The organism is Streptomyces sp. NPDC053432, assembly GCF_055585365.1.
Genome location: NZ_JBVJKF010000035.1, coordinates 1 through 56,775, shown reverse-complemented (window position 1 = coordinate 56,775; position 56,775 = coordinate 1). Strand labels below are relative to the sequence as shown.

53 protein-coding genes, 2 pseudogenes and 1 CRISPR repeat array are annotated in these 56,775 nt (G+C 69.9%); of the genes and pseudogenes, 22 read left to right on the top strand and 33 right to left on the bottom strand.

Annotation, left to right across the window (positions count from 1 at the left end):
• Positions 1–245: 245 nt before the first annotated feature.
• The 12 genes and pseudogenes from ACZ6Y1_RS35710 to ACZ6Y1_RS35655 form a co-directional block, all read left to right on the top strand.
• Positions 246–452, top strand: a pseudogene (locus ACZ6Y1_RS35710) (helix-turn-helix domain-containing protein); the annotation flags it as partial.
• A 687-nt stretch (positions 453–1,139) separates the two neighbouring features.
• A complete protein-coding gene (locus tag ACZ6Y1_RS35705) occupies positions 1,140–1,742 on the top strand; it encodes a hypothetical protein (RefSeq protein ID WP_469639992.1) in 603 nt (200 codons plus the stop codon).
• 314 nt (positions 1,743–2,056) lie between these two features.
• On the top strand, positions 2,057–3,631 hold the full coding sequence (locus ACZ6Y1_RS35700) for a DUF2637 domain-containing protein (RefSeq protein WP_469639982.1): 1,575 nt from the start codon (positions 2,057–2,059) through the stop codon (positions 3,629–3,631).
• 274 nt (positions 3,632–3,905) lie between these two features.
• Positions 3,906–5,087: a helix-turn-helix domain-containing protein gene (locus ACZ6Y1_RS35695; protein WP_469639980.1), complete on the top strand. Its 1,182-nt coding sequence runs from the start codon at positions 3,906–3,908 to the stop codon at positions 5,085–5,087.
• A 169-nt stretch (positions 5,088–5,256) separates the two neighbouring features.
• On the top strand, positions 5,257–5,466 hold the full coding sequence (locus ACZ6Y1_RS35690) for a hypothetical protein (protein WP_469639977.1): 210 nt from the start codon (positions 5,257–5,259) through the stop codon (positions 5,464–5,466).
• Positions 5,463–5,669 carry a hypothetical protein gene (locus ACZ6Y1_RS35685; RefSeq protein ID WP_469639975.1) on the top strand — a complete coding sequence of 69 codons (207 nt, stop codon included), beginning with the start codon at positions 5,463–5,465 and terminating at the stop codon, positions 5,667–5,669. Before ACZ6Y1_RS35690 ends, ACZ6Y1_RS35685 begins: the two co-directional genes overlap by 4 nt.
• A 97-nt stretch (positions 5,670–5,766) precedes the next feature.
• A complete protein-coding gene (tgmA, locus tag ACZ6Y1_RS35680; RefSeq protein WP_469639973.1) occupies positions 5,767–6,018 on the top strand; it encodes a putative ATP-grasp-modified RiPP in 252 nt (83 codons plus the stop codon).
• 3 nt (positions 6,019–6,021) lie between these two features.
• A complete protein-coding gene (gene tgmB, locus ACZ6Y1_RS35675; protein ID WP_469639971.1) occupies positions 6,022–7,002 on the top strand; it encodes an ATP-grasp ribosomal peptide maturase in 981 nt (326 codons plus the stop codon).
• Positions 6,999–8,093: a methyltransferase domain-containing protein gene (locus ACZ6Y1_RS35670; RefSeq protein ID WP_469639969.1), complete on the top strand. Its 1,095-nt coding sequence runs from the start codon at positions 6,999–7,001 to the stop codon at positions 8,091–8,093. Before tgmB ends, ACZ6Y1_RS35670 begins: the two co-directional genes overlap by 4 nt.
• A 50-nt stretch (positions 8,094–8,143) precedes the next feature.
• Positions 8,144–8,380 carry a DUF6087 family protein gene (locus tag ACZ6Y1_RS35665; protein ID WP_469639967.1) on the top strand — a complete coding sequence of 79 codons (237 nt, stop codon included), beginning with the start codon at positions 8,144–8,146 and terminating at the stop codon, positions 8,378–8,380.
• 713 nt (positions 8,381–9,093) lie between these two features.
• Positions 9,094–9,384 carry a DUF6087 family protein gene (locus ACZ6Y1_RS35660; protein ID WP_469639965.1) on the top strand — a complete coding sequence of 97 codons (291 nt, stop codon included), beginning with the start codon at positions 9,094–9,096 and terminating at the stop codon, positions 9,382–9,384.
• 1,251 nt (positions 9,385–10,635) lie between these two features.
• Entirely contained in the window at positions 10,636–11,046 is a 411-nt protein-coding gene (locus ACZ6Y1_RS35655) for a hypothetical protein (RefSeq protein ID WP_469639964.1), read from the top strand.
• Positions 11,047–11,216: 170 nt separating this feature from the next.
• Here ACZ6Y1_RS35655 and ACZ6Y1_RS35650 read toward each other — a convergent pair whose 3' ends face one another.
• From ACZ6Y1_RS35650 to ACZ6Y1_RS35625, 6 genes are all read right to left on the bottom strand, one after another.
• Entirely contained in the window at positions 11,217–11,444 is a 228-nt protein-coding gene (locus ACZ6Y1_RS35650) for a hypothetical protein (RefSeq protein ID WP_469639962.1), read from the bottom strand.
• 166 nt (positions 11,445–11,610) lie between these two features.
• On the bottom strand, positions 11,611–12,303 hold the full coding sequence (locus ACZ6Y1_RS35645; RefSeq protein WP_469639960.1) for a hypothetical protein: 693 nt from the start codon (positions 12,301–12,303) through the stop codon (positions 11,611–11,613).
• Positions 12,296–12,859 (bottom strand): RNA polymerase sigma factor, encoded by a 564-nt coding sequence (locus ACZ6Y1_RS35640; RefSeq protein WP_469639958.1) that lies wholly within the window; start codon positions 12,857–12,859, stop codon positions 12,296–12,298. The genes ACZ6Y1_RS35645 and ACZ6Y1_RS35640 overlap by 8 nt, the downstream gene beginning before the upstream one ends.
• Positions 12,860–13,254: 395 nt before the next feature.
• Complete coding sequence (locus tag ACZ6Y1_RS35635; RefSeq protein ID WP_469639956.1) at positions 13,255–13,581, bottom strand: hypothetical protein; 327 nt, start codon at positions 13,579–13,581, stop codon at positions 13,255–13,257.
• A gap of 343 nt (positions 13,582–13,924) precedes the next feature.
• The gene (locus tag ACZ6Y1_RS35630) at positions 13,925–17,281 is read right to left on the bottom strand and encodes a hypothetical protein (RefSeq protein ID WP_469639954.1); all 3,357 of its coding nucleotides are present in this window, start codon (positions 17,279–17,281) and stop codon (positions 13,925–13,927) included.
• A 34-nt stretch (positions 17,282–17,315) separates the two neighbouring features.
• Positions 17,316–17,810: a pilus assembly protein TadG-related protein gene (locus tag ACZ6Y1_RS35625; protein ID WP_469639952.1), complete on the bottom strand. Its 495-nt coding sequence runs from the start codon at positions 17,808–17,810 to the stop codon at positions 17,316–17,318.
• Between the two features lie 134 nt (positions 17,811–17,944).
• Here ACZ6Y1_RS35625 and ACZ6Y1_RS35620 point away from each other — a divergent pair, with 134 nt between their 5' ends.
• Together ACZ6Y1_RS35620 and ACZ6Y1_RS35615 are read left to right on the top strand one after the other, a co-directional pair.
• Positions 17,945–18,478, top strand: coding sequence for a DUF4262 domain-containing protein (locus tag ACZ6Y1_RS35620; RefSeq protein ID WP_469639950.1), 534 nt, complete (start codon positions 17,945–17,947; stop codon positions 18,476–18,478).
• Positions 18,479–18,514: 36 nt separating this feature from the next.
• Positions 18,515–18,850 (top strand): hypothetical protein, encoded by a 336-nt coding sequence (locus ACZ6Y1_RS35615; protein WP_469639948.1) that lies wholly within the window; start codon positions 18,515–18,517, stop codon positions 18,848–18,850.
• A gap of 20 nt (positions 18,851–18,870) precedes the next feature.
• On the opposite strand, the gene ACZ6Y1_RS35610 is transcribed toward ACZ6Y1_RS35615, so the two are convergent.
• The 21 genes from ACZ6Y1_RS35610 to ACZ6Y1_RS35510 form a co-directional block, all read right to left on the bottom strand.
• Positions 18,871–19,386 carry a TadE/TadG family type IV pilus assembly protein gene (locus ACZ6Y1_RS35610; protein WP_469639946.1) on the bottom strand — a complete coding sequence of 172 codons (516 nt, stop codon included), beginning with the start codon at positions 19,384–19,386 and terminating at the stop codon, positions 18,871–18,873.
• Complete coding sequence (locus tag ACZ6Y1_RS35605; RefSeq protein ID WP_469639944.1) at positions 19,383–19,832, bottom strand: TadE/TadG family type IV pilus assembly protein; 450 nt, start codon at positions 19,830–19,832, stop codon at positions 19,383–19,385. Before ACZ6Y1_RS35605 ends, ACZ6Y1_RS35610 begins: the two co-directional genes overlap by 4 nt.
• A 38-nt stretch (positions 19,833–19,870) precedes the next feature.
• Positions 19,871–20,062: a hypothetical protein gene (locus ACZ6Y1_RS35600; RefSeq protein WP_384584815.1), complete on the bottom strand. Its 192-nt coding sequence runs from the start codon at positions 20,060–20,062 to the stop codon at positions 19,871–19,873.
• A gap of 25 nt (positions 20,063–20,087) precedes the next feature.
• Complete coding sequence (locus ACZ6Y1_RS35595; RefSeq protein ID WP_469639941.1) at positions 20,088–20,969, bottom strand: type II secretion system F family protein; 882 nt, start codon at positions 20,967–20,969, stop codon at positions 20,088–20,090.
• On the bottom strand, positions 20,966–21,895 hold the full coding sequence (locus ACZ6Y1_RS35590) for a type II secretion system F family protein (protein ID WP_469639939.1): 930 nt from the start codon (positions 21,893–21,895) through the stop codon (positions 20,966–20,968). The genes ACZ6Y1_RS35595 and ACZ6Y1_RS35590 overlap by 4 nt, the downstream gene beginning before the upstream one ends.
• On the bottom strand, positions 21,892–23,268 hold the full coding sequence (locus tag ACZ6Y1_RS35585; protein WP_469639937.1) for a CpaF family protein: 1,377 nt from the start codon (positions 23,266–23,268) through the stop codon (positions 21,892–21,894). The genes ACZ6Y1_RS35590 and ACZ6Y1_RS35585 overlap by 4 nt, the downstream gene beginning before the upstream one ends.
• A 180-nt stretch (positions 23,269–23,448) precedes the next feature.
• Positions 23,449–24,258: a hypothetical protein gene (locus tag ACZ6Y1_RS35580; protein WP_469639935.1), complete on the bottom strand. Its 810-nt coding sequence runs from the start codon at positions 24,256–24,258 to the stop codon at positions 23,449–23,451.
• Positions 24,258–24,980, bottom strand: coding sequence for an SAF domain-containing protein (locus ACZ6Y1_RS35575; protein ID WP_469639933.1), 723 nt, complete (start codon positions 24,978–24,980; stop codon positions 24,258–24,260). The genes ACZ6Y1_RS35580 and ACZ6Y1_RS35575 overlap by 1 nt, the downstream gene beginning before the upstream one ends.
• A gap of 50 nt (positions 24,981–25,030) precedes the next feature.
• Positions 25,031–25,600, bottom strand: coding sequence for an ATP/GTP-binding protein (locus tag ACZ6Y1_RS35570; protein ID WP_469639931.1), 570 nt, complete (start codon positions 25,598–25,600; stop codon positions 25,031–25,033).
• Positions 25,601–25,896: 296 nt separating this feature from the next.
• The gene (locus ACZ6Y1_RS35565; RefSeq protein WP_469639929.1) at positions 25,897–26,313 is read right to left on the bottom strand and encodes a hypothetical protein; all 417 of its coding nucleotides are present in this window, start codon (positions 26,311–26,313) and stop codon (positions 25,897–25,899) included.
• 538 nt (positions 26,314–26,851) lie between these two features.
• Positions 26,852–27,115, bottom strand: a complete 264-nt coding sequence (locus ACZ6Y1_RS35560; RefSeq protein WP_469639927.1) for a hypothetical protein — start codon at positions 27,113–27,115, stop codon at positions 26,852–26,854.
• Positions 27,112–28,020, bottom strand: coding sequence for a replication-relaxation family protein (locus ACZ6Y1_RS35555; protein ID WP_469639925.1), 909 nt, complete (start codon positions 28,018–28,020; stop codon positions 27,112–27,114). The genes ACZ6Y1_RS35560 and ACZ6Y1_RS35555 overlap by 4 nt, the downstream gene beginning before the upstream one ends.
• On the bottom strand, positions 28,017–30,611 hold the full coding sequence (locus ACZ6Y1_RS35550) for an ATP/GTP-binding protein (protein ID WP_469639923.1): 2,595 nt from the start codon (positions 30,609–30,611) through the stop codon (positions 28,017–28,019). The genes ACZ6Y1_RS35555 and ACZ6Y1_RS35550 overlap by 4 nt, the downstream gene beginning before the upstream one ends.
• Positions 30,596–30,934: a hypothetical protein gene (locus ACZ6Y1_RS35545; protein WP_469639921.1), complete on the bottom strand. Its 339-nt coding sequence runs from the start codon at positions 30,932–30,934 to the stop codon at positions 30,596–30,598. The genes ACZ6Y1_RS35550 and ACZ6Y1_RS35545 overlap by 16 nt, the downstream gene beginning before the upstream one ends.
• Positions 30,935–31,254: 320 nt before the next feature.
• Positions 31,255–32,376, bottom strand: a complete 1,122-nt coding sequence (locus ACZ6Y1_RS35540) for a C40 family peptidase (protein WP_469639919.1) — start codon at positions 32,374–32,376, stop codon at positions 31,255–31,257.
• Positions 32,373–35,204, bottom strand: a complete 2,832-nt coding sequence (locus tag ACZ6Y1_RS35535; RefSeq protein WP_469639917.1) for a hypothetical protein — start codon at positions 35,202–35,204, stop codon at positions 32,373–32,375. The genes ACZ6Y1_RS35540 and ACZ6Y1_RS35535 overlap by 4 nt, the downstream gene beginning before the upstream one ends.
• Positions 35,198–35,500 (bottom strand): hypothetical protein, encoded by a 303-nt coding sequence (locus ACZ6Y1_RS35530; protein ID WP_469639915.1) that lies wholly within the window; start codon positions 35,498–35,500, stop codon positions 35,198–35,200. The genes ACZ6Y1_RS35535 and ACZ6Y1_RS35530 overlap by 7 nt, the downstream gene beginning before the upstream one ends.
• Positions 35,497–38,082 carry an ATP-binding protein gene (locus tag ACZ6Y1_RS35525; RefSeq protein ID WP_469639989.1) on the bottom strand — a complete coding sequence of 862 codons (2,586 nt, stop codon included), beginning with the start codon at positions 38,080–38,082 and terminating at the stop codon, positions 35,497–35,499. Before ACZ6Y1_RS35525 ends, ACZ6Y1_RS35530 begins: the two co-directional genes overlap by 4 nt.
• A complete protein-coding gene (locus ACZ6Y1_RS35520) occupies positions 38,082–38,603 on the bottom strand; it encodes a hypothetical protein (protein ID WP_469639913.1) in 522 nt (173 codons plus the stop codon). The genes ACZ6Y1_RS35525 and ACZ6Y1_RS35520 overlap by 1 nt, the downstream gene beginning before the upstream one ends.
• The gene (locus ACZ6Y1_RS35515) at positions 38,600–38,935 is read right to left on the bottom strand and encodes a hypothetical protein (RefSeq protein ID WP_469639911.1); all 336 of its coding nucleotides are present in this window, start codon (positions 38,933–38,935) and stop codon (positions 38,600–38,602) included. Before ACZ6Y1_RS35515 ends, ACZ6Y1_RS35520 begins: the two co-directional genes overlap by 4 nt.
• Entirely contained in the window at positions 38,932–39,822 is an 891-nt protein-coding gene (locus ACZ6Y1_RS35510) for a conjugal transfer protein (RefSeq protein WP_469639909.1), read from the bottom strand. Before ACZ6Y1_RS35510 ends, ACZ6Y1_RS35515 begins: the two co-directional genes overlap by 4 nt.
• A gap of 506 nt (positions 39,823–40,328) precedes the next feature.
• Between ACZ6Y1_RS35510 and ACZ6Y1_RS35505 the strand changes: the two genes are divergently transcribed.
• A complete protein-coding gene (locus tag ACZ6Y1_RS35505; RefSeq protein WP_469639907.1) occupies positions 40,329–40,694 on the top strand; it encodes an iron chaperone in 366 nt (121 codons plus the stop codon).
• A 391-nt stretch (positions 40,695–41,085) separates the two neighbouring features.
• Here ACZ6Y1_RS35505 and ACZ6Y1_RS35500 read toward each other — a convergent pair whose 3' ends face one another.
• The 3 genes from ACZ6Y1_RS35500 to ACZ6Y1_RS35490 all read right to left on the bottom strand — a co-directional run bounded on the left by ACZ6Y1_RS35500 (position 41,086) and on the right by ACZ6Y1_RS35490 (position 42,782).
• Positions 41,086–41,214, bottom strand: coding sequence for a hypothetical protein (locus ACZ6Y1_RS35500; protein ID WP_469639905.1), 129 nt, complete (start codon positions 41,212–41,214; stop codon positions 41,086–41,088).
• A 444-nt stretch (positions 41,215–41,658) separates the two neighbouring features.
• Positions 41,659–41,880, bottom strand: coding sequence for a DUF397 domain-containing protein (locus tag ACZ6Y1_RS35495; RefSeq protein WP_469639903.1), 222 nt, complete (start codon positions 41,878–41,880; stop codon positions 41,659–41,661).
• On the bottom strand, positions 41,877–42,782 hold the full coding sequence (locus ACZ6Y1_RS35490) for a helix-turn-helix domain-containing protein (RefSeq protein ID WP_469639901.1): 906 nt from the start codon (positions 42,780–42,782) through the stop codon (positions 41,877–41,879). Before ACZ6Y1_RS35490 ends, ACZ6Y1_RS35495 begins: the two co-directional genes overlap by 4 nt.
• A gap of 191 nt (positions 42,783–42,973) precedes the next feature.
• On the opposite strand from ACZ6Y1_RS35490, the gene ACZ6Y1_RS35485 reads away from it, so the two are divergent.
• Positions 42,974–43,405, top strand: coding sequence for an ATP-binding protein (locus tag ACZ6Y1_RS35485; protein WP_469639899.1), 432 nt, complete (start codon positions 42,974–42,976; stop codon positions 43,403–43,405).
• A gap of 171 nt (positions 43,406–43,576) precedes the next feature.
• A complete protein-coding gene (locus ACZ6Y1_RS35480) occupies positions 43,577–44,473 on the top strand; it encodes a TauD/TfdA family dioxygenase (protein ID WP_469639897.1) in 897 nt (298 codons plus the stop codon).
• Between the two features lie 94 nt (positions 44,474–44,567).
• Here ACZ6Y1_RS35480 and ACZ6Y1_RS35475 read toward each other — a convergent pair whose 3' ends face one another.
• A complete protein-coding gene (locus ACZ6Y1_RS35475) occupies positions 44,568–45,341 on the bottom strand; it encodes a glycosyltransferase family 2 protein (RefSeq protein ID WP_469639895.1) in 774 nt (257 codons plus the stop codon).
• A gap of 66 nt (positions 45,342–45,407) precedes the next feature.
• Here ACZ6Y1_RS35475 and ACZ6Y1_RS35470 point away from each other — a divergent pair, with 66 nt between their 5' ends.
• The 3 genes from ACZ6Y1_RS35470 to ACZ6Y1_RS35460 are packed head-to-tail and all read left to right on the top strand — an operon-like array spanning position 45,408 to position 49,138.
• Positions 45,408–46,664 carry a nucleotide sugar dehydrogenase gene (locus ACZ6Y1_RS35470; RefSeq protein WP_469639892.1) on the top strand — a complete coding sequence of 419 codons (1,257 nt, stop codon included), beginning with the start codon at positions 45,408–45,410 and terminating at the stop codon, positions 46,662–46,664.
• Between the two features lie 45 nt (positions 46,665–46,709).
• Positions 46,710–48,029: a hypothetical protein gene (locus tag ACZ6Y1_RS35465; RefSeq protein ID WP_469639890.1), complete on the top strand. Its 1,320-nt coding sequence runs from the start codon at positions 46,710–46,712 to the stop codon at positions 48,027–48,029.
• Complete coding sequence (locus ACZ6Y1_RS35460) at positions 48,011–49,138, top strand: glycosyltransferase family 4 protein (protein WP_469639887.1); 1,128 nt, start codon at positions 48,011–48,013, stop codon at positions 49,136–49,138. Before ACZ6Y1_RS35465 ends, ACZ6Y1_RS35460 begins: the two co-directional genes overlap by 19 nt.
• A gap of 349 nt (positions 49,139–49,487) precedes the next feature.
• Here ACZ6Y1_RS35460 and ACZ6Y1_RS35455 read toward each other — a convergent pair.
• Positions 49,488–50,716 (bottom strand): annotated as a pseudogene (locus ACZ6Y1_RS35455) (IS701 family transposase).
• A gap of 165 nt (positions 50,717–50,881) precedes the next feature.
• Positions 50,882–51,904 (bottom strand): phosphotransferase, encoded by a 1,023-nt coding sequence (locus tag ACZ6Y1_RS35450; RefSeq protein ID WP_469639885.1) that lies wholly within the window; start codon positions 51,902–51,904, stop codon positions 50,882–50,884.
• Between the two features lie 385 nt (positions 51,905–52,289).
• Here ACZ6Y1_RS35450 and ACZ6Y1_RS35445 point away from each other — a divergent pair, with 385 nt between their 5' ends.
• Together ACZ6Y1_RS35445 and ACZ6Y1_RS35440 are read left to right on the top strand one after the other, a co-directional pair.
• Complete coding sequence (locus tag ACZ6Y1_RS35445; protein ID WP_469639883.1) at positions 52,290–52,529, top strand: antitoxin MazE7; 240 nt, start codon at positions 52,290–52,292, stop codon at positions 52,527–52,529.
• A 3-nt stretch (positions 52,530–52,532) separates the two neighbouring features.
• Positions 52,533–52,913, top strand: a complete 381-nt coding sequence (locus tag ACZ6Y1_RS35440) for a toxin Doc (protein WP_469639880.1) — start codon at positions 52,533–52,535, stop codon at positions 52,911–52,913.
• Between the two features lie 188 nt (positions 52,914–53,101).
• A CRISPR array of direct repeats spans positions 53,102–56,676; the repeat unit is 29 nt; unit sequence GTCGACCCCGCGCCCGCGGGGATGCTCCG.
• Positions 56,677–56,775: the final 99 nt, after the last annotated feature.

The window sequence follows — 56,775 nt, the reverse complement described above, 5'->3', positions numbered from 1 at the left end:
TACACCGGTGATCACAGCGGTGAGGTGACCGCTGTTTCGTAGGACGGGACCCGTCCTCGCCAAATTGAACGAGCCCCGCCGTGATGGCGGGGCTCGCACGTCCTCGCCCTGGGCCTGGTCCGCCCGGTGGAGGAAGAGCACCTAGCTGTGTGAACTGGAGGTGCGCTTTGTCATGAGCGTACGCGTAATCACCATCGGCGCGCCACACGGCGCTTGCCGCCACACCACCACCCGGTCAGTCGCCTGTGACGCGGGGGTGGGCTGTGGCGCTTGAACCCATCCTGTGGGCCCTGCACGACAGTCCGGTGACCACGACGACGGACCGGATGCTGCTGGCCGGGCTGGCGGAGAAGGCCGATGCCGACGGCTGCAATGCTTTTCCCTCCCGCCGTACGCTGGCGCGGATCGCGCTGTGTGATGTGAAGACGGTGCAGCGACGGCTGGCCCGGCTGGTGGAGCAGGGCGTCATCGCCCTGGGGGACCAGGAAGCCGCCCGCTACATTCCGGCGCATGCCCGCCCCAAGGTCTACGACCTGCAGATCCCCGCCGCCTGGTACGGCCCTGAGCGCATGGCACGAGTGAACGGCGACCGCGCGCAGCGGGGCCTGCCGCCGTTGACAGCTGGCAACCGGGGACCCCTCGCACCGGCCCCCTCCCGGGTGCAGCGCAGCGACAAGGGCACCCCTCGGGCAAGGGGAGGGGACTGCCAGTCCCCTCCCCCAAATCCGGACGAATCCCCCGTGAGGGGGGACTGTGAGTCCCGGGGGAGGGGGGACTGTGAGTCCCCGGAGGGGGGACTGTCAGTCCCCCAACCCTCTCCTTTAACTCTCCCCGGAACACAAACCCCCACAGCGCCTGCGGCGCGTAGCGCCGATGACGCCCGCAGGGCCCCTACAGGTACCACCGCACGCAAGACCAGCACCTGCGCGGCTTCCCCGGGCGCGGACGCAGCCGCCCGGACAGCCAGTCCAGCACAAGGGGCTCGCAGGGGTGCGTCTGACCGGCACACCCATGCGCTGCAGACGGTCGATGCGGGCTGGCCCGCCGACCTCGCGGCCCTGTTGCCCGCCCACCGGCCCCGCGCCCTGCGCGACGCAATCCTCCAAGGCCTCGACGCAGGACGCACCGCCGACCAGCTCGTGGAGCGGATCCAGCGCCGCTGGTGGACCCACCGCTACGCCCGGGCACTCGCGGACGGGGAGCTCTCCTCCCCGGTCGGCGTCGCAGTGGCGCTGGTGCGTCCCTCGGTGGATTGCCCGGACCCAATGTGCGAGGACGGGGTGACCCTGGACACCGGCGATGGGTGCCGCACCTGCGAGCAGCGGTCCGCAGACCGCCGGCACGACCGGAAGCCGCAAGCCCACGGCAAAGTCCCGGCCGCGCAGTGGTGGGAATGCGCGGGTCCCGGCTGCACCGCAGCGGGCAAGGGAGCCAGGCCCGATGACGGGCTGTGCTGGCAGTGCCAGTCCCGTGCCGAGGCCGCTGAGGCGAGGCAGGCGACCGCGGCCCTGGCCGCGGAAGCCGAATCCGCGGCAGAAGCGCAACGCCTGCGTCAGGCGATCCGCTGGACCCGCATGCTGCAGGACGCATACACCGAGCACGCGCAGCGAGCCCAGACAGTCCAGGAGCGCATGGAGGCTGAGCGGAGGGCTGCTGCTGACGCCGCCCAGGTACGTCTCCTGCGTCAGCAACTCCTGCACGACCATCCCGAGCTGGCGGCTTACGTCCAGGACGAGACATGACCAGCCACCGGCACGGGCGTTGCCAGGCTGACCCGAGCTCAGCGCGGGCGCAGCGCAGGGGGAAACCGTCACGTCAATCGCGCCCGGACTGTCCCTGGCCCGTTGAGGCGTTGGCGTGGGCTGTCCTTCGGGTCGCACTCGCCGCACCCCTCCGGCGGCCTGTGGACTTGCCTGCTCGGTCCGCCTGCCTCGGCGCGCTGCGCCCGTACATCGCTCGAATTTCTGATCTTCAGTGCATTTCCGGATCTTCGGTCGCATCCGGATGAGAGTGTGACCGGCAGCAAGAGCCCTGATTGGCAGGTGAACGTCCTCTCATGCAGCTGACTCGTACCCACCGGATTCTCATCGGTGTCGTGGTCGCCGGCGCCGTGGTCATCGCGGGGATCGGTTTCGCGGGTTCGTACTCCGCGGTGCGCGCCCTGGCGTTGAAGAAGGGCTTCGGCGACTTCTCTGTGGTGTTCCCGATCGGCATCGACGCGGGCATCTGTGTGCTGCTGGCGCTCGACCTGTTGCTGACGTGGATCCGGATCCCCTTCCCGCTGCTGCGGCAGACGGCGTGGCTACTGACGGCGGCGACGATCGCGTTCAACGGTGCCGCGGCGTGGCCGGACCCGCTGGGTGTGGGCATGCACGCGGTGATCCCGATCCTGTTCGTGGTGACGGTGGAGGCGGCCCGGCACGCGGTGGGCCGGATCGCCGACATCACGGCGGACCGGCACATGGAGGGCGTGCGGATCACGCGGTGGCTGCTGTCGCCGGTGCCGACGTTCAAGCTGTGGCGGCGGATGAAGCTGTGGGAGCTGCGTTCGTACGAGCAGGCGGTCGGGATGGAGCAGGACCGGCTGATCTACCAGGCGCGTCTGCAGGCGCGGTACGGGCGTGCCTGGCGGCGCAAGGCGCCGGTGGAGGCGCTGATGCCGCTGCGGCTGGCGCGGATCGGTGTGCCGTTGTCACAGACGGCGCCCGAGGGGCTGGCGGCAGTCGGGATCGAGCCGGCACTGCTGCCCCCGGGGCGGGAAATGGTGGGCGCCGTACAGCCGGCTGGTGAACTCCCGCTGGCTGCTTTGCCTGTCGATGATGTTCCCGACCTTTCGAACACGGGGTTTGCGTTGTCCGAGGCCACTCCGCCCGCGGTGACCAGGGCGCTGGCAAAAACGACGTTCCCCTCGCCGACAGACGGCGTGGATCTGGTCGCGGCCGGATGGCTGTTCTTCACCTGGTACGGACAACTGCCCACGCTGGAGGAATTCGGCGCGTTCCTGGCACAGGACTACGGGCTGACCGACCCCGAAACCGGAGGCATCATCGCCGACGCCGTGCTGGAGCCGGTCCTCGCAGAACTCCGTGCCGACGCGCGGACGGACGCCGACGCTGGCGTGGCCGCGGAGCAGCCGCTGGGCACCCTACCCCAGGCCCCGGTCGGCGAGACCGACCGTGTCGCGGCGGTCGCCGACCCTGAGCCCCACCCCTTCTTCAGCCCGCAGCGCTCATCTGCCTCAACGCTGAGTGCGTCCGCATCCGACCCGACCCCGGCCCCTCCTGCGGAGCTCGCGCCCTCTGGACATCAGGCTCTCCCGAACCCGGCATCGGGAGAGCCGCAGGAGTGGCTGGCTAAGGTGGCCGCGACCGGCGAGGCGACCGCTCGGATGCCCCGGCAGCAGACCGACGACGTACCGCCCGCCGATCCGATCCAGCGCGAGGTCGCACAGGTGGCAGCCTGGCTCACCGAAGCCGCAGAGACCGGCACGCGCCTGTCCGGCGCCGAGGTCGCCCGCCGCCTGAAGGTGTCACCGAAGACCGGCCAGCGCCGCGTGATCGACGCGACCCGCTACCTCGAAGAGCAGCGTAAGAAGCAAAGCCGCGCACACCTGCGCTCGGTCAGCAACTGACCGATGCCTACCGGGACGGTCGCCAGCTCAGCTGTCGCATGGCGGTCGACGCCTCCCTGCCCGCCGACCGCGAACGCGCCGCCCGCCAGCTGGAGATCCTCGCCGCCTGCTGGGTGCCCTCGACACTGAAGAAGACGGCACAGCCGACGAGATCCCCACCTGACCTCGCACGCATGTACACCAGCCCTCGCAGCCGGCGGGGGCATTCGTGTTTCCAGGGCAGGTATCGGCCCGCCCTTCCTCCAGTACCGTCGCCATAGACGAAGGGGACGCCATGAAGTGGATCGAGCACACGACGGGCCAGCGGATCAAACTGCTGCGTGGAGCCGTCACTCAGGAAGAACTCGCCGAGAAGGCCGGCCTGTCCATCGCCACCGTCCGAAAAGCCGAGCAGGACCGGGGACAGGTCTCACTGCCCACTCTGCTGCGGCTCGCCCATGCTCTGGGTACGGACATCGCCGTCATCGTGGGCCAGCAGGCTCCCCGCAGGGCGATGCTCGCGGACGACCGGCTCATCCTGCGCGAGTTGTCGCGCACCGTCCACGACACCGCCGCAGGGATCGGAACCGATCAGGAACCCGTCGACTTCGCGGCCGACCTTCGGGCCGGGTGGGATGCCTACCGAGCTGGGAGGATTGGGGTGGCCGGACAGTTCGCCACCTCCGCCGTCAGGGACGCCGCCATCGCCCTCGCCGACGCTTCCGCAGACCGGCGTATGACCGCCCGCGGAGTCCTCGCGGACGCCTACCGGCTCTCTTCCTACGTTGCCAACCAGCTCGGTGCCCGTGATCTCGCGTACGCCGCGATCGGCCACGCCGCCGACCAGGCCCGGCAGGGCGGGGATCCGGTGCGGGAGGCTTCGGTGGCCTCGGGCCGCTCGTGGATTTACCTGCGTGACGCCCGCCTCGACGACGCCGAGCGCACCGCCCAGGTCTCCTTCACCAGCATCGAGCCGTCCTACGGCGACCGTGACCCCGTCGTCCTCGCCACTTACGGGTGGCACGTCGTGTTCGCGGCCGTCGTCGCGGCCCGGCAGGGAGATGATGCTGCGGCCGGGGATCTGCTGTCCCAGGGCTCTGCCGTCGCGGCCCGGCTGGGGAGGGACGTCATGGTCAACGGAACCGCCTTCGGGCCCGCCGCCGTCACCGCGCAGGCCATCGGCATCGCCGTGTCCACGGGGAAGCCGGGCAAGGCCCTCCAGCTCGCCGGAGAGCTGCACGACACATCCTCTCTGCACCAAGCCGCACGCAACCGGCTCCAGCTCGACATCGCCCTCGCCCAGTGCGACACCAAGCAGTACGACACATGTCTGGACACGCTCCTGACGGTGTGCCAGGAGCACCCGGAATGGGTGCGCCACCAGACTCTCCCCGGCGTCATCGCCCAGCGGGCCGGCTACGCCACCACGTCCCGCTCCCGCAAAATCGCCAAGATCATCGGCGCCACCCTCGCGTAACTGCTACGCCCCGTAGCACTGAGACCCTCCGCGGATTCGGGTAGTGCTACACCCCTGGTCTTCACTCTCCGCATCGACGCGATCACTCTGTAGGGGCCACGCAGGCAGCCGGTTCCGCGTCGTCCCCCTTCCGGGACCGGCTGCCCTCCCCTGACCGAGGAGCGCAGCCATGCCCGGCCCCGAACTCCCCCGCCGCCTCCTGGCGCGACAGATCCAAGACCAGCCCGCACCGCGCATCCCCTGGGACGCGTTCGCCGTCAACGGCGACGTCTCCGCCCCCTACGGACAGCCCTCCCCGGCCCTGATCGAGCGGGCCCGGCGCGGCTGGAAGCGGCTCGGCACTATCCACGAGCGCCTCGCCGGGGAGTCGGAGACGTGACGTACCCCGTCGACCGCACCGGCCACGAGCAGCACCCGCTTCTGCGCCAGCAGGTACGGGACATCGCGTCGAAGTGCGTCGGCACCCTGGACGCGGTCACCCACGAAGTCCACGACGACGGTCGGGTGGTGCGCGTCGCTCACGTCCGACCCGCCTCCGGGATCACGTGGACCACGCACGCGGACAACATCGAACCCGCGTGACACAGACTTCCCGCCCCGCACCTCCTATGGCTCGATCGCCGGGTCGGGACGCACCTGCCCCCTGCACCACTCGCAACCATTCGAGAGGAGCACCACCATGACCACCGCCATCGAGGAGCACACGCGTGTGCCGTTCGGCGCCCGCGGAATGCAGCCCGCCTACACGGTGCGCATCGACCCGTCCGAGTTCGCCTACGACCCGCAGCAGCAGGTCAACGTGATGGCCGACGGCTCCCTGTGGGCCGAGATGCCCATGGCCGCCTCCAGCACCGCCACGAACAACGACTCCACCGGGCCGGCCGACGAGACGACCGACCCCTACGCCTTCCCCGGCGACGAGGTGGCGTAACCGATGAAGACCGCACCGAGCGGGCATGTGCTCGTCATCGCTGAGGACCTGGACCCGTCTGCCGATCTGGTGGTGCACGCTCTCACGGAGCGCGATGTGCCGGTGATGCGGTTCGACCTGGCCTGCTTCCCCCAGCACCTCGACCTCGCCGCCGAACACGACGGCAACAGGCCGGGCTGGTCCGGGGACCTGGCCGACAGCGCCCGCTCGGTGCGGTTGGAGGAGGTCCGGGCCGTCTACTACAGGCGGCCCGGCCTGCCCGACCCCAGCACAGCCGTCGCCACCGAATACCGCGAGTGGGCCGTGGGACAGGCCCTCGTCGGCATGGTGCAGGTGCTCGGAGCCCTTCCCGTGATCTGGATGCACCACCCCGACGTCTACCGGGCCTCCGCGCACAAGCCGGGGCAGCTCGTGTCCGCCGCAGCGGCCGGACTCCGTGTCCCGCGCACACTTGTGACGAACAGCCTTCCCCACGCGCGACGATGGGCCGCGACGATCCGCGGACCGCTCATCGTCAAGCCGGTCACCGCAGGGGCCATCACGCTCGCCGGGCAGCCGGCCATGATGCTGCCAACCCGCCGGTTCGAGGCGAACGAACTGGACGAGTCCGTGGAGCTGACTGCCCACATGCTCCAGGAATGGGTTCCGAAGGCCTACGAGGTGCGCCTGACTGTGGTCGGGGACGACATGTTCCCCGTAGCCATTCACGCGGGCAGCCTTGCAGCCGAGACCGACTGGCGCAGCGACTACGACGCGCTGGAGTACGAGCCGGTACCCATCCCCGACGCCGTGGCGGCCGGAGTACGCCGGTTCATGCAGCACTACCGCCTCAACTACGGGGCCTTCGACTTCGCCGTGACCCCGGACGGCAACTGGGTGTTCTTCGAGTGCAACCCCGCCGGACAATGGCAGTTCATCGCCGCCGCCACGAAACTCCCCATCGCCCAGGCCCACGCCTCGCTGCTGCAAGGAGCCCTCACGTGACCCTCGCCGCCGACACCGACGAAGCCCGCAAACACCGGGCCGCTCTCGCCGACACCCTCGCCGCGGCCGGACACGGACCCTCCTGGGTCGAAGCGGTGCGCGCCGTCCCGAGGCACTTGTTCGTCCCCACCTTCTTCGACCAGGACGCCGCCGGGAGCTGGACCACCGTCCACGCCAGGGACCCCGGCTACCTCCAATCCATCTACAGCGACCGGGCCCTGACCACCCAGCTCACGGACAACACTCCGACATCGTCCTCCAGCGAACCGGGCCTCATGCTCGCCATGCTCGACGCCCTCGACGTGCTGGACGGACACCGCGTGTACGAGTGTGGAACGGGAACCGGCTGGAACGCCGGACTCCTCGCCCACCGCCTCGGCGACACCCACGTGACGACCGCGGACGTCGACCCCGCACTGACCACCACCGCCCTCCAGCGGCTCCAGCAGGCCGGGTACCACCCCACGGTCCGCACCGGAGACGGCGCGGCGGGCGCCGCCGACCGGGCGCCCTTCGACCGGTTCATCGCCACCTGCGGGATGCCCGCGATTCCACGGCCATGGATGGCCCAGGCCACCGACGGCGCCGTGATGGTCGTCCCGGTCGGCTGGGGACTGGCCAAGCTCACCGTCCACGACGGTGAGGCACACGGGCGGTTCCTGGAGCAGGGGGCGTACTTCATGGGCCGACGCACCGACGGTGCGGGACCCCGGTTCAGCGAACTGAACGACGCCGCACCCGAACGCACCAGCATCCCCGTGGCCGACCTGCTCGAACGGCTCCAATTCCCGCTCTCCCTCGCCCTCCCCGGCTACAACTGGTTCACCTCGTCCGACGAACGGGGCGCCGTATCCTCCGTCGGCATCTGGACGCAGGACGGATCGACCGCCACCGCACACGCCGACGGCAACGTGCGGCAGACCGGCCCGCGCCGTCTGTGGGACACCGTGGAACACCTGCACGACCTGTTCGGCGACATCCCCAACCGCAGCGGCTTCGGCATCACCGTGACCCCCGAGCATCAGCGCGCATGGTGGGGCACACCCGACGGTCCCGGGTGGGATCTTCCCGAGCTGACCACCGTGGCGTGATGGCCTCCTCGCGGTAGCCTCGCGTCGTACCGCGTGCAAGGAGGGATCCCGTGGAAGAGCCGTTTGACGCCTGGTTCGCCCGGCGCCAGGAGCGCCAGCGCAAGCCAGGCACCCTACGCATGGTTCCCCTCGCCCCAGGAACGAAAGCCGCACACCTACAGCCCGACGCCCCGCGCCTTGTTCTTGAGTGGGACGGATTCTCCTGGGTGCCGGCCGCCGTCGCCGACAACTACCAGGAGGCCGGGAAACTTCTCCGGCCTCCGAGCGGTAAGCGGCGCCGCGCCTGACCCCGTACACCACGATGCCCCCGCGGCTCCCGACCAGGAGCACGGGGGCACCGCCATGTCCCCCTACTCGTCGTGTCCCGGAGCAGCGAAGAACTCCCCCTCGGGCCGCTCCTCGCCTCCGGAGAAGGCCAGAACCGGCATGCCTTTTGCCACCTCAGGCTCTCCCTCACCCACTGCGGGTCGTCCAGGGCGCCGTAGAATCGCCTCGGCGACGACCTCATCATCTCCGTGGAAGTGGACGAATAAGTCTCTGCACGCGAGGGGCTGCACTGGGCGCATGCGGCTACGCCCCGCACCGGATCGTCGGCGACGGCCTCGCCGGCCAACTGGGCCACCCGTTTCGTCGCCCAGCTCGCCGCCCCACACACCCAGCGGATCACCCTCGACCGCGACGGCCGCACCGAACACGTGCTGATCGACGTGCAGGCCGGATCATGGGCCGCCCTCACCGACCGGCGGGTCCTGGACTGTCCGTCAGGGAGGCCCTGACCGCCTCTGGGACGCCATCGAAGAACACATCACCCGATGGCGTGCGGACGGCTCCCCGACCCTCGACAGGTTCGAGATCACCGTCACCCCAGACCGGCAGACGATCACCTGGCCCCACTCCTGAGCCTCCCCGACCTACCGCGAGGCCCCTCCTCCAGCACCGGAGACAGGGGCCTTCGCCGTACGGGGACCGTTAGGGTGCTGACCCTGCAGGAGGAGGAAGTATGGACGAACCCCTGGACCGATGGGCAGCCCGGCGGGAGAAGCGGCTACGGCCGATCGGAGAGAAGAAGGCGATCACCCTCGGCGCCGGACCCCAGCGCGCGGCCCACATCAACCCCAACGCCCCGCGGCTGATCCTGGAGTGGGACGGCTACGCCTGGGAGCCCGTGACCACGGTCGAGAACTATGCCGCAGCCCTGCGGCTGCTCAATCCTCCCCCTCCAGCTCCTCCCACGACTCCACCGCAGCTGGTCCCGCTCCGTCCCGGCAAGGGCCGCCACCGCAAGCCCTGACGATCAGCCCCCGCGACGAAGAAGATCTTCTTGCACGGCAGGCAGAGAACACCGCCAAGGTGCTGCACCAGCCAGGAGGGGCATGGCTGCCCCCCGCCCTCTCCGCGGAGCTCGCGCCCTCCGGACGTCGGGCTCTCGCGATCCCGGGAGAGGGGGAGCCGCAAGAGTGGGTGGCTGAGGTGGTCACGACCGGTGAGGCGACGGCCCGGAAGCCCCGGCAGCAGACCGACGACGCACCTGCAAGTGATCCCATTCACTCGAAGTTGCCCGGCTCGGCACGACCGACCTTCTTTGGCCGGTGTCTCGCCGAGATCGGTCACCGGATCAGTCGTCGGTTCGGGTGCCGGCAAGTGGAGCCTGCGCCCTTCCAGGGGCCGGTCACTGGTGAGTGTGTGACCGATCGGCTCGTCGACCGACTCACAGCGCGGTGTTGATCGATCATGACCGATACGCATTGCCCAGGCACACCGCTCGACGTGCTGGTTGTCCGCCGGTCCATGTTCTGCGCGCACCGCACACGGGCCGGTGAGTACGGTGACGACGCCGGTGAGTAGCGGGCGGCCCGGACACCGGTGAGTTGATGACCGATCCCCACCGGTGACTGATGACCGGTGACTGACCGGGACCTGGCCGACTCGGTCGCCGACGACTGGCCATCCCGTTGTGGTCACGACGCGGCCCCTACGAGGAGCAGCCGTTGACCGGTGACCGAACCCGTAACCGTTCACCTCTGGCTCTCAGCGTGGCTCGTGACTGATCGGGGCTGCCGGTCACCGGACATGACCGCTGTGTGTGCGGTGGGTGCGCGCTGGCAGCAATCGGTTCCAAGGTCCGCATACGAGAATCCGGCATGGGGCGTTCGGCGACGCCGGGTGACTGGTGACCAATCCCGTCGGGCCGATGGTGGCCCATGACCATCGGGGGGTGACCGGTGAGTTCGGCGGCGACGCCCGGTGAGTGGTGACCGGTGCGGGATGTGACCGACTGGTGGCCGGTGATCGATCCCGACTTGCACCGCCTGGCCGGTGACCGATCGGAGGCCTGTCGGTCACCGGTCACGACCGGTGCGGGCTGCCGGTCATCGGTCAACGTGCAGGTCAGCGCCTGGTTCCAGGGTGAATGCTGAAGCCAGTGAGTTCGGCAGCGGCGCCCGGTGAGCGGCGGCTAGTCTGACGAGTTCTTCACTGACTGGGGAGGCTGTGCGATGAGTTCGGTTCTGCGTGTTGATGCCGACGGTGCTGTGACGGTGCTGTGACGGTGCTGCCGTGGCCCGATGACGTGGTGCAGCAGGGTCTGCTGATCCGTGCCGGTGTCGGGGGACCGGCGGACACCGGGGTCTACCACCGGCGTGTTGTGCTGCATGTCCACGGCAACGGGCGGGGGGAGGGGCTGCCGATGAACCTGGTGGCGTGGGTGCTGGCCTGTGTCTGGCGGGAGGTCGAGCTGCCCTACGGGTTGTACGGCGCCGCGATGGTGACTGGTCCGCAGTCTCAGGGCCTCGACGACCACCTGGCCACCGAGGTTCATGCCGTCTGCGAGGCGGTGGCCGATGTGCGGACGGAATGGCAGCACCGTCCGCCCGTCGGGGAGGCGCCGGCCCGTGCCGAACTCCTTGCGGCGGCCAGGCACGCCCGGCGGGCTCTGCGCACGTCGGCAATCTGACAGCTGCGCGACCGCAGTGCGTGAGCAAGACCGATGACCGATGACCGGTGGTCAGGATGGACGCCCCTGCCGCCGTGACCGGGGGCGTTGATCGGTCACCGGTCAGGTCATCCGGTCCTCTGCTGGGGCCCCGGCTGTTGCAGGGCCCCAGAGGTTCGACGGGCTGGGTGTCAGGTCGTGGCGGCTTTGACGGTGGTGGGGGAGTGGCGGTCGGACAGGACGAGGTTGATGGTGTCTTCGGTGTGGTGGTCGAGGGTGATGCCGTAGGTCCGTGCCATGTGCTGGAGGCGGGAGACGGTTTTGCGGATGGCGGTCTGGTTGTCGGCTGCCCATTCGATGTGGAGGAGGTCGCGGTAGAGGACCTCGGAGGTCTCTTCGATGTCCAGGGCGTGGAGCACGGTGTGGCGTGCGGCGTCGAGGTCGGGTGTGTCGCTGTCGGTGTGCCAGCGGGCGAGGGTGTGGGCGGTGTCGGTAGATGCCTGGAGTCCTCCGGCCCTCGAACCCAGGAATCAGTTCTGCCCCGTGATCACGCGTTGTGATCACGGGGCAAAGCCGGCCGCTCTGTCAGCTGAGCTGCAGGACGTTCTCGTCCGCATCCTGGAAGAGCCTGACGATCAGCTGCCGAAGACGCATCGCGGCGTCAGCCCTGTCAATGAAGCCGTTAAGCATGTCGGCGTCTTCCTCCGAAGAAACGTGCTTGGTGAGCTTCTCGGTCCAGCCGGCGACCTGCTCCTCCAGGGTCGCCTCGACCACGTCGAATTCGGACCCGGCGGACTCCTTCGTAATCCTTTGGCGGGTCAGCAGACCCGTGATCCGGTTGAGTTCGTCGCATACGAGGCTCAGGGCAGCACGCGGGTTCGCGCTGGCTCCGGGGGGTGTCACATCCCGATTGGGGTGGTCTTCCAGCTCGTCGATGAAGGCTTCCACCTGGAGTACTTCTTTCTCGACGGCGTCCACCGCGGACGCCAAGGCAGCGCTGTCTGTGCTCATCCAGACCTCGACGTTTCCTCCCGTGCGCACGATCCGGACCATATGTGTTTTCAGGAATGTGATTCCCGTGGTGTCGTCGGGTTCGGGCTGGCGGGCCCACACGCCACGGTCCGGCTTTTGGCCAAGTTGTGCGAGGCCTGCCCGGATGTCGAGCGCGGATTCGAGGACGGAATGGAGATCGTCCTGGTGTCCGGCGAGGAGGGCGTCGAGGGCTGCCTCGGCTGCAGCATCGGCGAGTGTGTCGACGTCCTGGTAGTGGTCACTCATTGGTCTCCGCCTCCTGCTTCAGAGCGAGAGCGCTGATCAGCCGCGAACGTGCCCGCGAGTAGGCCTGCCGCACTGCGGCGGGGTTTTTGCCCAGGATCTCGGCGGTCTCCTCGTGATTGAATCCGTCCAGGTTCCAGGCCATGGCCTCCCTTTCCGCCGGCGGTAACGTCGAGAGGATGTCAAGCATCCGCTGCCGCTCGTCGGTCAGGATGACCAGTTCGACCGGACAGGTCCCGCCCGGCCGGTCCGGGACCGGGTCCGTCGGCAGTACCCGACTGTTCGCCTGCCGAAGGTAGTTCCGATACGCGACCGTGCGGAGGTACGCCTTGGGGTACTCCAGTGACCGCCATTTGTCGGGGAGCAGCCTTTCGAAGGCCTCGTGCGTGGCGTCGGCTGCCTCATAGGGGCTGGCGCCCAGGTTCATGAGGAACGCGGACACCTTGGTCATCTCTGCGGTGTAGAAGGCCTCGAACTCGTTGTCCTGTTGGGTCGGCACCAAGGACGAAACCGCTGCGGGCACAACCACAATGTGGGCAGGCGCGGGGAGCTCTGTCACAGTCACTGCTCCCCGCCACGGCCGGCGGGGGCGCCGATCAGGATCTCGACCTCACGGTCCGCGGACCGTTCTGAGAGGCGACTGCCAGGTGGCAGAGACCGGACTCGCTCAGAGAGGCCCTGCTGAGCCACCTCCGCCCGGCGGACCTCCGCCCGCGCCTTGACCACCCTGTACGTCAGTCGTGCCAGGGTGCCGATCACTGCGGTCACTACCGCCACCACCGCCATCATCGTCGGATCCACGATCTGCCTCTCGACCTCAGCGGTGCAGATGCGCCCCGCGTCTGAGTTCTAAAGCAACGGCGGGGCCAGAGTGTGACATCGGACCAAAACAACTTTTGGGCGAGGCTCTGAATCAGGTGCTCTTGATGCTGCCGGTGCTGGTGTCCTTGGGCTTCACGAGCTGCGACACGGCGAGTAGGCAAAGCCGATCACGCGCTCCGCCCAGGCGCGTTGAACGAGTCTGTAGGCCCCGACGAACAGCCCGATCACGACGAGCACGATGTGCAGGGGCGGGCCGTCCTTCTTCGGCTTCTCGGCCGGCGCCTTCAGCGTCTCGATCTCCGCAACGATGTCCTCGATGCGATTGGCCACGTAGCTGTGGCCCTGACCGTCCAGTACGCCCTGGAGGTTGGCGAGTATTGCCGAGCACCGGTGCAGCTCGGCCTCCAGCTCCGCGATGCGCTTTGCGGCCAGCGAGTATTCGCGTCCGTCCTCGGGCACGTGGTCTTCCTTCTGTGCCGCGTCGCGTCGACCCTGGCCGGGACACTGGACCGGCAGACGTACGTGGCGACGGCGGCCGCGCTTGCGCTGCCCAGAGTGGCCCGGCGATCGCCGTGCTACCGCTAGAGATTTGGAACAGGTAGGAAGTGGTTCCTCCGTTGCTTGGTGACCGGTCTCAGTAACGGCATCACCATGACCTGTGGTTTGACCGATAACCGATGACCGATGGTCAGGACGGACGCCCTTGCCGCCGTGACCTGAGCGTCGATCAGTTACCGGTCATGACCGGTCCTCTGCTGGGGCCCGGCTGTTGCAGGGCCCCAGAGGGTGGACGGGATGGGTGTCAGGTCGTGGCGGTCTTGAGGGTGGTGGGGGAGTGGCGGCCGGACAGGACTAGGCTGATGGCGTCTTCGGTGTGGTGGTCGAGGGTGATGTCGTAGGTCCGTGCCATGTGCTGGAGGCGGGCAACGGTTTTGCGGATGGCGGTCTGGTTGTCGGCGGCCCATTCGATGTGGAGGAGGTCGCGGTAGAGGACTTCGGAAGTCTCTTCGATGTCGAGGGCTTGCTGGATGGTGTGGCGGGCGGCGTCGAGGTCGGGGGTGTCGCCGTCGGTGTGCCAGCGGGCGAGGGTGTGGGCGATGTCGGTGATCCTGGAGAGCATGTCCTGGATGACGGGGTCGGCCCAGGGCAGGGTCCGGCCGTCGAACGGCCTTCCCCTCACGAGCCCCATCGCCGTTTCCAGGTGTGCGATGCCCTGCTCGGGGCCGGCTGCGAGCCCGTGGGAGGCGAGTTGCTGGAAGAGCTCCCAGTCGGAGGTGACGGCGGGGTGGAAGGTGTATCCGGCGCCGTCTTTGGGCCGGGGCAGCAGGGGGTATCCGTCGTCGGTCAGACCGATGGTGTTGCGGAGTTCGGACAGCCGTGAGTGCAGGGTCCGTACGGACCATGGGTTGATGGGGTCCATGGCCTTGCACAGGTAATCGGCGCTGCGCCCGGGGCGGAGGTGGAGGAGGGCGGCCAGGGCTGCGGTGCGGGGGCTGTGCGGGGTGCCCAGGCCGCCGCTGATGCGCAGCGCGCCGAGCATGTCGATCCGCACGGCATCGTCCTCACCACTGACGTCGGCGTCGGCGGTGCGCGCCGGGGGGATGGGCGCGGTGGTGACGGGTTCGCCGGGCGCGGGCTGGGTGCGCGGTGTACCGATGGGGACGTGGGGGTTGCTGTCGGAGGCCGCAGAGGTAGCGGGGGGCAGTCCGGCGAGGAGCGCAGGGAAGGGATTGCCGGGATCGGATGCCTCCGTGCTGGTGACCCGTACAGCTAGGGGCTGACCGGCTGCGGCCGGCTGCTCGTGGCTCTCGGCGAATTCCCACGCCCCGGTGGCCGGCTCGGGCTCCTGGGAGGAGACGGTGAGCGCGTGGACGTACTGCAGGTACTGCTCGTCGCTGACCCGCTGGAGCTCCACCGCCGTGGCGAGCACGTCAACGACTGCGTTGTCGCCCTGGCTGATGGTGAGGACTTCGGCGTGAGGGAAGCACCGGCGGGTGGCGGGGCTGGCGGGCATCACGATGGCGGCGGCCAGGTCACGAGCGGCACAGAGCGCGTCGGCAAGCTGGATGACGTCGTTCTCCGCGTGGTCCCCGGCTGCGATCAGCAGCCACGGCAGGAGTTGCTTCCCGCTCTGGTGGGCCTCGAGCATCAACTCGCCGAGGTCGGCGGCCACAGCCGGCACGTGGGGCATGGTGCGGATGCGGCCCTGAGGGAGCAGGCCCGCGAGACGGGCGCCGAGGCCGGTGGTCAGGATCTCGCTGTAGTCGGTCCACGCGCAGCTGCCCAGCTCCAGCGCGAGCGCCCGGGCCACCGCCAGGACCTCCTCGTCGCTGCCGTCCAGGAGCAGGACACGGCAGGTCATCAGATCGACCAGGACCAGACCTTCGTCATCGGTTCCGAGGGTGACCAGCCCCGGGTAGGGGGCCAGGACGGAAGCAAGATCCTCGTTGCCGAGCAGGCCGGCCCCAGGGTCGAGGACCCAGGTACGTGCGTCGGGGCCTTCGGCGAACGGGGCGATCGGGTCACCGGGTTCGTCCAGCAGAAGCGTCACCCCGTCGGCGCCGAGGCGGGCGCCGCGCAGCGTGGGCAGCAGTCGGCTGCCGGTGTCGGGGTCGGTGGCGTGGTGGGCGAGGGTGCGCAGCACCTGGTCGAGGAGCTCGATACCGGCCGGCTGCGCGGTGGTGGTGAGGAGCTGCTCGAGGTCGGTGGGCGTCTCGTCCTGAGCGATGGTCTCGCCGGCCCGCCGCTGGCGTTGCTGCAGGATGCGGCGCACACCCAGGGCAGCCGCGAGGGACGCGGCCAGAAGCGTGCCGATCCCGGCGACCAGGGCCCAGTTGATGCTGCTCTGTGAGGCGGTGCCGGCTGACGCCGGATTCCCGGCCGTGGCTGCGGGTGCCGGTGCCGTGGTGGCTGGAGTGGAGGACTGCGCCGGCGGTGGACTGGCCGGGCTGGTGGATGGCGCTTGCGGTGTCGCGGTTCCGCTCGCGGTGGGAGGGGGCGGGGTTGAAGGCTTCGGGGACTCGGGAGTCGTCGGAGTGGAGCTTGGTGCGGTGTCCTTGGCCGGCGTGGGAGTTGCGGTCACCGGCGCCGGAGCCGGAGCCGGAGCCGGGGCCGGGGCCGGGGCCGGGGATGCGGGTGTCGGTGTCGTTTCGGCAGGCTGGGGCGTGGCGGTGCCGGGTTGGGGGAGGGCGAGGCGCTGGCCGGGATGGATCAGGTCGGGGTCGGTGAACGTGCCCCCGTTGGGGAGCGGGCTGCCTTCGTTGAGGTGGAAGATCTCCATGTACCGGTCGGCGTCGCCAAGGCGCTCGGCGGCGATGCCGGTGAGGCTGTCGCCCTCGCGGACCGTGTACACGGCCGCGGCCGGGCTGCCGGTCTGCTGCGCTCCCACCCCGTCGGCCTGCGCGGGTGAGGTGTGGTGCTGCGAAGGTCGGGCGTCGGCGGGGAGGCGGAGAGCCCACCCGGGTTGGATGGGCCGCTCGGCGTGGAAGGTCAGCCCGTCGGCCATGGTGTGGCCTTCGTTGAGGGCGGCGATCTCTTCCCACCGCTGTCCGTCGCCCAGCGTCGTCTCGGCGATCGACCACAGGCTCTCAGCCGGGCGGGTGTCCCGCACGGTGTATGTCACCGGGGCCCTGCCGCTCTCCGACGAGGCTGCCGTCCCGACGGGCGTGCTCGCGGCCGCGGCCGCACTGCCGGGGACGGCGGCCGCGCTGATGCCCGGGACGGTCACGGTTGTGGGGGCCGCGGAGGCGGGTGCGGCCAGGGCGGTGCCGGTGGGCAGGGCGAGCAGGACGGCGCCGACGAGGGCGGCGGCCGCGCGCTGTCCGACCAGGCCGCGGATCTGCGGTACGGCCCGGCCGCGCAGCTGCGCGGGGATCTCCAGCACGACCGCGACGGCGAACAGGCCCCAGCCGGTCCAGCCGGCCACCGCGAGGGCGAGGAGGAAGACCTGTCCGGAGTCGTCGGTGGACAGCAGGGAGCCGAGCGCGGCCACGCCGGCAGGCCCGACCGTTGCTGTCGCCCACCACAGCAGAACGGGCAGGCCGCCGAGGAGCGCGAGGAGGACGGCCAGGCTCAGCAGGCCGCGCAGCACGGCTGCCGCGGTCTCCCCGCCACGGCTGCCGTCGGAGCGCGGGGTGCGGGCCCTTGGGGTGTTCGGCATGTGCTGGTCCTTCTCCCTACCGGGGCTGGGTTGTCTATTCGGGGGCGGTGACGCCGTGGAGGAGGCGCGCCGATCCGTGGCCGCTGACGCTCATCGAGCCGATCCCCACAACCGACAGGAATTTGGTGGGGTAGGCGCCGTTGACGGTGACGGTCAGCTGGGTGCGGTCCGCGGACAGGGTGACGCTGCCCTGGTGCCCGGCCCGTGCGAGGTAGGCGTAGGCGGCGGCCTGAGCTGCGTCGGGATCCGCGCGCACCCCATCGCCGGTGACCGCCGCTGCCGGGTCGATGGCCTGCCCTGCTGCGCGGGCGGCCTCCATGGCGACGGCGTCCGCACGCTCGGTGGCGCGGAGTTTTCCGCCGCCGTCGATGGCCAGGCCGATGATGCCGAGCAGGGCGATGGTGCAGATCGCGGTGTACACGGCGATCCCGCCGTCATCTCCGCGCAGGCGCTCCCGCCGCCGCGCCGACGGTTGGCGAAGCTGTTCGTCGGGTCGCTCGTCGGGCTGTGGGGCGAGTGGTTGGGGCATGGTCAGCCCTCCCGTGTCGGAACATGTTCGGCCTGTCCGTCAACGTCAGCCTCCGCTACACCTGACTCGTCGAACACCCCGTCTGACCGATCCCGCCGAGCTTGAGGTCGAACCGTTCCCGTAGCCTCACCGCTATGCCCACCGGTCACGCCCCCTGCCACTGCGTCGTCTGCCAGGACGTCAGCGAACGGGGCGCCCGTATCCAGTCGGCGGTCGACGTCATCGAGCAGCACGGCTGGCAGGTCACGATGATTCCCGCCGATGATCACGGACCCGGCTGGGCATACACCATCGGCCTGTGGCACAGCCACCGGATGCCCGGGGTTGCAATGTTCGGCCTGGACGTCCGCCTGATGCAGACGATCCTCAACGACCTCGCCCAGCAAGCCGTTGAAGGACAGCCTTTGGAAGCCGACCAGGAACGACACGACGTCGCAAGCGTCCCCGTCGCGCTCAGAGCCATTGACTACTCCTGGTACAGGGCGTTCTTCGGAACCGCGATCAGCTACTACCGCAAGCCGCCGTTCCCAGTCCTCCAGGTCGTCTGGCCCAACCGGAACGGAGCTTTCCCCTGGCAACCCGGCGGGGAAGACCTCCTGAGCCGCCAGCCCCGACTGCACCTGCATCCCGACGAACACCCCGCCGGTGTATGGACGCAGGACCTTTGAGCGTGCGACGACGGCGTCGTCGCGGACAATGACGGCATGAGGCACTGGTTCCGCAGCTACTGGACCGAGGAAGACACCTGGTTCTATTTCGAGGTCGACGCCGACGGCTGGGTAACCCGCCAGGTCGAACTCCAAGGGCCCCACGCAAAGCCGATCGCGGCAGCCTCTCTGGCCGAATGGAACGCTGCTCAGCAGGCCGGAACGCTCGCGGATTACGAGTCGACGTTCGGCGGCACGGCCGAGGTGCCCCTTCAGGAGTGGGACGGACACGAGCCGCACGACCTCGCCCTCGACGAGTTCGAGGCCATCTGGCTCGCAGCACGAGCAGCCTGCCGAGCAGAATCCCGGAACCGCGGGACGCGAGGAGCGTGAACCCAAGCACTCTCGCGCGCTCACTGCACGGCCTCCTTACGTCGGTTCGTACTCCATTGCCCTTCAGAATTCGCGAACCCAAGAGCTCTGGATCGGTAGGCGTCCACCACCGAGGTGAAGGAGCTGGTCATGGTCTTGCTTCCGGGGACGCCGGGCAGCAGCAGGTCGGAGAGCGGCACGGTGCAGGAGATGGTGACGGTGACAGTGCCGACCTGGCCAAGTGGGACGGCCAGTCCGGAGGAGTCGATGCTCGTCGACGTCGACGCGCACCGGATGCCCTGGTCTGCCAGGGAGCGAGCGGCCGCGGCCGCGGCCTCGGCTTGGGCGCTGGTGTAGGTGCGGGAGATGGATGCGGCGCGGGCGGCGTCTTCGGCGGCGGCGTCGACTTTCGCGCCGGAGGTGACGATCCGGCCTCCGGCGATGGCCATGCACAGCAGCATCAGCAGCAGAGGGACGACGATCGCGGTGGCGATGGCCTCGCTGCCCCGGTCGTCCCGAAACCGCTCCGCCCAACCTGTGTGCCGGGTCGGGGTCATGGCGTGGTCCACCTCTCCCGTGGAGCCGAGGCGGACTGTGACACCGACAGTCCCGACAGGCCCGGCAGCATCGAGGGGGCGCTGCCGGTCACGGTGACCCGTACGTCGGTGGGGGTACTGCCCGAGGTCGAGACGGTGGGCCCGCGCAGGCTGTCTCCGGCGATCCGGCCGAGGGTCTCGCGGGCCCGGGCGGCGCCCGCGCTGTCGGGGGACTGGTAGGTACGGGCGGCGGCGACGCCTTCGCGGGCTGCGGTCAGGGCGATGTTGCGGGCGTGGACCCACATCGCGGCCTGGACCACGGCGATCGTGACCAGGATGACGAACGGGAACACGATCGCCATCTGGATCGACGCCTCCCCCCGCTCACCCATCCACCGGCGCGGTCCGGGTGCCCGCCCGTCGCTGCGCGGCTCGTTCCCTGCCGCGGTCTCATCCTTGTCGGCCACCCGTACCTGCCTTCCCCGTGCCGCTCTCGTTTTGCTGGTCAGATGCCGGAGAGGGTGGTGTTGTAGCGGGTGATGACCAAGCCGATGGTCCCGGCGATCGCGATCGCGCCGGCGACGGCTGCGACCCAGATGATGATGGTGGTGATCGAGATGTCGCCCCGGTCGTCGTGGCCGCCTTCCTCGATGCGGGACTTCAGCCACTGGGACATGCGGATCGCGTACTTCGTCATGACGGTCTCCCTTGGGTCTTTTGGATCAGCTGTTGAGCATGCGGATGATGGCGGGGAAGGCGATGAGGAGCATCACCAGGACGGCGAGGAGCGCGCCGGGGGCGGTCATCTTCTCGCTGTCCGCGTTCGCCTCCGCCGCCTGCGCGGCGAGGAGTTCGGTGCGGAGGTTCTTCGCGCGGGCGCGCAGGGTGGTGTAGACGGAGGCGCCGTCGTCGGCGGACTGCCGCATGATCGCGGCGAGGTCGTCCAGAACCGGGAGGTCCAGCTCGGCGGTCAGCCGCGCGAGGGATTCCCAGTGCGGGACCTTGTCGACCCGGGAGCGGGCCAGCGCCCCTTGGATACGGACGAACGCCCACCCTTGGCCGGTCTGTGCGGCCTGTTCCATCGCCTGCTCCGCGGACACGTTCCCGGCCCGGCGCAGCGCGACCAGGTCGAGGTAGGCGGCCATGGCGTGCGCGAACTCCGCCCGCGCCCGCTTGGCCTTGTCCCGCAGCGCGAGATCGGGCGTGAACCAGAGCAGGACTGCGGCCAGCAGACCCACGACTGCTGGGAGGTAGAGGGGCACCCCGAGCAGCAGGAGCGGGATCGTCGACAGGGGCGGGAGAAGGAGCCCGCCGCCGGCCAGCGCCACTTTCGTCAGCAGGAACTTGGCCGGGGTGGTGCCGGTGAGGGCGAGGTCCTTGTGCGGGATCCGCACGCCGGGCACGTCGGCGAGGTGCTCGACCAGCCACCGGCCCCACTGCTCATCCCGGTCTAAGGCTTCTTCTTCCGTGCGCAGCGGGGCGGGTTCGTTCAGGCGGCGCAGGGCCGGGCCGAGGGCGGGCGCGGGGCGCAGGACCTCACGGATGAGCAGGGCCGTGCCGGCGCCGATCGACGCACCGGCCAGGACGGCGGCGACGGGAATCACGCGGGCACCTCCACACTCTCGCCCTCAGCGCCGACGGGAACCGTGGGCGTGACGGCGCTGCGGGGGTCGGAAACCAGGAAGCGGGGCACGGGCTTGGTGTCGGCGATCTGCCGCATCAGGGCGAGGACGCCGATGAACCCGGCGGCCAGGACGGCAAGGACCAACTGCCCGATCAACGTCCCGTAAGGGGCGGTGTAGGAGGGGATGAGGAAGCCCGCGCCGACGACACCGAGGGTGATGATGGTCATCCACCGCATCGTTGTGCGGGGCTTGGCCCGGTCCGCCTCGATCGCCCGCCTGCGGGACACCTCCTCATGCACCGACTCCGCGAGGTCCTCGAGGGCCTGGGCGAGGCCGGGCCCACGGTCGGCGGCCGACAGGACGAGGGCTGCGACCACCTTGTCCGCGGTGACGTCGTCCAGCGCGTCACCGAACTCGCGCAGTGCGTCGGTCGGCCGCCAGCCGACGTGCAGGCGGTCGGCGAGGTCCCCGACTTCGGCGGCGATCTCGTCGGGGCAGCCCTTGCGGGAGACCTGGAGGGCTTCGTCCAGGCCGCGGCCGAGGCGCAGGATGTTGGCCAGGCGCTGGGTCCAGGCGCCGAGCGCCTCAAGCTTGCCGATCCGGGCTGTCGCCGATTTCGTCGGCGACAGCAGCCACGGCACACCCACCACCGCCAGGAACACCAGCGCTCCGGCGACGAACACCCCGGTCACCAGCCACAGCAGCACCCCGGCCAGGGCGCCTGCGGCCAGGCGGGTACGGCGGGCCATCCGCTGATCCCGACCGGCCAGCTGCCGTCCGGCACGCAGCCGGGCCGCGAGCGTCGGCCCCTTCGGCGCCGTCGTCCCCGCAACCCCGACCACAAGGCCGACCAGACCTCCCGCCAGCGCGAGGCCCGCCAGTACCCACAACAGCAGAGTGGTCACAGCCCCGCCCCCTCGTCGATCAGCAGCGGCAGGGGAGCGGTCCATGCGCCAGTCGGGTCGTTGAGCAGGGCGGCGTCGAACCCCGCGCGGCGCAGGTCGGGCATGCAGCGTGGGTGCATGAGCGGCACAGCCCGGTGCTCGCCCCACTCCGGCCTGGGCCCGAAGATCGTGTTCGTCTCGGGGCGGCCGCCTTCACCGATGCCGGTGACCTCCAGGACGTGCGAGACGAACCGGTGCCGGTGCCCGCCGATCTTCGTCTCGTCGACCGAGGAGACGAACACGATGAAGTGCAACCCGTTCGCCGCCTGCCGGTACGCCAGGGCCTCGGACATGTTGGCCTGGGCCAGGAGATACAGCTCGGCGATCCGGTCGAACACCACCGACGGGCTGATGGCGTGGAGCGTGCACAGGTTGCCGCCGGCACCGTTGGTCATGGCCTGGAGCATGGCCACGATCTCAGGACCTCGGACCTCACCCACCACGATCCGCGTCAGCGTCATCCGCAGCGCCCGGTACATGAGGTCCATGAGCGTGATCTCGCCCGCTGCCTGGCCGGCGACCATCTCGCCGTTGGACTCGCGTGCCTCCATCGGCACGACCTGCCGGTGATACGAGTTCTCGTGGGCGAACAGCTCGTACTCGGTCTCCAGCGTGGCGAACCGCTCGTCGGGGTCGATCTCCCGCAGCAGGGCGCGCAGCAGCGTCGTCTTCCCCGCGGCCTGCCCGCCGACGACCATGACGTTCTTCTCCGCGCGCACGCACGCCCGCAAGAACTGCTCGAGGGTGGTGTCGAGCATGCCGCGGCCGACGAGCTCGGGAAGGTCCGCGTGACGCATGCTGTGCCGGCGGATCGTCACATAGGTGCCGGGGGTGACGTCGATGACGGCCTGGAGGCGGGAGCCGTCGGCCAAGCGCAGCGCGAGGAATGGATCGGCCGTGGACAAGCTTCTCTCACTCTGCCCGGTTGTACGCCGCGCGAGGTCGCGCAGCAGCTCACGCAGCTCATCGTCCGAATCGGCGACCGGTGCCACCCGAATGCGGCGGCCGTCGGTGACGTCCAGCCACACATCCTCAAAGCCGTTGATGAAGATGTTCTCCACCAGCGCGTTGTCCAAGTGCTGCTGAAGCCGGCCCGCCCGGAACTGCAGGTCGAACACGGCCTGGGCGATGGCCGCGTCCTCGGCGGCGGTGGTGGCCGCACCGCGCTTGACGGCTTCGGCATCGGACCAGACCGCCACCTGCTCGTTGATCAGGTGACGGCCCTGCTGCTCCTGCGCAGCCACGCTCATCCCCGGACGGGCTCGCAGGAGATCGGTCAGCCGCTCACCGACCTCCTTCTTGATCAGCCGTACCGCCGAATAGTCCACCGGCATCGCGGCCGCCGAAGTCGCCGCGGCCGGGACTGGGTGGGCGGCAGCAGCGCGAGTGCTCCCACCGACGCCGACGGGCTGGTGCGGCGCCGGCACCTGCGGCGGGGCCGCTAGGCGGGACTGCAGTGTGCCGGTCACCGGGGCCACGCGAGGATCGTGGTGCAAGGGATTGGCGCGCACCGGTCACCCCCGTCCCACGGCGGCCGGTGCGGGAGGAGGCGGGGCGAGACGGGAGCGACGGATCGCCACCAGCTCCTGCACCCGCACCGCTGCCGACCGCGCCGAACGCATCAGCTCACTCGACTCGAACCTGCGCGGCTGCTCCGCCCCGTCCGACAGCACCCGCGCCTCCTTCGCCCGCCACGGCAGCACCGCCACCACCGGCACACCCAACGTCTTGCGGACCTCCTCCTTCGAGAACGGGCCCTCGTCGACGAGCAGCAGACCCAGCTCCACCGTCTGCCCCAGGAGTTCACGCAGAGCGGTCACCCGCACCTGCGCGCTCTGCAGACTGCGCAGCGTCGTACGCGCCACCACCAGCACCACATCCGCCCGCTGCGCGAGCACCGCAGACGCACCAAACGCCCCACGCCGGCCGAGGTCTACCAGGACGTCGTGTTGGTGTGCCTCGATGCCCGCGAACATCTTGGCCAGCGGCTTCCACACTGGCTCCATCGCCGAGGCGTGCGCCGGATCGTAGAGACCGGGCAGAACCAGCCGGTCCCGCGTCCCCGCGTCGGTGACATCGACCAGCTGGCGCCAGAACGCCTCACCCAGCTGCCCCTGCCGCCCCGCCACCGCGAGATTCCGCATCCCACGCGAATTGTCCAACGTGCCCTGCAGCGCGCCGGGCAGGATGGCGCCGCCGTCCGGATCGGCCTCGGCCAGCACCACCCGCTGGCCTTCCGCCAGCGGCCATGTCATCAGCAGCGCCATTGCCGACGTCGTCACCCCGGGCGCGCCGAGGCCTCCGGCCAGCGCGATGACGGCCATCAGCTGCCTGCCTGCGGCGCGAGGACCAACGCGACCGCACCCGTCGCCACCCGCGCAGCCAGACCCGGCCCATCGGCAGCGGGCACCGCCACGTCAACGACCACGACCCCCGTCGCCGGAGCCGGCTGGCCGACGGCAACCACCGTCGCCGACTGCGTCTTCGGAGCCCCCGCCGCTCCCGCATCCGCTGGCTTCCCACCCCCGCCTGCCTGGGCGGGATCCGGCGTCGCCACGATCAGCACCTTCTGCCCCGGAGCGAGACGGCTCGCTGGCAGCTGCGACGGCTTCAACGCCACACCCACCAGCTGCTCACCCGCCTTGATGAGCGACTCGGCCGTCACCTGACCCGGAGACAACAGCGATCCCACCTTCAACGCAACCGCGGCCCGCTGCCCGACCAGCTCCGGCTTCTTCGCCACCGCCACCGCCTTGACCGCCGGGTCCAGAGCCAGCGACGCAGGTGCCAGATCCGCTTCCGTGATCGCCGCACCCACCGGCACATCCCGCGCCACCACCAGCACAGCGGTCCGTTGCCCGGACGCGGTGAACAGCAGCGCCCCGGACAGGCCTCCGGCCGCGATCAGGGCAACGGACAGGGCGATTAGGCCCGGGCGCCGGCGCCGCTGCCGAAGAACGCGCGGCGCAGCTGCGGGCCTGGAGGCCGGACCGGCGGGCGGTGGAACCGACGCCTGACCCGGCACGGGCGTGGTGGTCGTGCTCACGTGCAGTGCCTCCAAAGAGGTATGGAGAGGGGGAGAACGGGGCGCTGGCGCTATTGGCCGACGACCTGGAGTTCACCCACGGCGATGTCGACCGCGCTGGTGCGGGTCTCGGTCAGCTGGCCGCTTTGACCGCCGCCAGTCCAGCTGATTGACCAGGTTGACGTGGCGGTAACGTGGTACTTCCCGGAGCTGGTCTTACTCGAAGAAGTCCGGTACTGGTGGCCGCAGTCTGGTGATGGAGATGATCCGAACTCGGCGCGATAGGGCGTTCCCGGCGTGGTGCACGTGACGCTCGTACCGTCGCCCATTTCCCACACGATCTTCGACACCTTGGCGGTGGCCGTGACGGTGATGCCACCCGCCGAAGCTGACGCACTGTTCGGGCCGTACGTTTCTGCCCCGACCTCGGTCCACATATAGACGGGCATGCCGACCAGTCCAGTGCCTCCCGGCTTGGGTGTGATGCCAATCGCGGGTGGTCGAAGCAGCATGGAGTCGACGGCGCGCTGCGCGAGCACGGCCGGGTCGATGGTCGGGGCCTGTGACCAGAAGGCCAGGCCGACGATGTCTCCGTTGGCGTTCCCGCCGGATCCTTGGCCCAGGCACGGGTTGACGTACACGGCGCCGTCACCGGGCTCGTGTCCCTCCCACAGAGCGCTGCCGGCGGGCGGTTGGGGTTCGAGGAGCCGGACAGTGCAGTTGGCTGGGATGGTGGTCCTGCCACCCCCGCCCCCACCGTCTCCCGGTTTGCCGGGGTTCCCTCCCCTGCCCGGCCCTCCCGGAAGGTCTACGTGAACGCAGAAACGCAGGTCGTCACACTTGCCTGCGCCAGGTCCTTCCTCTGCCTTTACCGCCGACGCACCGACGCCGACAAGTACGAAGCTGCCCAGCAGTAAGAAGCTGCGTACCGTCGCCCTCAGCATGCTTGGTCCAGCTGCTGCTCCTCGATCACCGTCCACCCAGTGGGCCACTGCTCAACCGTGAGCGTTGTGACGTAGCGAACGAGCCGCTCCGAGGGAAGTGCGACCTCCTTGCCTGTTGCCTTGTCGACAGGCTTCCACCGCGAGATATCCAGGCAGTCCCTGATCAGGGCGGTCTTCAGCTTCGTGCCTTCCTTGAAGGTGATCTCCGTGCCGGAATGCTGTGCCTGGCCAGTGACGATACGACCCGATGCGCGGAGGTTGGCGAGCCCGCTTTCGGTCCGCGCGTACGCGGAACCGCTGGACAGGCTCTTCAGCTCGGTTCCTGAAGAGTCGGCCTGCGCGTAGGCCGCTGAGAGGGCGCTCCAGTACCGGTCGTAGGCCGTCTGCACTGCTGCCTTGTCGGTGTCCACCGGGCTGGTGGTTGGGCTGGGTGAGGAGGAAGGAGCGGGTGCCGACTGCGGAGGCGGTGACGCCTTGCCGTCCTGTGTGTCCTTCGAGCAGCCGGCTGTGACAACTACGACGGCCGTGGTGATAGCGGCTGCGAGGAGTCGGCGGTGCCGGGTGGTGCGGGTGTGGTGCTGGTGTGCGGTTGTCACGTGGGTACCCCCGGTTGTCACCTCGTCGGACAGACGGCGCTCGGCGTCGCTCATACGATCCCGTCGTCGCTGATGCAACGGTGTTCGTGTCGTAGCGCTGAGTGGTACAGCGCACCTTACGACGTCAACGCCTGAGGATCTATGGGGTTCTTGGGGCACAGGTGATCCATCGTCACTCTTTGCCCATAATTGCCGGTCAGCCATGTGCCAATACTCTTTCTGTGAGGCTGGAGTCATCCCGAATCGTGGATGGCTCAAGCCGCCGTCCGTCCTGTGCACGCACATGGGCGAAATTTAGACACGTGGCGTGTTCTTTGCTATCGGCAAGTCTTGGCAGGGTCGGCAAACCGAGTCAGAACGGTGGACGGTCGACGGACGTGTCCCCGCGCCCGGGCGACTGGTCCACCGGCTGTGATCCGTCCTGCCGCGGTGCTGTCCGGAAGGGGCGGTCCCATGTGAAGGCGTACTCCTCGTAGGAGTCGATCAGGCCGTTCTCGATGAGGGCTTCGCGGTCGGCGAGCTGGCCCATGAGGTCGTCGTGCTCGTCCTGGCATTCCCGCCAGTCGGCGGCTTCCTCTGCCGTCAGGCCTTGCTGCGGGGAGTGGTGGCTGTTCACAGGTCCATCCATCCGCGGGGTTCGGCGTCGCCAGCGAGGGGTGTCCAGACGGGGGCGCTGGGGCTGTGTTGTTCGAGGTCTTCGAGGACGGCGGCGCCGAGGGGGACGTGGGCGGCGAAGCGGGTGACGAGTTCGTGGTCGGCGGTCATGCGGCGCAGGTCGGTGATGCGGTTGGTGAGGGTGGTGCGGGAGGCGCCGGTGAGGATGAACAGGACACGGGGGAAGCGCGGGTAGAAACGCTGCCAGGCGTAGGTGGAGGCCTGGTCGGCGACAGTCTGGCGGCGTCCGGCCTGCTGGGGGGTGTAGTCGTGGAGGCGGGCGTAGGTGATGAGCTTGCGGGACAGTCGCTCGCTGCTCATCGTTGTCCGGTCGATTTCCACGAAGGCCCGGTAGTGGCGCCGGCGGGACGTGGTGGCGGTGTAGTGCAGGACGGCGTCGGCGACGAGGCGGTCTTCGCCGCCGGTGTCGGGGAGGCGGTGGGTGACCTCGGGTGTCCAGTCCAGCGGCTGGTACTCGTCTCCCCGGCGACGGGCGTCGGCGAGGAATGCGAGGTGGGCGCGGACACCGGTGAGGGTGTGCGCGGCACGCAGCGCGGCCGCGGTGGGTGAGGTGATCGGGTCGAGGTGGCGGCCGCGGAGTTCGGGCCAGTCGCCCACGGCCTGGAGACCGGCGGGGGTCAGGAAGTGGGCTTGGAGGCCGCTGCGGGCGCCGAGGACGGTGTGGGTGATCAACCCATCCGTACGCAGGGGAACGAGGATCTTGTGGATCTTCTTGGGTGGGGTGTGGGGCATGAGCATCTGGTGGAGCTGGGTGGTGGCCAGCAGGCGGTGCTGGGCGATCAGGGCCAGGGCCTGGTGGGCGTAGGTGTCGCTGGAGTCGGGCTGGAGGACGGCGGTGATGGTCATGCGAAGTGCTCCTGGGTTGCGGTAGCGCGGTGGCCGGCAGTGGCGCGCGGTGTCAGGCAGGAGAGGAAGCCGCTGACGTTCTCTTCCTGGGAGAGGGCCAGGCTGGTGAGCTCCGCCAGCGGCCGGGCGCCGGCGTTGGCGAGTGCGGCCTGTTGCAGAGCGCCGGTGAGGCGCGGGCGGGCGAGCGGGCCGAAGACTTCATCGAGTTCGGGCCCGCGCACGCGGAGGGGGCCGATGCGGGTGCCGTCGACGGTGAAGGAGGCGTAGTGCTGCCAGCGGTCCAGGGCGGCGACATCTTCCGCGGCGACAGCGGTGCCGGGCCACTGACTGGTGATCTGGGAGATTGCCTCGGCCGAGCCTGCGGTGGTGGACAGGCAGGAGGCGTTCTGCAGCAGGGCAGCCCGGGTGGCGGGGTTCAGACGATGGAGGAGCTGGGTCATTCCGTGCAGGCGGCATCCGAACTTCCGCAGTTGTTCGGTGATCTCTGCGATCACGGTGGATGCCCCGGCGTCGAGGGAGATCAGCTCGTCCAGGTAGAACCGGAACGGGGCGCGCTTGTGTTCGGGGAGGTCACGCCGTGACAGTCCGGCCCGCAGGAAGTCCCGCACGATCAGCGTGACCAGCATCCGGTCCGTCGGCCCGGTCCCCGGCGGGCAGATCCACACCACGTGGGAGTCGTCCATGGCCCGCCGCATGTCGTACCCGCTCACCGGGCACCCCAAAAACGCGCGGGTGACGGGGTTCGCGGCGAGCCGCTCGAGCGGGTTGAGGACGGTCAGCAGACCGTCCTTGGGCAGGTCCGCGAAGCTCGTCGTCCACCACCGGCGCGCCTCGTCATCCAACGCCCGCAGCACCAGATGTCGGAACGAGAGGACGGTCAGCAGCGGCCGGATCTGGAAGATGGTGGCCTGCGCCTCCGGCTCACCCGCGGCCACGGCTGCGCAGTTGACGGCGACCAGGGCCTCGACGGCCTTGGTCAGGATCGTCAGCGCACGGGGAGCTGCGATGTCGTCCCACCCGAGGGCGGTCGCGAAGGAGTCGACGACTGCGGCCGCGACCTCATAGGGGCGCTGCCCGCCGCCCATGTCCAGGAGATTCCAACAGCCCAGCAGCTCGTCTGGCCCGGACACGGTCAAGTCGAACAGGGTGATCCTGTTCATGATGTCGTCGTGGGCGAGGTAGCGGGCGACGTCGGTGAAGGAGTCGCCGTGAGGGTCCACAAAGGCGAGCCCCCGCCCGTTGTGGGCGCTCGCGACGGCATGGACCTGGGCGCGCATGGTCTTGCCCCAGCCGGCTTTCCCGGACTGGACTTCGAAGAGGGTGTCGTCCTCGTGGGTGGCCAGCAGCCGCTCCCTCCCATCCGGCGCCTGGTACCAGCCCTGCGGCAGCAGATCCGCATCCGGCACATAGGTCGGCATCTCGCTCTCCAACACCGGAACCCGGGCGGTCGCTGTCGGCGGCTTCAGCAAACCGGCGAGTTCCTCGATCCGTGCCCACCCGCTGCGCGCGGGCCGCATCAGCGCGTGCGTCCACTGCTGGTCGAAGCGGCGCTGCCACGGCCATGCGTCCGGCCCGACCCGTACCGGCCCGAGCGACCAGCCCTGCCAGGCGAGCCGGGAAGCACCCGCATACACATCCATCGACGCGTTGACCAAGGCGAGGAGCTGTTCAGCGCGGCCCTCGCGGTTGGAGGCGCAGCGGACCAGGACCTGCACGCGCATCAGGCCCGCGCCCTCGGCCAGATTGCCCACAGCTTGCTCCGGGCTGACGTGCTGCGGACGCGGCGGCATCACCATCCGCCCGCGGCCCTGCCACTGCGCGGGGTCGAGCAGCCCGCGCAGGGACAGAGAGATGTTGTTGGCGATCTCGGCATCCAGCGCCCGTGCTTCACGTGCGGCCTCGCGCCGGGCTTTGGCCCGCTGCTGCCGCAGGATCTGCTGGCGGCGCAGCGCCACATGCCAGCGGGGGGCGGGGGAGAGGTCGACGCACACCTCGGCGAGGTCACCGAGCTCGGCGCGGATCCCCGCGACGGCATCGACGAGGGGCTGGAGCGGGTCGGGCTCCAACGGCACCTGACGCAGCGCCGCCCCCGGCTTCCCGTTCAGCGTGAGGACGGCGCGCACGACGTGGGTGCGCTGCTTGTCGGCGACCGGCGCGGCCGCGGCGACGGTCACCTGCGGTCCGAACGGCGATCTGGCGAGCAGGGCGCCGGCTGCGGCGGGTGCTTCGATTCGGTAGGCGAGGGGGCGGCTGCCGTCGGCCCGCAGGCGAACCCGCAGGGTGCGGGCCCGCCGCGGAGTCCACCACGGTCCCGCACCGGCGGCACGGATCAGGCCCATTCCCTGCCGCCAGATCTCCTCCTCTCCGGGCGCGAACCTCGAGGACGGCACCAACTCCACGAAGGTGCGCTCGGCCAGCGCCTTCGTGGCCAGCCGTTGCTGCAGGATCTCCCAGCCGCCCAGAAGCAACCCGGCGGCCAGGGCCAGCCACCCCACGTGGGCGAGCACCCACGTCCCCGCGGCCCACAGGCCGGTCACGACGCCGGTCGCGGTGTCGGCGGCACCTGCGGCGAGGGTCAGGTTCGGGTCCATGTTCCGTCTCCGTTTCGGGTGAAGTGGACGGCGGCCGGGCGGCCGTCCAGGTAGGTTCCGGCCGGGTCGGCGCCGGCCCGCACCAGCCGCACCACCGCCCCACGCCCGCCTTCGCCTTCACGGCGGGCGGTTGCGGCCTGGATGCGTACCTGCGTGTACCGGCCGGTCTCCGCCAGCCACGCCGTACGCCCTGCGCGCAGCAACAGCGCCTCGTCGGCGGCCGGTAGATCGGCTGGGGAGGCGGCGTCCATGACCTGCTGGATGATCGGGTCCGCGGCCTCGCCGGATCCCGGCGGCGGCAACTCCCCACGCCCAGAAGGCATCGCGGCCCCAGGTGCCAGCCTTGCCGTTGGCGGCGATGACGGTGCCGGAGACAAGAGCGCGGAGGGCGCCCCGGCCGCAGACGTCGCGGATGCCGTCGCTGGGCCGCGGAGCGGCTCGGCGCTGCTGGCAGAAGCATCCCCAGCGGCTTCGGAGGCCATGGGTGCCGACGGCGCGGCAGCGGACCGCACTGCGGCCTGGGTCTGACCTCGCGGCGTCGGGGCCTCGGCGCGCGGGCCCAGGCCGGCATGGATGAGGGCGGCTCCGGCACAGGCCAGTAGCACTGCTGCGACCAATAGCCGTCGCCCGTTGTGGCTGCTGCTCATAGGAGGCGTGTCCCTCCCGCGTAGTCGGGCAGTGCGGTGACGGGATCGATGCGCACGGACTTGCCCGGCCGGGGGGCGTTGATCATCTTTCCGTCGCCGAGGTAGATCCCGACGTGGTGGATGCTGGAGTCCGAGGTGGGGTTGTAGCCGAAGAACACCAGGTCGCCGGGGACCAGCGCGCCCACCCCAGCAGAGGCCGGGATACGCCGCCCGGCCCCCGCCTGCTCGGCAGCCGTACGCGGGAGGTGGATGCCGGCTTTGGCGTAGGCGTAGAGGGTGAGCCCGGAGCAGTCGAAGCCGGTCACGGTTCGGCCGTCCTGCCCGCTGGGGGAGCAGCATTTCCCGGTGGAGGGGCCGCCTGCGTCGCCGCCGCCCCACGAATAGGGAAGTCCTTGTTGGGCGAGGGCGGCCTGGATGACGGTGCCCGCATTGCCGGAGGGGACGTTCGGGGTGGTGGCGAGGGCGTCGTAGCGGTCGATGCCCGACAGGACGTCGTCGACGTATGCCCAGGACTGGTTGTAGGTGTGGATCGCGGCGCGCAGTTGTTCGCGGTCGGTGAGGTCGCGGCCGTTGCCGCAGAGGTAGACGGCGGCGGAGGCGGCGGCGTCGACCGCGTTGTGCGGGGACACATCGCCGTCCCTGTTGCCGTCCTTCCCGTACGTGCGGAACGTCTCGGGCAGGAACTGGAACGGCCCGACCGCATGCTCGTACTCGCTGTCACCGTCCCACCGGCCGCCGTCGGTGTCGCGGATGGCGGTGGTGTTGCCGCCCGCTCCGGAACCGTCCAGCCGGGGGCCGGTGATCGGCGGGGTGATGTCCCCGCCCGCGGAGACCTGACGGCCCGCGGCGTGGTCGGACTCCACCCGTGCGATCCCGGCGAGGACCTGCCACCGCATCCCCCTGCACCTGGGCGCGTGTGCGCTGATCTGGGCGGCGCCGGTGAGGTAGGCGGTGAGCATCCGCGCGGGGATCCCGGCCGCCGCCGCATCGACACCACCGCCCACGGATCCGCCGGCGCGGCTGCGGGCCGCAGCCGACACCAGCACGGGACCGGTGCAGGCCACCGCAGCCACGAAGAGCAGCACCCCGAGGCAGCCCAGCTTCTTCCACGGCTTCACTGCTCACCGCCGGGGTTCTGGCGGGCGGCGGCACGGCGGGCGTTGATGACGGACAGCAGCCGGTCGCGGTTCGCCCGCGCCTCGGCCTGCTCCTGCCGTGCCGGCGGCCAGATCGGACCCTGGGCAGGAGACGGTGCCGAGGACGGGGTCTGTGGCGGGGTCTGTGTCAGGGACGGGGCCTGGGCGGGGCCTTGGGGCTGTGGGCTGGGGCGTGCGGATGCTGCGTTCCCACTCCGAGGTGCCCGAACACGGGGTTGTGGGGTGGTTGTGGTTCGTGTGGCGGGTGGCGTGGACAAGCTCTGGCGGCTGACCGTGCTGCTCGGGCCAGGCTGACGGGTGACGCCTGAGGGTGCGGTGGCGAGCTGCGCGGTCGCGGGCGGTGGAGTGGGGCCGGTGTTACCGGCCGCCCCTGTAGGGCCGTGGACCTGCCATGCGGTGGCCAGGCGCTGGCCGGGGTAGCGGCCGGCCTGCGCCCACGCGTGGCCGTCCTCGCTGAGGTGGTTGGCGCTGACTCTGAGTTGCTGGAGGGCGTCCTGGGCGTATTGCGATCCGGTGGCGCGGGCGCGGTGCAGATTGCGGGGCAGGCCCAGGGTGGTTCCGTAGGCTGTGCGGGCGGTGCGGGCCGCGATGCGGTAGCCGCGCAGCCGGGAGGCGCCGGCGTGGATACGGGAGCCCAGCAGCGGCCGGTCGGTGGCGGGGTCGTGGAGGATTTCGCCGGTCCACTTGTCCACCACCATTTCGTCGCTGCCCGCGCCGTTGAGGCTTCGGCCGCCGTTGGCCGCGTGGGCGTGCAGTTGGGCGGCCGCGGGGTGGCTGGCGGGTTTGGGGCCGATCAGAGCGGTGTGGGCAGCACGTAGGGCGATGGCGAGCGGCGCGATTCCGCGTCGTCCCTCGGCGGTCGCGTCGCCGAGGAGCCGGCCGGGTGAGAACGGCATCCCGGCGCCGTCGGTGAGCGCGGTGAGGCTGCCCAGGGACCGCAGCCGGCCCCCGAACGCCCCGTGAACCGCGGAGAACCCGCCGCCCAGTCCGCCCATCCCCGCGCGGGCGGTGGGGCCGTGCATGGCGAGGGAGGCGCCGAACTCGGAGGAGTCGCCGCGCAGGTGGGTGCCGCCGATCTTCGCGAAGCGCATGCGGGTGGCCATGCGCCCGCCGAACCCGGCGGCTCCGGCCAGGATTCGCCGGTGCATGATCAGGAATCCGATGGCGAGGGCGTCGACCAGCAGGAGCCGTTCCATCATCTGACCGGGGTCGGCGTCGGCGAGGAGGGCGTCCACGGCGATCCCGAAGAGGGGCAGTGCCATCGCTGCCATGAACGAGGTCAGGGCGGAGACGACGAACACGCCCAGCCACCGCCACAGCAGCATTCGGGAGGGGCCGGGCAGCATGGCCCACACCCATGCGATGGGGCCGGCTGCGGCGGTCGCCGCGTCGGCGCCCTGGGCGCCGAGCATCACGACCGCCATCGACACGATCATCAGTGTGACGACGAGCACCGCGACCAGGAGGGCCACCACCGACCACACTCGGTCCCAGGAGGGCCTCTCGGCGTAGGTGGCGGCCGCTTTGCCAACGGCCCCGGCGCCTTGGAGGTCCTTGAGTAGTACTGTGAAGCCGATCTCAGTGCTGTGCTCGCGGCACCGCTTCTCGCTCAGCGGGTCCATGAGCGCGCAGTAGTCCGGCTTCTTCTGCCGGGCTTCGCAGTCTTCCTTCAAAGGGCCGAACATGCCGTCGCACTTGGAGGTGTCCCTAGCGGCGGCCTGCGCCTTGCAATATTCCTTGGCCGAGCCGACGAGCAGGCTGCAGTCCTCGTTCTTGGAGGTGTCCGTGCCGTTGTTCTGGGATTGGCAGTACTCCTTCGACGGACCGTCGAGCAGACCGCACGGATCGTTTTCCTTCGGCCCTTTTGCCGGCGTGTCCATGGCGGCGTTGGATCGCACCCACTTGCGGTGGGCCTTGTATGCGTTCGCCTCGTCCTTCTTCTTGGGGTCGAGCACGCGTCCGTACTGCAGGAGCATGTAGGGCTTGACGACGAGGGCGTCGGTCAGGGCGTTCTGGATGGGGGTGGTGACCGTTTTGGCGTCGGCCTGCTCTTTCACGCACGCGTCGTGGGCAGGGCCGACCGCGGTGTCGCAGGGGCGGCCACCGCGGCCGGGGGTGTCGAAGTAGGAGGCGGTGGTGATGGAGGCGACCTCTATGGCGGCCTGGTGGGTCTGGTCCAGTGGTCCGTCTTTGCCCAGCAGGTAGTCGGGCCTCACGAACGCGGTGGCCGCGAGGGCCGCGATGACCAGGGTCAGGGCGATCTCACCGAGTCCCTGTCCGACTTTGCCGCGGGCGAAGGTGATGAGGCCGAAGACGAAAGCCCATGCCAGCAAAAGTGCGGGCAGACCGAGGGCGTTCACGACCTGGCGCTGGTAGGCGTCGGCGAGGTTCTGCGCGGGATCGGTGAGCAGTCGCAGGAGCGGGAATTTGAAGATGAAGCCGATCAGCCAGCAGCACAGGCCGACCAGTAGCCGCACCAGGGTGAACAGGCCGCTGAGGACGAGTCGCTGGACTTCTGCCATGACGTCGAACGAGAGTCCGCCGCTGATGACGTTCTCGATTTGTTGGCCGATGGTGGGCGGGGCGGTGCTGGCTTCCAGCTGGTAGCCGCTGAGCGGTAGACCCTCACTGGTGCGGATGTCCAGTGCGCCCAGCAGCCCTCCGCTCGCGCCGGACCCGTCGGCGGCCGCCGCGACCGAGGTGTTGGTCACCAGAAACACCACGGTGACCAGCGCTACGAAGCCTGCCGAGCGCAGGGTGCCCCGATCGACCTGGAACCGCTTCACCATGTCCGCCGCTCGGCGGTCAGGATCAGCCCCACGGCCCCGGCGATCGCCGCGGTCGAGAACAGCAGCAACCCACCGCTGCCACCCAGGACGGCAGGGACCACGCTGGCCACGGCGGGGGTGGCCACAGTAGCGACGGCCGGTTCCGCCGGACCGCCGGTGCAGTAGCCGTGGGCCGGGCCGGTGACCCGGTCGCAGGCGCCGGCCGTTGGCTGGGGGTTGGCCCAGGCGGCGAGGGTGCAGGTGAGCAGGACCAGGGCGAGGGCGGTGCCGTAGAGCAGTCGAAGGCGTGTGGTCATCGTGGGGTCCCCCCGTGGGCCGCCGGGGCATCCGCGCGGCCGGGTGTCGTGAAGATCGCTTTCTTGAGGCGGGCGACCGGCGGGACGACGACCTTGATCCGGCCGATCTGCATGCGCGGATCGCGCAGGAGCATTTCGCCCTCACGGCCAGCCTGCCCGACGGGGGACAGGCCGGTGGTCACGAGCCGGAGCAGGTCCTCGTCCTCGCCGTCCAGGCCGAGGAAGCGCAGGCCTCGGGCGGCGCGGGCACTGTCGGTGGTGCGGGCCAGGAATTTGTAGGCGATGAGCCCGGCGTCCTTGCCGAGTTCCTCCTCGTCGTGGGCGCCGAGGAAGACGCCGGCGCCGTGCTTGCGGCCGTCGTGGAGGATCTCGTGCACGAGGGCGGCCCCTTCGGCGGAGGAGGTGAGCCAGTAGCACTCGTCCATCTCGACCAGGCAGAAGCGGGATGGTTCGGTGAACGCTGCCTGCCTTGCGATCGCCGCCACCAGATACAGCACGGCACGCCCGATCAGGGCTTCGAGGGGCTGCTGGCGCAGGATCTCGACGTCGGCGAATGCCTCCCTGGGTGGCAGCGTGAGGCCGGCGGTGGTGACCACCACCATGTCGGCCCCCAGGTGCCCCTCCAGGGTCAGCGGCGGTAGGTGCGGGTCGAACACCATCGCGGCCAACGGATTGGTGGCCACGATGCGGAGCAGGTCGGCCATGGTCGCCGCGGCATCCGAGCGACTGGTGCCGCTTCCGCTGGTGGCCAGGGCGGTCAGGACGCCCAACACCTTGCTCATGGACGGCTCGGGTCCACCGGAGACTTCCTCGACGGCGTGGTGCAGGACCGCGCCGGCGGCCGTCATCGCCCCGACCCCCAGCTGCAGGGTCAGGTAGGACAGGGCGTAGTGGGCACCGACCGGCCCGCCGAACACCCGCAGCGGGTCGATGGAGATCCGCGCCTCGGCGGCGTCGATGATCTGGCACCGCTCACCCATCGACGCCTCGGCGAAGTGGGCCCATTCCCGGATCGGGGTCCGGTCGATGACGATGGCCCGCCCACCTTGGTCCACGACCGCGTCGGCGACCAGCTTCTGCAGCACGCTCTTGCCGCTGCCCAGGTCCCCGATCACGGCGCTGGACGCGGATGCGTTGACCTGCGGGGCATTGGCCGGGTTCAGGAGGACGGGTCGGATGGTGCCGCTGTCCAGGTCGTGGCCGATCATCATCCCCGCCGGGTCGCCGACCCTCGACGCGGTCAGCGCGCCGGCCGCGGCCCAGTCCTCCGACAGCTGGTGCTGCGTGAACTGGGTCAGCTTCGCCGCCCGTAGGGAACCCGGAAGGCCGAGGGCGAACAGCTCCTCCTGCATGCCCACCGGGCGCACCGCCCGGTAGTCCGCCCCCGACAACGCCGCCGACAGCTCCCGCGCCCGCGCATCGCAGGTCACCGGATCGGGCGCCCACACGGTCAGGACGGTCACGGACTGGACCTCGACCTCCACCGACGTCCGCGCCATCCGCGCGTCCTGCTCGGCCAGGTCGCCTGCGGCGTCCGACAGGGAGTGCGGCGTCCCGGTCGGCTGCGCACCGTACTGGCCCGCCTGGTCGAGGAGCTCGCGCTTCTTGCGCTGGACCTGCGCGCGGGCCTTCTTCGCGGGCACCACCCGCAGGTCCACGGTGATGTCGACGGGGAAGGGCATGCCTTCGAGCTGAGCTAGGACGTCCGCGTGTGCCACCGACACCGCCGGCGGGAGCTCCGCCAGCACCAGGTGCGCCTGATAGCCCGTCCCCGCCTCGGTCTCGACCTGCAGCCACTTACGGCCGACCGGCGAGGCGGTCGCCGCGCTGCGCCACCATCCGCCCGGACCGGCCCACCGTCCCTTCGCGCCGTCAGTCTTCTCCTGTCGAGGCTGGCCTCCTTCCGAGAGGCGGACCTGGCCCAGGTCGGTGTAGGAGGGGGAGCGCAGCTGCCCGCCCTGGATGCGGCTGCCGTACAGGGAGCTGTGCTCGGCGTCGGACGCCAGGGGCTCCTCCAGCCCGCGGTGCAGGGCGTGCTGGACCAGCCACACGATTTCCGCCGGGGACGCCGGCCGCGGCCCGAGCCCGCCGCCGAGCGAGGCCTGCAGCCGCTCGGCGTCCTCCTGCGCCACCCGCACATCGGCCTCGGGCACCGCCACCGGAGGAATACCCAGGACGGCGGTGAGTTCCGCGTGGGCGGCCCCGAGCGAAGCGGCCGTGGCGCCGGCCCTGCCCGGCAAGGGCACGGCCAGCCACAGGGTCCGCTCGTGCATCTCCTGCCCGGTCAGCAGGTCCACCGTGGCAGCGCAGGTCTCCGCCCACGCGGGCAACCGCTCCCACGCGAGTCCCTCGACCATCCGCTCGGCGACCTCACCCGGATCCGTGCGCGCGGCCAGTGCGAAGATCCTCGGCTCCATCGAGGGCATGGACCGGACGAACGAGGCGACGCGCCCAAGGAGTTCGTCGCGAACCCGGGCGGGCTGGTAGCCCCCGGGCAGCGGGTCGACCCGCCACACCGCCCACACGGTGCCAGACGTCGACCACAGCAGATGACCGGCGATGTGCCGGAACGGAACCCGCATCACGCAGCCCTCCCCGCGGGCACGTTCGCCTGGTCCAGCAGGCGCGACAGCCCCGACCCCGCCACAACACCCCGCCCGGGCAGCACCTGCTCGTCAGCTGTCGCCGTCGCCGAAGGTGCCGTCACCACGCCCGCAGGCAGGACGGCCTGCTGGATGACGAACCGGCCGACGAGGGACGACGGGCGCCGGTCCCGGGCGACCCGGCCGGCGATCCGACCGGCCGGGTGCCGCAGCAACAGCACGACCATCCCCGCCGCCGCGGTGAACGGGTTCTGGCCGGCGATCTGAGCACCGCGCACCCCCCACACCGCACTCAGCCACATCACGACCGGCACCGGCCCTGCCCACGACCACCAGTCGTAGGTCTTGATCAGTGCGAACGCGCCGCCACCCAGTACCACCAGCTGCGCAGGGGTGTAGGGGCCGAACGGCACCACCCAGTCCCCGAGCTTGCCCAGCACCCACGGATGCCTGCGGGCGCCGGTGTAGGCGCGGGCGGCACGCGGGGTCGCGGCGCTCACGAGGAGCCACCTGGCGTCGGGCCGGCATCGGTCTTGTGGCCGGGGACGATGACGACGGTGTGGATGCCGGCGCCGGTGGCGGGGTTCTTGATCTCGTCGGTGACCTTCTCCGAGAGGGAGTTCCGGCCGTTGTAGATGCCGAGGGCGATCACCATCGCGAGCAGCGCACCGAGGGCGGCCTTGAAGGAGAACGAGCGGGCGATAGCCGCCAGGACGATCACGGCGAGGGCAACCTTGAGCCCGCTGTCGGCCCAGCCGCTCAGGGTGGTCAGCAGCCCGTCGCCCAGCTGGTCCAGCTGTCCCGCCAGCAGCGCCGAGGAAGTGGTGTTCATCGGGCACCGCCCAGCGTGGCCGCGGCCGTCGCCGGGGTAGGCGACGGAGTGGCGGTGGACGGTCCGGTGACCCCGGCCTCCAGTTCGCTGATCTCCCACCGCCCGGCTCGCGCGGTCACCTCCGCCCGGTAGAGCAGCGGCCAGCGGCCACCCTGCGCATCCTGACCGCTCACCCGGATCCGGACCCGCGCCGCCGTACCGTCCCCAGGCACCACGGCCCCCGCAGCCTTTTCGGTGTCCGCGGCAACATCGTCGACTTCCACCCGCGTGTACGGTGCCGACTTCGGCACCGCCACCCTCAGACCCGGCGACAGGTACCGGTCCAGGCCCGCACCCTGTCCGCCGCCCAGGTAGGTACGGACGAACTCGCCCAACGTCGTACCCAGCGCCGAGTCGGCCGGGACACGATGCGTGACACCCTCGACGGCCGGCGCCGGCGCGTCCGGCGCGGCCACCTCAGCCGGCGCCCCCACCACCGCCACCCCACCGCCGCCCGGACCACGGGTCCCCGACACCGCGAAGTACCGCACCGGCGACACACCCGGTCCGCCCGGCGTGGGGGAGGCCTGTTCCTTCTGGCCGCGGAGGACCGCCACCATCACCGTCCACGCACCGCCCGCACCATCGGACATGCGGACGGCCACCACCCGGACCGGCGCCGCGTCACTGCTGCGCGGTTGCCTCGGGAGGTCCACTCCAGGAGCAAGTGAACGCAGAGCGACGCTGGCAGGGCTGTCGGGCGTAGCGGTGTCAGCACGCAGCCACAGGTCGACGAACAGCTCGGAAACGCCGCGTGGGTCAGCAGGCGGCCGGACTGTTTCGGTCGCGCGGGGCGTTGGGGCGGCCTGGGCAACCGTGGTCCGCGGCACGGTGAAGATGGCGGCCAAGGCGAGGGGGCCGGCCGCAAGTGCGGCCCAGACACCGATCCGTGCAAAATGCGGACCACGGGAGACCGGCTGTCCGGCCGGGACAGTCTCCGGTTGGTGCGTCCGCAGAGACCGGGACACCGGCGGCAGGGCGGTCCTGGCTGCATGGCCTGGGCGTGGAGGAGAAGAGGCAGTCATGGCGACGCTTTCCGTGAGGGGCTGATTGCTCTGCCCCACAAAACGGCGACGTCCTCACCGTCCCGATCACCACAACCACGCTGCTGGCATCACGGGTGGACAACACCCGACGTGGTCAGTCACCGGTGACTCACCACTACCTCCCCACCGCTGGTCACCGCCCTGCTCGCCGACGCTTGGTGACCTCACCGGTAAATGACACGCCCTGCATACCGGCCTCCGGTGAGCTCACAGGGAGCACCAGGGCCGCCTCACCGGAACCGGAGTCGTGTGCCACAGGCCTTGTAGGAATGTTGATAGAGACCTTGAATCCGGCATAACCTCACGGAATGGTGCAGAGCGAGGCAAGCGACGTCGACGGCTACCTGAATGAGATTCCTGAGGAACGCAGGACTGCACTGGCCAAGGTGCGGCAGCTGTGCCGAGAGGAGCTGCTGGGCTTCCACGAGGTCATGGCGTACGGAATGCCCGCGTACGAGCGGGGCGGCGCCTGCGAGATCGCGTTTGCCAGCCAGAAGCAGTACATCTCCTTCTACCTCATGCGCAGCGACGTCCGTGAGGCGTTCGAGGAACGGCTGGCCGGACACAACATGGGCAAGGGCTGCCTGCGGTTCCGCAAGCCTGAGAGCATCGACTTCGGCCTGCTGCGGGACCTCCTCAAGGCCACTGCAGCCCCGCCCGGCAGGCTCTGCTGACACCAGCAGGCGCCGTGGTGCCGTCCGAGACGAGTAGCAACGTGGAACGAGCCGGGAACGGCTTGCAGAAAGCTGTCAGACGAGCGGCGAGCTAATCTACCAGCCGACCAAGCCCGTGTACAGAGCACGCGACCACGACGGTGCGCGGCCTGTACCTCACCGGCCGGGCCGTGAACGAGATGGTGAAGGCGCGCGCTATCGTCGCCGGCTTCGCTCTGATCAACGGTCTCAAAGTCACCTCCATAGTTTGCGCACCGGGCCAAATGCTGACTTGGCCGAGGCCGAAGTGCCGCTCGCCGAACACAACGAGGCCCGCAACTGGCACAGGGACTCCGTCCTCGCCGACGACCGATAGGACTACGTGCCGGACGAGGACGAGATGCAGGACCTTCTAGTTCTGGTTCAGCGTCAGGAACCCCACCACGCCGAGCGGCCAGGCTATGAACCAGCCGCCGATGAACAGCAGCAGGCCGACCGCCATCGGGCCCCTTGTCCAGTCCGGCCCGTGTGTCTCCGCCATCGCCGCCCCCTCGCGTCTTCCAGGGCCACACCGTACGCCGGAGCAGGTGGTGCTTGTGGCCAGCCTGACGGATCAGGGCCCGCGGCAGTGTCCCCGCCAGCTCGAGGCGAGCCCGGAGCTGACCCAAGCGCACATCTGCTGCGGCCCCTGCTGCAGCGGATGCAAGACAACACCAGCCCAACAGACGCGTGGAGGCGACGGCTTGCTGGTGGGTGCGCAGGAAGGACATGGCTCGCCGCGACAGCGCCGATCGTAAGTCCTGCCTGGTGCAGGTGCGCATCGTCGCCCGCACGGAACAGCGGATACTCGCGCCGCGCGCAGCCAGGCACTTGAACCATTCGGTGGGGCACCGAGCGGTGCCCCATCCCACGTTCCCCGGCCGCTACGTGGCCGGCTCTCCATTCTGCCCGGCTGGGGCGGACTGCACCGGCCGAGGTGTTGCTCCTACCTCGCGCAGGTCGATGCCGTGTGACCGACAAACACCTTGAAGGCGGCCGGGGAGACCACGATCGCCGGTCCGCCCTCCATCTTCGTGTCTTGCACAGCCACGCCGTCCAAGCCAAGGGGCGCGAGCGTGGCTACCTCCACGCACTGGCTTTGATCGTTGCCCGAGTATGACGACTTGAAGAAGTGCAGGGCGGCGAGCTGGGAGGGGTTGAGCGTCATGCTTTGAGCCTTTCGAGATGGGTTTCCAGAAGTTCCCGGGACTGGTCCACGGGAAGAGCGGCGGACGCGGTGAAGTCGAACCCGGCGGCCTGGAGCTCGACCTCGCGCGGGTCATCGGTGTGCTTCCCGCCCGTCGCCGAGTCCACGGATGCGATCGGTGCCCAGGGGTGCGCGAACTCCAACAGCGTCAGCCCGCCGTTTGACCCATAAGCCGGGTGCGTTGAGAGCGGCACAACCTGAACCGTGATTCCCGGTCGGCTCCCCAGATCCAGCAGGTGACGCACTTGGTCGGACATCACCGTCCCGCCGTCACCGAGGTGCGCATGGAGCGCTGCCTCGTGGACCAGGGCGTGGAGCTCCACATCCTTGCCGGCACGGGAGAGCACCTCCTGCCGGCCCAGCCGGACTGCGACCAGTGTCTCGGCCCGCTCCGCGAGCTGCTCTTGAGACCGGCCGATCAGTTCCCGCGCATAGCCGGGGGTCTGGAGCAGGCCGGGAACGACCACCGGATGCATCAGCCGGAGCCGCACGGCGTCGCCCTCAAGCTCGATGAAGTCAACGAAGGACTGCGACAGATGCCGGGCGTAGGGAGCCGTCCAGCTCGATCCCGGCGGCGTCTCCGCCGCGGCGGCCACCGCCCGCACCGCCACAGGATCCGTGATCTTGTACGCGGATGCCAGCCGGAGGACGTCGCCCTCCCCCATGTGGTACTTCGCCTTCTCCAGCCGGGACAGGCGGGTGAAGTCGATCGCGGCGCCCTCGGCAGCCTCCCTGAGTGTCAGTCCTGCGGCTTCCCGCCACGCGGTCACCATCGCCGCCGCCCGCCGCGCCTTCACCGAAAGCGCAGGCGGCTTCCTCCGCGAGGCGCGAGGTTGCGCCTCTGTTGCGCGTTTCTGCGTCATGCGACGCAGCATCCCACAGCCGGGAGCGCGCCCAACACCCCGCGCATATGCCAAGTTTCAGCGAATGCGTGCTCTTTGTTGCGCAACTGGTGCGGATAGGAGCAGGCTACCGCTCAGCCGGTGATGCTCACTGAAAGAGCATCGATCCGCTACGCACAGTCATGTCCGTCACCGGCCCGAAAGCCGAAACCATGACCCTTCACGCGCGACCCACCACTCACGCCACCGGGCTCCCCGCCTATACGGAAACCCTCCCGGCTCTGCCGGAAGCCGTCGGCAAGGCCCGCCGCCTGGTGCGCCTCGCCGTCACCACCTGGCGCCTGGAAGCGCTGGCAGACGACGCCGCCTTGATCGCATCCGAACTCGCCACCAACGCCGTCCAGCACGCGAACGTAGCCAGCTTCCGCATCACGGTCATACGGCTGGACGCCTGCTGCGTACGAGTCGCCGTCACAGACACCAAGAAGACGTTCGTCCCCACGCCCCCCGCCGCCGAGCCCGACGCCGAACAAGGCCGCGGCCTCGCCCTCGTCGCCGCCCTCGCCCACACCACCGGCCAGGAACCCCTCAACTGGGGCAAGCGCATCTGGGCCGATGTCCAATGCGCCTCCCCCTGCCCGTAGCCCCGCGGCCAATTCCGCGTACGGGGCCGTGAGCTACACCAGGCTGACTGCACGACCCTCGCGCGCCGAGAAGCCCTGGGCAGTCTCCGCAGCTGCCCCGTCTAGGAACTCCGGGCCGCCACCCAGCCCCAGCGACTCCCAGAAACGCCACGAAAGAGAAGGAAACTCCTCATGTTCATCGACATCCCGAGCGACCTCGAAGCCGCTCTGATTGACCTCACCCTCCCGACGTGGAAGCTCGACGGGCCGGCCCTGGCAACGTCCACCATGGAGGAGTACCGGACCGAGTTGACCGCCAGGCCGCAGTTCGCAAAGACCGCCGCGACGCTGCGCCGCGCACTGGCGGCAGAGGGCGGCGGATACGCCGTACTGCGTCTGGGAAACCTGGCCAAGGCGCTCGGGGCCGGTGACGACCGGTTCCTGCGGCTGGCGACGGGCTTCGCGGCCGAGGTGGCCCTCCCCTTTTCGCCGTTCCCGCGGTGGGCCCTCTGGAAGAACATCGGGGTCAAGGTAGACAAGGACCCCGGCAAGTCCAGCGGCATCGGCTACAACGCGTTCCACATGGACCTGGTGAACGGGACCCTGCCCCCGGACTACACCACACTCCTGTGTGTCCGCCCCGATCCGCTCGGCGGCGGCCCCAGCATCCTGTCGGACCCCCACGTGGCCGTCGCCCGGCTGTCGGACGACAACCGTGCCCTGCTGGCCGAGGCGGCCTACCACTACGGGGTGTTCTTCGACCTGCACGGGGTCGGCGAGGAGTACAAGCCGTTTCCGGTCCTGGACGGCGATCCGGGGGGCTTCGTCCGGTTCACCGCCAAGATGCTGGAGAGGTCCGAACTCGGCCAGGAGCACGCCGACGCCGCCCGCGCGCTGGCCGAGGAGCTCGTGCGGGGGCAGGTCTCCTTCATGCTCCAGACCGGGGACTACCTCATCGTGAACCAGCGGCGCTTCCTGCATGGCCGCGAGGCTCTACAGAACGGCCAGGAGAACGTCCCGGCCACGGACCGCCGACTGCTGCTCCAGCTGTTCCTGCGCTCAGTATCCGGCGCCGGCTCGGCCGCATAGACGGCCGCTCGGTCAGCGGACGCCGCCGGAGTCCCGCCTTTCGGAGCCAGCCGCCGCTCACGCGGCGCGGCCACGGAGGCGGGGCTCGACCGGGCTAGATACGGGAGTTGCGCACCGACTGCCACATGGCACCGGCCAGGGCCCGCGTCGCCCGCGGGACCGATAGATGCTCGTGCTCGCGGTACAGCGACCAGTTGTACTGGACGAGTGAGAGCTTGTTGGAGGACAGGGACCCCGCCTGGTGGGCCCTGTACACCGCGAGCGGCTCGGCCAGACCGCGGGCATCGGTGCCGTCCCGCATGATCGACAGCCACAGGGCGTAGTCCTGGCGCTTGCGCATCTGCGGCATCAGCCTCGTGCCCAGGACATTGCGGTCGTACATGGCGGTGAGAGCGCCGATGTGGTCGCGGACCAGCATCGCGCGGTAATCGACGTGCGCCCGTGCACGGACCACGCGCCCGTTGGGGACCCAGTCGGTGCTCTCGCCGGCGTAGTCGGCGTCCATCTTGAAGTACGAGGTGAACGTGAGAGGCGCGGTGCCCTTCGCGGCGAAGGCGAGCTGCTTCTCGGTCTTCTCCGGCAACCACATGTCATCGCTGTCGAGGAAGGCGATGTAGTCCCCGCGGGCCCGCTCGATCGCACGGTTCCGGGCCCGGCCGGCACCGCCTTGTTCAGGTGCCCGCTCCGGCAGGACGCGCTCGTCCTGCCGGGCAAACTCCGCAAGCAGGTCCATGGAGCCGTCGGAGGACTGGTCGTCGGTGACCAGCAGCTCCAGGTCGCTGTGGGTCTGGGTGAGCACCGATCGCACGGCCGCACCGAGGGTCGCCGCCGAGTTGTACACGGGCATCACGACAGACACCAGGGGCACAGCGTTTCTCCTTGCCAGACCAGGAATGACCCCCCATTCAAGCACCGCATCCGAGTAGGAGCTGCCATGCAGATCGTTGTCGCTGGTCAGGGCTACGTAGGGCTCCCCCTGGCCGTACGCGCCGCAGAGGCCGGTCACCGCGTCGTCGGCTACGACACCGACGCTGACCGCGTCCGGCGCCTCACCGCCGGCGACTCGTACATCGAGGACGTCCCCTCCCCGCGGCTCCGTGCAGTGCTGGACGCCGACGCCTACTGCGCGACCGCCGATGCGGCCGCCCTGGCCGGCTTCGACATCGCCGTGATCACCGTGCCCACCCCGCTGCGCGACGGCGTACCCGACCTGAGCTTCATCGAGGCCTGCGCCCGGACACTGGGCAGGCACCTGCGCCGGGGCGCGACCGTCGTTCTGGAGTCCACGACCTACCCCGGCACCACCGAGGAACTGCTGCTGCCGCTCCTGGAGGAAGCATCGGGCCTCAAGCGCGGGGTGGACTTCCTCGCCGGATTCAGCCCCGAGCGCATCGCCCCTGGCAACAAGAGGTGGTCGTTCGAGACGACCCCGAAGCTGGTGTCCGGCATCAACAGCGAATCACTCGAAGTGATCAAGCACTTCTACGACGGCATCTTCCACACCACCGTGCCCGTTTCGGGGCCCAAGGTCGCCGAGCTGGCCAAGCTGATCGAGAACACCTTCCGGCTCGTCAACATCTCCATGATCAACGAACTGGCGACACTGACCAACCGTCTCGGCGTGGACATCTGGGAGGCGATCGACGCCGCCGCGACCAAGCCCTTCGGCTTCACCCGATTCACCCCAGGGCCGGGCGTCGGCGGACACTGCCTGCCCGTCGACCCGCTGTTCCTCTCCTGGAAGATCAGGCAAGACCTCGGCGTCCCCTTCCGGTTCGTGGAACTCGCCCACGACGTCAACCGCGACATGCCCGACTACGTCGTCCGCCGCGTCGCGGCAGCGCTCGACCAGCGCGGCAAGGCCGTCAGTGGCTCGCGGATCCTGCTCCTCGGCCTGACCTACAAGATCAACGCTACCGACCTCCGCGAGTCGCCATCCAGCCGCGTCGCCGAGCTCCTGATCAACCTCGGCGCCCAGGTCCACGGCGCCGACCCCAATATCCCGCTCTGCGACCACACCAAACTCAACGTGCCCCTGGTCGACGCGAGCGAGGAGGAGATCGCGGCCGCCGACGCCGTGGTGCTCCTTATGGACCACGCCACCTTCGACCTTCCGATGATCGGCGAGAAGGCGCCCTACGTCCTGGACTGCCGAAACCGCCTGACCGGACCACACGTGGAAACCCTCTAGCTCCTCCCCGCCCCGCCGCCGGCCCTCCACCACCCAGGAGCTCTCTTGCGCGACGAATGGGAACACGCTCACACGGACTACACCGTGCCCGCGCAGCGCCAAACACCCGCCTCGCTGACCGAATCCGAAGGCGACTGGCGCCACCACCTGGAACACTCCACCCCCAACGGCTGGCTCATCCGCCACTCCGCCATGACCGAAGCACTCCTCAGCGGAAAGCCGCTCTATCTTCTGCACACCACCAAGAACATCGATACCATCCGCACCAGCCGACAGCTGCACGTCTCCACCGGATGCCTGGTCGGAGCCCTGTACTGCTCACCCCTCACCAGCCACGGTGAAGGGCTGCGCCCCCACAATCTCGGCGCCTACCTCATGGAGACCAAGCCCTCCACCAAGCCCCTGATCTTCGAGGTCACCCCGGACGCCCCGATCCAGCCCAAGGGCATCGACTACCTGCACCTCGGCACCATCCACCTGCGCACCTACCTGCGCTACCAAAGCTTCCTCACCCCTGCCGAGAACGACCAGCTCGAACGCGCGGTCCTCACCGGGCTGCGCACCTCAGCTGCCTTCCTCGACACCGCCCTGCGCAACGCCGTCGGCCACACCACGCCCGCACCGGCGTTCATCGACCAGCTCTCCGACGCCGTCACGGCCGTGCCCTTCCTCGGCTACCTCTACTTCGAGGTCCTGTCCGAATACCTGATGCTCCACTCCGCCACCCCGGAGACCAAGAACTGCGCCCATGCGGGAGAGCTGAACAACCGACTGTACAAACGCCTCGCCTTCGCCGCCGTGGACAGCATGGGTCAGCTCTTCGACCTGGCCCGCTTCAACCCGCGCCACCACCGGCTCGTCCAACTCATCGAAAGCATCGACCCGACCCTCTGCCCAGGGGCTGCCGAGTACGTACGGCGCCGGCTGTCCCACCTGCTCGCCCGCACCGCGCTGCACCCGTCCCAGGACGCGGCATCGGTCACCTTCCAAGGCTCCGACCTCGGGACGCTCCAGAAAGCCGCGCCCGGACTGATCGGCCAGATGGTCTTCCGTGAGATCCGGTACATGGACCGCTACCGACACCTCTACCACTGCTTCGAGAAATCCAAGGCCCTGGAGGCGTGGGACTACTGGAACCGTGAGGGAATCCCCACCCCCTTCAACGGGATCCTCCCCAAGGGGGAGATCGGAATCAACCCCGTATACCCCCGGGCGTCAGTCAGGGCGTGGGCGGCAGAAAAGGATGAGAAAGGCCACCTGCATCCGACCCACGACGTCCTTGCCGACTTCACACCACACCTCGCGTCGTGGTGGGCGCCGCCCCGTCAGCGGAATGGAGTCGCTCCATGGCCACCAAGCTCCTGAACATCCTCACCGGCATCAACCGCGCCTCCGGGCCGTCGTCCGGAAGCATGATCCTCGTCCACGACCTCTACGGCGCGATGCCGGAACTGCACACGACCTTCCTCGGCAGGACCCCGGTCGATCAGCCGTGGGCAACATCCTTTGACCAGCTGATCACGCTCTCGACGACGAAGCGCCCCCAGGGCCCGGACTTCGACCGCTACCTCGACGAGCTGACGCGTGAGGTGGGCGGCCTTATCGAGAAAATCCAGCCGGACGTGATCCACGCCCAGTACGTCGGATTCGCCTTGACCCTGGCCTTCGCCCGGACAGCCGGCAACATCCCGATCATCGCCATCGCCCACGGCCCCGACGTCATGGCAGCCGGGCTCAGCCAGCGGGAACACGAGTCCCTGAAGGAAGTCGCCACCGCAAGCGCCGCGATCGTCGCCCCGACCGCCGCCCTCGCCGACCGCATCGACCGACTCACCGGCCGCCGTTTCACCGACCGGCTCGCCGTCATCCCCTGGGGTATCCCTCTGCGCGATACCCGGGTACGCGATCAGCCGCCCGCCGACAGCGGAGGCCTGGCTCTTGTGCACGCTGGCCGTCTGGACGAGAACAAGTCCACGATCACAGCTGTCGAAGCCCTCACTCTCACCCATCAACCTCACCACCTGACCGTGATCGGCCACGGAAGCCACAGAGAGCAGCTGGAACAACGGGCTGCCGAACTCGGGGTGCGGGACCGCATCCGCTTCGAGCCCTTCATGCCCCGCGCCGAACTCTGGAGCCACCTACCGAACTTTGACGCCTTCGTCTTTACCACCACGGGCTTGGAGGCATTTGGGCTCGTCCTCATCGAGGCCCAAGCCCACGGGCTCCCAGCCGTCTACTCCGACCTACCCGGGGTGAGGACAGTTCTCGGGGGCGGTGGAATTCCCTTCACCCCTGGCGATCCGCGCTCCCTCGCAACCGCCCTGGATGAGATGGGCAGGGACTTCCCCCAGCGCAAGGCCTTGGCCAAGAAGGCGCTACGCAACGCGCGCCTGTATGACATCGCGACCACCGGTCGCCAGCTTCGCGAACTTACACTCCGCGTTAGTAGGGATCGCCGGAGTCGCCAATAGCGCAGCGAGGACGCCGCCCCCATCTACCAGTGGTCACACCTCCTGCAATGGCAGGGGGCGGAGGCCCTGATGGTGCCGCCGAGTACAACAGTGGTCTCGGGCCCGTCGCGCACCGCGCGCGACGGGCCGCCAGGCCAGCACAGATCCCTATCCCTGACCGAACGCCGCCTAGTACTCCAGCAGCGTTTCTCTATTTTTGCTGGTCAAAGGCCCGGGAGTGGGGAGTGTAGTGCTGCGGAACCGGGTGTGGGACGGTCTTGCGCGGACCGTCCCACCAACGGGTGGCCGCGCCGCATGTAGTGACAGTGGCGTGCGTGTGCTTGGTGGCGGCGTGGCCATCGTGACCACTTCATGGCATGGCTGCGGTCGGTAGGACGGTGGCCGGGTCCAGCTGCCAGCAGACGGCGAATCTCGGCTGGTGTGAGATCCACGAGGTCGGGCGTGTCGTCCTGGCCACCCCCTTTTCACGCTCGTGGGCGGCCATGACGGCGAGGAAGGCGTGGGCGAGCATGGCAAGCGTGATGTGCCGGTACCAGCCGACGTAGCGGCGAACCTCGTACTGGTCGAGGCCGCACTCGTTCTTCGCGCTCTGGAAGCACTCCTCGATCTTCCAGCGGCAGCCCGCGACGCGGACCAAGTCCGCGAGGGTGGCGTCCAAGGGTGTGCAGGCGAGGTAGTAGGCGATCTCGTCGGGCCTGGCGATGCTGCGGCGGGCCACCATCCAACGTTGCCGGGTGGGTTCGTCGCCGTCGAACTCCCAGACGGCGGGCAGGCGGGCTGCGGCCCAGTCGTAGTAGCGCTCGCCCTTGGCCCCGCTGCCGGCGGACAGCCGCTGCCAGGCCTCCAGCGGGGCCTGGTTGATGAGGTGGTCGATGCGCGGGCCGTGGACCTGCTGGGATTTGGGCACCGCCACGACTAGGACAGGTCGGCGTCTTCGAGGAAGCGGCGGAAGTGGGAGTCCTGTCCGTAGGCGGAATCGGCTGTGACCCAGGCGATCGGCAACGGTGAGGCGAGTGCCCGCGTGATCACGTTCCGAGCCAGTTCGCCTTTCGTGGCAAAGTCCCGCTCGTCGGGGATCCGGGCGGACCGGCAGCGATCCCGGTCCTCGGTCCAGGACTTGGGCAGGTAGAGCTCTCGGTCGACCAGAGTGTGGCCGCGCTGGGTGGCGTAGGCGGCGAATACGCCGATCTGGCAGTTCTCGGTGCGGCCGGCGGTGCCGGAATATTGGCGCTGGACGCCGGCGGAGGTGGTGCCCTTCTTGACGAATCCGGTGTCGTCGATGATCAGCACACCGGCGTCGGACCCGAGGCGTTCGGCGATGTATGCCTGCAGGTCGTCGCGGATCTCGTCTGGATCCCAGTGGCAGCGGGACAGCAATCGCTGGAGGCCGTCCGGTGTCGCGTGACCTGCGTGTTCGGCGATCTGCCAGCTGTTCTTGCGGCCGACCTGGCCCGGCAGCCCGCGAAGTTAATCACGTGCTCGTCGTCTGGGTTCCACCCGCGCGAACCTGGCCCCGATCCGCAGGACAAGATCAGCAAATTCGGTGTCCCAGGTGTTTCCTGATTCGTGCTCGCTCACATCGGCGCACTGCCCGAAGCGCTGTCACTACATGCGGCGCGGCCACCCGTTGGTGGGACGGTCCGCGCAAGACCGTCCCGCACCCGGTTCCGCAGCACTACACTCCCCACTCCCGGGCCTTTGACCAGCAAAAATGGAGAAACGCTGCTGGAGTACTAGCGCCGGCTAACGGGCTGCGCAGGCGGCCTGCACCTCGTCGGCGCGATCGGTCCACCAGTTCAGCAGTGCCTCGTCCGTCAGGAACATCTCGCCGAAGGTGGGGTCTTGGCGGTCGAGGTAGAACTCCAGCTGCCAGAAGTCGGTCAGCCGCTTCCACCACAGCCGCTTCACCGCGTCGGCGAGGTCGCCCTCGGACAGATCGATCACGGACCGGTACCCGGAGCAGAACGCGGCGACACGGTCGAGGTCGAAGGCACCACCGACCCCGAACTGCACCTGCGCGGTCCGCGCGACTTCCTCTCCGTACGGACGGACCCCGAGCCGGTCCCAGTCCAGGACGGCCACGACCCGGCCTTGCTGCCGTAGGAGGTTGCGGTACTGGAAGTCGCCGTGCGTCCACCCGTAGGGTCCGGCCGGCACCTCACCCTGCGGCCGGGCATCGGCGTGCCGCCCCAGGAGGCCGCGCCGATCGTGCAAGGCCTCGGCGGCTGCCTTGTCGAAATCGGTCACCGGATCGGCGGGAAGACGTCCCAAGAGGGCGACGGCTGCCCTGTCGGCCTCAGCCACATCGCGGACTTTTGTCGTAGGCGCCTGCTCCGGAATCGGACCAGGGCCATGCCGACGCAAGCCGTCATGCAGACGGGCCAGAACAGCACCGAGATCGCAGGCCTGGCCGAGGGTGAGATCGGTCCCCTGAACGTGCTCGCCGTCCACCCAGGGCAGGACGCAGTAGCCGTGACCTCCAACCTCAGCCACGAGCTCCCCACCGACGGCTGGCAGGGGCGCAGGAACCGGGATGTCTTCGCGGGCCAGGTCACCCAGGACCGTGAGGTTCCTGCGAACCCTGTGCAAGGGGGCATCGGTGATCTCCTTCACCGCGTACGTCCCGACACTCGTCTCCAGCCGCCAGTTCCGATTCATCAGACCGTGGGCGAGGAACTCGACGCCGTGCACTTCACCCAGCCTGAACGTGCGGGACAGCGTCGGCAGGGCTGCCAGCAGATCGTCTTCTCGAGTCGGATCCGTCACCCCAGCACCGTACGCCGACGCCGAACCCCTCCGTCGGAATTCGTCACCTACCTCCGACCGGATCCCAGAGAGCCTTCGAAGGGAGACCCTCGACCACCTCACCGACCCGACCACCACAACCTCCCCACCGCAGTCACTGCCTTGTTCACCGGCTCTCGGTGAGATCAGTGGTGACTTGACGGTGCTGCTCACCGGTCCTTGACCAGCGATATCGGGGCTTGGTCCGGTCACCTCACCGGCCATCGTCTGCCGGGCAGGGACGTCGGCGTATGGATCTTGATGTAGGCCACTGTGTGAGCGTCCGGGGAGTCGATTTTCGATCCGACGACGACTGGTGTCCGCGATTGGGATTCAAGAAGGTATGCATCGATGCATACTCGAAGGCATGGCAGACACAACCGTGAAGATCGACACACAGACCCGGGACCGATTCGCCGCCGTGGCCGCAGCTCACGGCAAGAGTGTGCGCGCCTACCTGGCTGATCTGGCCGTGGAGCAGGAAAACCAGCTCGCCCTGGGACGGGCGACCGCCGCGTTTCGCGAAGCCGTCGGTCACCCGGGCATCGCGGAACAGTTCGACCGCGAGTTCGGCGGCCTGCCCTCGTCCGTACACCGGGCGGCCTGACCCTTGGAACTGCACATCGACATCCGCTGGCTCCTGGACCGCCAGGAGGAACTCCTCGGCAAAGAGCTCGGAGTCCTGGACTACTCCGGGCTCGTTGCCGCGGTCGCCCGCCACCGCGTGAACACCCCCGCCTGGGGATCCGAGGAACCCGACGCGTACTGGCGGGCAGCAGCTCTGCTGGAGCAGATCGTGCTCACCCGGCCGCTACCCGCCCGGAACGAGTACTTCGGCTACGGCATCGCCGTGGCCTACATTCGCGCCTCTGCGCAGGACGTCGACACCGCCTTCGAACCGTGGCGCGACCTGATCAACGACATCCGCGCACTGCGCCTGAACGTGCACGACGTCGCCGACCGGCTGCGCTCGATGGAGCCGACGCTCTGATTGCAGGCGTACTCGTTTGGCGATCCCCGCATGCTTCGGCCCGGCGCCAGCGACCTATGTGGCACGCGCAGCGCTCAAGAGCGGTGTCAGACGCTACTGCACAGGCAGCCAGCTCTGGGCTGGTCCCGCCGGCAAAACAACTAAACGAAAACAGCCGCCCGGGCCGATGAACGCCCAGCTCAGAAAGCGTCGACCCCGCGCCCGCGGGGATGCTCCGTCGCTCGCGCTGTGCGGCGATCCATGCACTCTCGTCGACCCCGCGCCCGCGGGGATGCTCCGAAGCTGCTGGCCGAGCTGACCGCCGCGGGCGGGTCGACCCCGCGCCCGCGGGGATGCTCCGACGTCGGCGCTGATGCCGTCCCAGCTGATCTCGTCGACCCCGCGCCCGCGGGGATGCTCCGGTGAGCCAGAAGACCATTACCGCCGTCGTCCGGTCGACCCCGCGCCCGCGGGGATGCTCCGCCCGAGGGAGTCCCGGTCACCATGGTTCAGGTGTCGACCCCGCGCCCGCGGGGATGCTCCGGGCGTGACTCGTATGGGCCATACGCGTCAACGGTCGACCCCGCGCCCGCGGGGATGCTCCGGCCGCAGTCGCCGACAGCCGCAGTCGTCACGAGTCGACCCCGCGCCCGCGGGGATGCTCCGCCCCACACCTATGCATCACGACCCAACGGCCGGTCGACCCCGCGCCCGCGGGGATGCTCCCGCGGTATCCACGGGGTCCGCAAGCAGTACCGGGTCGACCCCGCGCCCGCGGGGATGCTCCTACGTCGCTGCGGTGACTCCGAGGCTGGCGGCGAGTCGACCCCGCGCCCGCGGGGATGCTCCGACCAGAGCCCAGTGTTCCAGCTGCAGCCGCGCGTCGACCCCGCGCCCGCGGGGATGCTCCCGTGAACGGGAACCTGGGCGTGATGGGGATCGAGTCGACCCCGCGCCCGCGGGGATGCTCCCGGTGCTCACACTGGGCGAACGTCATCGTGCCGGTCGACCCCGCGCCCGCGGGGATGCTCCATCAGCTTCGTTGACATTCCCCTGCCCGGTGCTGTCGACCCCGCGCCCGCGGGGATGCTCCGACGATCAGCCAGTCCGAGCTGGGCGCGAACCAGTCGACCCCGCGCCCGCGGGGATGCTCCGCGCCGCGCCGAGGCCGCCCAGTGGATCGCCGAGTCGACCCCGCGCCCGCGGGGATGCTCCGGCCCGCTGGTCGGAGATGGCCGAGCCGAGCTGGTCGACCCCGCGCCCGCGGGGATGCTCCCCTGGCCTGTATCACCCAGCACGCCAACCGCCGGTCGACCCCGCGCCCGCGGGGATGCTCCGGTGAAGGAGGAGTCCTCGGCCTTGTCGGAGCCGTCGACCCCGCGCCCGCGGGGATGCTCCGAACCAGCGGACCGCCGCGCGGGCGGCGTCGAAGTCGACCCCGCGCCCGCGGGGATGCTCCACAGGGGCGGGGGCTGGTCAGACTCCAGTTCGGGTCGACCCCGCGCCCGCGGGGATGCTCCGCCGTCTCCGACCTCGATCACGTCCAGGAGGAGGTCGACCCCGCGCCCGCGGGGATGCTCCGGGCCTCCAGGACAACGGAGCCTTCGTCGTAAAGTCGACCCCGCGCCCGCGGGGATGCTCCGACGCTCGTCGCCTCCGCCGCCTAAGCGGCTATGTCGACCCCGCGCCCGCGGGGATGCTCCGTTCCAGATGGTCGCTCGGTTCGATGGCCTCAAGTCGACCCCGCGCCCGCGGGGATGCTCCTTCTGCTTCGGGTCGATGACGGTTACGAGCCATGTCGACCCCGCGCCCGCGGGGATGCTCCGGGCGGTCGCTGAGATGGCGCGGCACACGTCCCGTCGACCCCGCGCCCGCGGGGATGCTCCGACAGCAGAGACAGGTGGTCCGTCGGCGGGTTGGTCGACCCCGCGCCCGCGGGGATGCTCCGGTGTTCAGGTTCTTGCCCCCGGAGAGGCCCAGGTCGACCCCGCGCCCGCGGGGATGCTCCGGCGAGGCGGAAGTACAGGGCGGGAGCACCCGTGTCGACCCCGCGCCCGCGGGGATGCTCCGTGATGCGGTGAGCCCCTCTTCCTGGAGGAGTCGTCGACCCCGCGCCCGCGGGGATGCTCCAGCCTGAAGCGGCTGTACGGCATCACGCTGGACGTCGACCCCGCGCCCGCGGGGATGCTCCGCACCCCGGCCGGGGACAGGCCCGATCGTGATGGTCGACCCCGCGCCCGCGGGGATGCTCCGCTAGCGCCCGCCCGGTCTGTGCGAACGTGCGCACCCGGTCGACCCCGCGCCCGCGGGGATGCTCCGGAGTTCGCGACCCTCTTCAACAACAACTCCTCGTCGACCCCGCGCCCGCGGGGATGCTCCGGACGACAGGATCGTCGAGGTCGGCGTGAAGATGTCGACCCCGCGCCCGCGGGGATGCTCCGACGTTCCACCCGTCCGCTTCCAGCCCCTTGCGGTCGACCCCGCGCCCGCGGGGATGCTCCGTCGGCGGCGCCTTCGGGCGACCTGGGCAACGCGTCGACCCCGCGCCCGCGGGGATGCTCCGGTGACGATCAAGCCGGTGCTCCGGGCCGCTTTGTCGACCCCGCGCCCGCGGGGATGCTCCGTTCCAGCGGCAGTCCCAGATGATGGCGATGAAGTCGACCCCGCGCCCGCGGGGATGCTCCGGCGGCCCGCGCCCACCACAAGACCTCGCGCGAGTCGACCCCGCGCCCGCGGGGATGCTCCGGCCGAGTTCGACGCTCTGCGTACCGACTACCTGTCGACCCCGCGCCCGCGGGGATGCTCCGGCGCTACCCAGGTCATCGCCCGCGGGGAACGGGTCGACCCCGCGCCCGCGGGGATGCTCCGCCCAGGACCCGGTCGGCTGCCAGGCCCCAATGGTCGACCCCGCGCCCGCGGGGATGCTCCAGCAGGGTGGTGTTCGGGGCCATGGCGCCACCGGTCGACCCCGCGCCCGCGGGGATGCTCCGTGGCCTACGGCGCCGCGAGTGAGGGGAAGAAGGTCGACCCCGCGCCCGCGGGGATGCTCCGGAGAACCGCACATGCGCAACTCGCTGTACGGCGTCGACCCCGCGCCCGCGGGGATGCTCCGACTGCTCAAGAGGGCTTCCTCCGGATCCGGGAGTCGACCCCGCGCCCGCGGGGATGCTCCGTTCGGTCGCGACTTCCCCGAGGTGCCCCATGCGTCGACCCCGCGCCCGCGGGGATGCTCCAGCAGATCGCCGACCACGAGACCCGACTCGACGGTCGACCCCGCGCCCGCGGGGATGCTCCGTCCCCACTGATTCACATCCCTCCTCGTTCGTGGTCGACCCCGCGCCCGCGGGGATGCTCCGAGCCCACAGATCCAGACCGTGCTCGTCCTGACGTCGACCCCGCGCCCGCGGGGATGCTCCGTCCAGGACGCCATCGCCGACCACGCGAAGGCGGTCGACCCCGCGCCCGCGGGGATGCTCCGTGCAGCGAGTCGTCCGTCACGGCGCTGTGTAAGTCGACCCCGCGCCCGCGGGGATGCTCCGGCGCCCGTTCGAACCTTCGCTTCGCCGACAAAGTCGACCCCGCGCCCGCGGGGATGCTCCTAGGTGACCCGCCCGTCAGGAGTCCCGTCAGGGGTCGACCCCGCGCCCGCGGGGATGCTCCGGGCTGAACTGACGAACTCCCCGCCCGGCGGTCGGTCGACCCCGCGCCCGCGGGGATGCTCCGTCTCGGCAGTCGAGTTGACGGCCGCGGCCGGCGTCGACCCCGCGCCCGCGGGGATGCTCCGGTTCGAGACTGTCGGTGACGGGTGAAAAGTGGACCGTTGGCGGCGGATGAATGTTGACCCCCATCGAGGGTCTGGCTCGTTGAGTCAGGCCGGGAGGAT

Coding starts and splice junctions, on each gene's coding strand:
- ACZ6Y1_RS35690 (WP_469639977.1), top strand. CDS start 5,257: ATGCCCGGCCCCGAACTCCCCCGCCGCCTCCTGGCGCGACAGATCCAA.
- ACZ6Y1_RS35515 (WP_469639911.1), bottom strand. CDS start 38,935: ATGAACACCACTTCCTCGGCGCTGCTGGCGGGACAGCTGGACCAGCTG.
- ACZ6Y1_RS35495 (WP_469639903.1), bottom strand. CDS start 41,880: ATGACGCTCAACCCCTCCCAGCTCGCCGCCCTGCACTTCTTCAAGTCG.
- ACZ6Y1_RS35695 (WP_469639980.1), top strand. CDS start 3,906: ATGAAGTGGATCGAGCACACGACGGGCCAGCGGATCAAACTGCTGCGT.
- ACZ6Y1_RS35485 (WP_469639899.1), top strand. CDS start 42,974: ATGACCCTTCACGCGCGACCCACCACTCACGCCACCGGGCTCCCCGCC.
- ACZ6Y1_RS35545 (WP_469639921.1), bottom strand. CDS start 30,934: ATGCCTTCTGGGCGTGGGGAGTTGCCGCCGCCGGGATCCGGCGAGGCC.
- ACZ6Y1_RS35445 (WP_469639883.1), top strand. CDS start 52,290: ATGGCAGACACAACCGTGAAGATCGACACACAGACCCGGGACCGATTC.
- ACZ6Y1_RS35600 (WP_384584815.1), bottom strand. CDS start 20,062: ATGACGAAGTACGCGATCCGCATGTCCCAGTGGCTGAAGTCCCGCATC.
- ACZ6Y1_RS35620 (WP_469639950.1), top strand. CDS start 17,945: ATGCCCACCGGTCACGCCCCCTGCCACTGCGTCGTCTGCCAGGACGTC.
- ACZ6Y1_RS35645 (WP_469639960.1), bottom strand. CDS start 12,303: ATGAGTGACCACTACCAGGACGTCGACACACTCGCCGATGCTGCAGCC.
- ACZ6Y1_RS35505 (WP_469639907.1), top strand. CDS start 40,329: ATGGTGCAGAGCGAGGCAAGCGACGTCGACGGCTACCTGAATGAGATT.
- tgmA (WP_469639973.1), top strand. CDS start 5,767: ATGACCACCGCCATCGAGGAGCACACGCGTGTGCCGTTCGGCGCCCGC.
- ACZ6Y1_RS35480 (WP_469639897.1), top strand. CDS start 43,577: ATGTTCATCGACATCCCGAGCGACCTCGAAGCCGCTCTGATTGACCTC.
- ACZ6Y1_RS35610 (WP_469639946.1), bottom strand. CDS start 19,386: ATGACCCCGACCCGGCACACAGGTTGGGCGGAGCGGTTTCGGGACGAC.
- ACZ6Y1_RS35555 (WP_469639925.1), bottom strand. CDS start 28,020: ATGACCATCACCGCCGTCCTCCAGCCCGACTCCAGCGACACCTACGCC.
- ACZ6Y1_RS35525 (WP_469639989.1), bottom strand. CDS start 38,082: ATGCGGGTTCCGTTCCGGCACATCGCCGGTCATCTGCTGTGGTCGACG.
- tgmB (WP_469639971.1), top strand. CDS start 6,022: ATGAAGACCGCACCGAGCGGGCATGTGCTCGTCATCGCTGAGGACCTG.
- ACZ6Y1_RS35625 (WP_469639952.1), bottom strand. CDS start 17,810: ATGCCCCAACCACTCGCCCCACAGCCCGACGAGCGACCCGACGAACAG.
- ACZ6Y1_RS35460 (WP_469639887.1), top strand. CDS start 48,011: ATGGCCACCAAGCTCCTGAACATCCTCACCGGCATCAACCGCGCCTCC.
- ACZ6Y1_RS35550 (WP_469639923.1), bottom strand. CDS start 30,611: ATGGACCCGAACCTGACCCTCGCCGCAGGTGCCGCCGACACCGCGACC.
- ACZ6Y1_RS35490 (WP_469639901.1), bottom strand. CDS start 42,782: ATGACGCAGAAACGCGCAACAGAGGCGCAACCTCGCGCCTCGCGGAGG.
- ACZ6Y1_RS35615 (WP_469639948.1), top strand. CDS start 18,515: ATGAGGCACTGGTTCCGCAGCTACTGGACCGAGGAAGACACCTGGTTC.
- ACZ6Y1_RS35535 (WP_469639917.1), bottom strand. CDS start 35,204: ATGGTGAAGCGGTTCCAGGTCGATCGGGGCACCCTGCGCTCGGCAGGC.
- ACZ6Y1_RS35700 (WP_469639982.1), top strand. CDS start 2,057: ATGCAGCTGACTCGTACCCACCGGATTCTCATCGGTGTCGTGGTCGCC.
- ACZ6Y1_RS35470 (WP_469639892.1), top strand. CDS start 45,408: ATGCAGATCGTTGTCGCTGGTCAGGGCTACGTAGGGCTCCCCCTGGCC.
- ACZ6Y1_RS35630 (WP_469639954.1), bottom strand. CDS start 17,281: ATGCCGAACACCCCAAGGGCCCGCACCCCGCGCTCCGACGGCAGCCGT.
- ACZ6Y1_RS35530 (WP_469639915.1), bottom strand. CDS start 35,500: ATGACCACACGCCTTCGACTGCTCTACGGCACCGCCCTCGCCCTGGTC.
- ACZ6Y1_RS35500 (WP_469639905.1), bottom strand. CDS start 41,214: ATGGCGGAGACACACGGGCCGGACTGGACAAGGGGCCCGATGGCGGTC.
- ACZ6Y1_RS35580 (WP_469639935.1), bottom strand. CDS start 24,258: ATGGCCGTCATCGCGCTGGCCGGAGGCCTCGGCGCGCCCGGGGTGACG.
- ACZ6Y1_RS35660 (WP_469639965.1), top strand. CDS start 9,094: ATGGACGAACCCCTGGACCGATGGGCAGCCCGGCGGGAGAAGCGGCTA.
- ACZ6Y1_RS35585 (WP_469639937.1), bottom strand. CDS start 23,268: ATGCCGGTGGACTATTCGGCGGTACGGCTGATCAAGAAGGAGGTCGGT.